This is a genomic window from Acidovorax sp. Leaf160 (genome assembly GCF_001424265.1).
GTDB lineage: Bacteria > Pseudomonadota > Gammaproteobacteria > Burkholderiales > Burkholderiaceae_C > Paracidovorax.
Genome location: NZ_LMOV01000025.1, coordinates 169,659 through 225,214 on the forward strand (window position 1 = coordinate 169,659; position 55,556 = coordinate 225,214).

Annotated in this window: 56 protein-coding genes and 1 tRNA gene (2 of these 57 cut by a window edge); 12 read left to right on the plus strand and 45 right to left on the minus strand. The window is 68.0% G+C overall.

What is annotated here, in order from left to right; genetic code table 11:
• Positions 1-192: the 3' portion of a DNA gyrase inhibitor YacG gene (locus ASF94_RS16005; RefSeq protein WP_056668577.1), read on the plus strand. It extends 54 nt beyond the left edge of the window; 192 of the gene's 246 nt are visible here — the last part of the coding sequence; its start codon lies off the left edge, out of view; it ends in the stop codon at positions 190-192.
• Between the two features lie 52 nt (positions 193-244).
• Here the strand turns inward: ASF94_RS16005 and ASF94_RS16010 are convergent, their stop codons facing one another.
• From ASF94_RS16010 to ASF94_RS16030, 5 genes are all read right to left on the minus strand, one after another.
• On the minus strand, positions 245-742 hold the full coding sequence (locus ASF94_RS16010; protein ID WP_082493343.1) for an NUDIX domain-containing protein: 498 nt from the start codon (positions 740-742) through the stop codon (positions 245-247).
• Positions 735-1,613, minus strand: a complete 879-nt coding sequence (locus ASF94_RS16015; protein WP_056668580.1) for an ATP-binding protein — start codon at positions 1,611-1,613, stop codon at positions 735-737. Before ASF94_RS16015 ends, ASF94_RS16010 begins: the two co-directional genes overlap by 8 nt.
• Before the next feature lie 49 nt (positions 1,614-1,662).
• The gene (gene argJ, locus ASF94_RS16020) at positions 1,663-2,892 is read right to left on the minus strand and encodes a bifunctional glutamate N-acetyltransferase/amino-acid acetyltransferase ArgJ (RefSeq protein WP_056668583.1); all 1,230 of its coding nucleotides are present in this window, start codon (positions 2,890-2,892) and stop codon (positions 1,663-1,665) included.
• 161 nt (positions 2,893-3,053) lie between these two features.
• Complete coding sequence (secA, locus tag ASF94_RS16025; RefSeq protein WP_056668585.1) at positions 3,054-5,816, minus strand: preprotein translocase subunit SecA; 2,763 nt, start codon at positions 5,814-5,816, stop codon at positions 3,054-3,056.
• Between the two features lie 135 nt (positions 5,817-5,951).
• Positions 5,952-6,917 carry a M23 family metallopeptidase gene (locus tag ASF94_RS16030; protein WP_235505402.1) on the minus strand — a complete coding sequence of 322 codons (966 nt, stop codon included), beginning with the start codon at positions 6,915-6,917 and terminating at the stop codon, positions 5,952-5,954.
• 36 nt (positions 6,918-6,953) lie between these two features.
• Here ASF94_RS16030 and ASF94_RS16035 point away from each other — a divergent pair, with 36 nt between their 5' ends.
• Positions 6,954-7,253: a hypothetical protein gene (locus ASF94_RS16035; protein ID WP_056668848.1), complete on the plus strand. Its 300-nt coding sequence runs from the start codon at positions 6,954-6,956 to the stop codon at positions 7,251-7,253.
• A 50-nt stretch (positions 7,254-7,303) separates the two neighbouring features.
• Here ASF94_RS16035 and ASF94_RS16040 read toward each other — a convergent pair.
• The 6 genes from ASF94_RS16040 to petA form a co-directional block, all read right to left on the minus strand.
• Positions 7,304-7,379: transfer RNA gene (locus ASF94_RS16040), tRNA-Thr, on the minus strand.
• A 93-nt stretch (positions 7,380-7,472) separates the two neighbouring features.
• Positions 7,473-8,018, minus strand: coding sequence for a ClpXP protease specificity-enhancing factor (locus ASF94_RS16045; protein ID WP_200933102.1), 546 nt, complete (start codon positions 8,016-8,018; stop codon positions 7,473-7,475).
• A gap of 40 nt (positions 8,019-8,058) precedes the next feature.
• Positions 8,059-8,670 carry a glutathione S-transferase N-terminal domain-containing protein gene (locus ASF94_RS16050; RefSeq protein WP_056668591.1) on the minus strand — a complete coding sequence of 204 codons (612 nt, stop codon included), beginning with the start codon at positions 8,668-8,670 and terminating at the stop codon, positions 8,059-8,061.
• Between the two features lie 96 nt (positions 8,671-8,766).
• Complete coding sequence (locus tag ASF94_RS16055; RefSeq protein ID WP_056668594.1) at positions 8,767-9,522, minus strand: cytochrome c1; 756 nt, start codon at positions 9,520-9,522, stop codon at positions 8,767-8,769.
• Positions 9,523-9,559: 37 nt separating this feature from the next.
• A complete protein-coding gene (locus ASF94_RS16060) occupies positions 9,560-10,978 on the minus strand; it encodes a cytochrome bc complex cytochrome b subunit (RefSeq protein ID WP_056668597.1) in 1,419 nt (472 codons plus the stop codon).
• 10 nt (positions 10,979-10,988) lie between these two features.
• Positions 10,989-11,588 (minus strand): ubiquinol-cytochrome c reductase iron-sulfur subunit, encoded by a 600-nt coding sequence (gene petA / locus ASF94_RS16065; protein WP_056668600.1) that lies wholly within the window; start codon positions 11,586-11,588, stop codon positions 10,989-10,991.
• A gap of 135 nt (positions 11,589-11,723) precedes the next feature.
• Here petA and mscL point away from each other — a divergent pair, with 135 nt between their 5' ends.
• Positions 11,724-12,161, plus strand: coding sequence for a large conductance mechanosensitive channel protein MscL (gene mscL, locus ASF94_RS16070; protein ID WP_056668603.1), 438 nt, complete (start codon positions 11,724-11,726; stop codon positions 12,159-12,161).
• Positions 12,162-12,229: 68 nt separating this feature from the next.
• On the opposite strand, the gene pdxA is transcribed toward mscL, so the two are convergent.
• From pdxA to ASF94_RS16085, 3 genes are all read right to left on the minus strand, one after another.
• A complete protein-coding gene (gene pdxA / locus ASF94_RS16075) occupies positions 12,230-13,279 on the minus strand; it encodes a 4-hydroxythreonine-4-phosphate dehydrogenase PdxA (RefSeq protein WP_056668606.1) in 1,050 nt (349 codons plus the stop codon).
• Positions 13,280-13,373: 94 nt separating this feature from the next.
• Positions 13,374-14,141, minus strand: a complete 768-nt coding sequence (locus ASF94_RS16080) for a Nif3-like dinuclear metal center hexameric protein (RefSeq protein ID WP_056668608.1) — start codon at positions 14,139-14,141, stop codon at positions 13,374-13,376.
• A 53-nt stretch (positions 14,142-14,194) separates the two neighbouring features.
• Positions 14,195-15,526 carry an MFS transporter gene (locus ASF94_RS16085; protein ID WP_082493345.1) on the minus strand — a complete coding sequence of 444 codons (1,332 nt, stop codon included), beginning with the start codon at positions 15,524-15,526 and terminating at the stop codon, positions 14,195-14,197.
• A 430-nt stretch (positions 15,527-15,956) separates the two neighbouring features.
• Here ASF94_RS16085 and ASF94_RS16090 point away from each other — a divergent pair, with 430 nt between their 5' ends.
• A complete protein-coding gene (locus ASF94_RS16090; RefSeq protein ID WP_056668610.1) occupies positions 15,957-17,099 on the plus strand; it encodes a trypsin-like peptidase domain-containing protein in 1,143 nt (380 codons plus the stop codon).
• 227 nt (positions 17,100-17,326) lie between these two features.
• Here the strand turns inward: ASF94_RS16090 and tatC are convergent, their stop codons facing one another.
• The 11 genes from tatC to galE all read right to left on the minus strand — a co-directional run bounded on the left by tatC (position 17,327) and on the right by galE (position 24,673).
• Positions 17,327-18,115: a twin-arginine translocase subunit TatC gene (gene tatC, locus ASF94_RS16095; RefSeq protein ID WP_056668613.1), complete on the minus strand. Its 789-nt coding sequence runs from the start codon at positions 18,113-18,115 to the stop codon at positions 17,327-17,329.
• 75 nt (positions 18,116-18,190) lie between these two features.
• Entirely contained in the window at positions 18,191-18,685 is a 495-nt protein-coding gene (gene tatB, locus ASF94_RS16100; protein WP_056668616.1) for a Sec-independent protein translocase protein TatB, read from the minus strand.
• A 73-nt stretch (positions 18,686-18,758) separates the two neighbouring features.
• Positions 18,759-19,019, minus strand: a complete 261-nt coding sequence (tatA, locus tag ASF94_RS16105; protein WP_056668619.1) for a Sec-independent protein translocase subunit TatA — start codon at positions 19,017-19,019, stop codon at positions 18,759-18,761.
• Between the two features lie 96 nt (positions 19,020-19,115).
• Positions 19,116-19,472: a histidine triad nucleotide-binding protein gene (locus ASF94_RS16110; protein ID WP_056668854.1), complete on the minus strand. Its 357-nt coding sequence runs from the start codon at positions 19,470-19,472 to the stop codon at positions 19,116-19,118.
• Positions 19,473-19,500: 28 nt separating this feature from the next.
• On the minus strand, positions 19,501-20,541 hold the full coding sequence (locus tag ASF94_RS16115; protein ID WP_056668622.1) for a patatin-like phospholipase family protein: 1,041 nt from the start codon (positions 20,539-20,541) through the stop codon (positions 19,501-19,503).
• Positions 20,534-20,917 (minus strand): hypothetical protein, encoded by a 384-nt coding sequence (locus ASF94_RS16120; RefSeq protein WP_056668626.1) that lies wholly within the window; start codon positions 20,915-20,917, stop codon positions 20,534-20,536. The genes ASF94_RS16115 and ASF94_RS16120 overlap by 8 nt, the downstream gene beginning before the upstream one ends.
• The gene (locus tag ASF94_RS16125) at positions 20,914-21,324 is read right to left on the minus strand and encodes a phosphoribosyl-ATP diphosphatase (RefSeq protein WP_056668857.1); all 411 of its coding nucleotides are present in this window, start codon (positions 21,322-21,324) and stop codon (positions 20,914-20,916) included. The genes ASF94_RS16120 and ASF94_RS16125 overlap by 4 nt, the downstream gene beginning before the upstream one ends.
• A gap of 5 nt (positions 21,325-21,329) precedes the next feature.
• On the minus strand, positions 21,330-21,719 hold the full coding sequence (gene hisI, locus ASF94_RS16130) for a phosphoribosyl-AMP cyclohydrolase (protein ID WP_056668860.1): 390 nt from the start codon (positions 21,717-21,719) through the stop codon (positions 21,330-21,332).
• Positions 21,720-21,844: 125 nt separating this feature from the next.
• Positions 21,845-22,624, minus strand: a complete 780-nt coding sequence (hisF, locus tag ASF94_RS16135) for an imidazole glycerol phosphate synthase subunit HisF (protein WP_056668629.1) — start codon at positions 22,622-22,624, stop codon at positions 21,845-21,847.
• Between the two features lie 45 nt (positions 22,625-22,669).
• Complete coding sequence (locus tag ASF94_RS16140) at positions 22,670-23,575, minus strand: D-hexose-6-phosphate mutarotase (protein ID WP_056668632.1); 906 nt, start codon at positions 23,573-23,575, stop codon at positions 22,670-22,672.
• A gap of 69 nt (positions 23,576-23,644) precedes the next feature.
• A complete protein-coding gene (gene galE / locus ASF94_RS16145; RefSeq protein ID WP_056668635.1) occupies positions 23,645-24,673 on the minus strand; it encodes a UDP-glucose 4-epimerase GalE in 1,029 nt (342 codons plus the stop codon).
• A gap of 311 nt (positions 24,674-24,984) precedes the next feature.
• Between galE and ASF94_RS16150 the strand changes: the two genes are divergently transcribed.
• Genes ASF94_RS16150 through ASF94_RS16185 form a run of 8 tightly spaced genes read left to right on the plus strand, consistent with a single transcriptional unit; the run spans position 24,985 to position 38,918 of the window.
• On the plus strand, positions 24,985-27,807 hold the full coding sequence (locus ASF94_RS16150; RefSeq protein WP_369818679.1) for a bifunctional glycoside hydrolase 114/ polysaccharide deacetylase family protein: 2,823 nt from the start codon (positions 24,985-24,987) through the stop codon (positions 27,805-27,807).
• Entirely contained in the window at positions 27,767-31,753 is a 3,987-nt protein-coding gene (locus tag ASF94_RS16155; RefSeq protein WP_082493346.1) for a tetratricopeptide repeat protein, read from the plus strand. Before ASF94_RS16150 ends, ASF94_RS16155 begins: the two co-directional genes overlap by 41 nt.
• 21 nt (positions 31,754-31,774) lie before the next feature.
• Positions 31,775-32,326 (plus strand): penicillin-binding protein activator LpoB, encoded by a 552-nt coding sequence (locus ASF94_RS16160; protein WP_056668640.1) that lies wholly within the window; start codon positions 31,775-31,777, stop codon positions 32,324-32,326.
• 13 nt (positions 32,327-32,339) lie between these two features.
• Positions 32,340-33,746, plus strand: coding sequence for a PelD GGDEF domain-containing protein (locus ASF94_RS16165; protein WP_056668643.1), 1,407 nt, complete (start codon positions 32,340-32,342; stop codon positions 33,744-33,746).
• Entirely contained in the window at positions 33,739-34,767 is a 1,029-nt protein-coding gene (locus tag ASF94_RS16170) for a hypothetical protein (protein ID WP_056668646.1), read from the plus strand. The genes ASF94_RS16165 and ASF94_RS16170 overlap by 8 nt, the downstream gene beginning before the upstream one ends.
• The gene (pelF, locus tag ASF94_RS16175; protein ID WP_056668649.1) at positions 34,764-36,293 is read left to right on the plus strand and encodes a GT4 family glycosyltransferase PelF; all 1,530 of its coding nucleotides are present in this window, start codon (positions 34,764-34,766) and stop codon (positions 36,291-36,293) included. Before ASF94_RS16170 ends, pelF begins: the two co-directional genes overlap by 4 nt.
• Positions 36,293-37,666: an exopolysaccharide Pel transporter PelG gene (gene pelG, locus ASF94_RS16180; RefSeq protein WP_056668652.1), complete on the plus strand. Its 1,374-nt coding sequence runs from the start codon at positions 36,293-36,295 to the stop codon at positions 37,664-37,666. Before pelF ends, pelG begins: the two co-directional genes overlap by 1 nt.
• A 52-nt stretch (positions 37,667-37,718) precedes the next feature.
• On the plus strand, positions 37,719-38,918 hold the full coding sequence (locus ASF94_RS16185; protein ID WP_056668655.1) for a spherulation-specific family 4 protein: 1,200 nt from the start codon (positions 37,719-37,721) through the stop codon (positions 38,916-38,918).
• 164 nt (positions 38,919-39,082) lie between these two features.
• Here ASF94_RS16185 and hisA read toward each other — a convergent pair whose 3' ends face one another.
• The 20 genes from hisA to ASF94_RS16285 all read right to left on the minus strand — a co-directional run.
• A complete protein-coding gene (hisA, locus tag ASF94_RS16190; RefSeq protein WP_056668659.1) occupies positions 39,083-39,823 on the minus strand; it encodes a 1-(5-phosphoribosyl)-5-[(5-phosphoribosylamino)methylideneamino]imidazole-4-carboxamide isomerase in 741 nt (246 codons plus the stop codon).
• A 69-nt stretch (positions 39,824-39,892) separates the two neighbouring features.
• A complete protein-coding gene (gene hisH, locus ASF94_RS16195; protein WP_056668662.1) occupies positions 39,893-40,567 on the minus strand; it encodes an imidazole glycerol phosphate synthase subunit HisH in 675 nt (224 codons plus the stop codon).
• 51 nt (positions 40,568-40,618) lie between these two features.
• Positions 40,619-41,269: an imidazoleglycerol-phosphate dehydratase HisB gene (gene hisB / locus ASF94_RS16200; protein WP_056668664.1), complete on the minus strand. Its 651-nt coding sequence runs from the start codon at positions 41,267-41,269 to the stop codon at positions 40,619-40,621.
• Entirely contained in the window at positions 41,266-42,402 is a 1,137-nt protein-coding gene (hisC, locus tag ASF94_RS16205; protein ID WP_056668666.1) for a histidinol-phosphate transaminase, read from the minus strand. Before hisC ends, hisB begins: the two co-directional genes overlap by 4 nt.
• Positions 42,399-43,769, minus strand: coding sequence for a histidinol dehydrogenase (hisD, locus tag ASF94_RS16210; protein ID WP_056668668.1), 1,371 nt, complete (start codon positions 43,767-43,769; stop codon positions 42,399-42,401). The genes hisC and hisD overlap by 4 nt, the downstream gene beginning before the upstream one ends.
• 2 nt (positions 43,770-43,771) lie before the next feature.
• Complete coding sequence (locus ASF94_RS16215) at positions 43,772-44,791, minus strand: YhcG family protein (RefSeq protein ID WP_200933093.1); 1,020 nt, start codon at positions 44,789-44,791, stop codon at positions 43,772-43,774.
• Between the two features lie 19 nt (positions 44,792-44,810).
• Entirely contained in the window at positions 44,811-45,458 is a 648-nt protein-coding gene (gene hisG, locus ASF94_RS16220; protein WP_369818678.1) for an ATP phosphoribosyltransferase, read from the minus strand.
• Positions 45,459-45,552: 94 nt separating this feature from the next.
• Positions 45,553-46,857 carry a UDP-N-acetylglucosamine 1-carboxyvinyltransferase gene (gene murA / locus ASF94_RS16225; protein WP_056668674.1) on the minus strand — a complete coding sequence of 435 codons (1,305 nt, stop codon included), beginning with the start codon at positions 46,855-46,857 and terminating at the stop codon, positions 45,553-45,555.
• Between the two features lie 96 nt (positions 46,858-46,953).
• On the minus strand, positions 46,954-47,202 hold the full coding sequence (locus ASF94_RS16230; protein ID WP_056668676.1) for a BolA family protein: 249 nt from the start codon (positions 47,200-47,202) through the stop codon (positions 46,954-46,956).
• Positions 47,203-47,209: 7 nt separating this feature from the next.
• A complete protein-coding gene (locus ASF94_RS16235; RefSeq protein WP_056668677.1) occupies positions 47,210-47,965 on the minus strand; it encodes an ABC transporter permease in 756 nt (251 codons plus the stop codon).
• Positions 47,962-48,912 (minus strand): ABC transporter ATP-binding protein, encoded by a 951-nt coding sequence (locus ASF94_RS16240; protein WP_056668680.1) that lies wholly within the window; start codon positions 48,910-48,912, stop codon positions 47,962-47,964. The genes ASF94_RS16235 and ASF94_RS16240 overlap by 4 nt, the downstream gene beginning before the upstream one ends.
• Positions 48,913-49,031: 119 nt before the next feature.
• Positions 49,032-49,301, minus strand: a complete 270-nt coding sequence (locus tag ASF94_RS16245) for a lipid asymmetry maintenance protein MlaB (RefSeq protein ID WP_056668683.1) — start codon at positions 49,299-49,301, stop codon at positions 49,032-49,034.
• A 20-nt stretch (positions 49,302-49,321) separates the two neighbouring features.
• On the minus strand, positions 49,322-49,966 hold the full coding sequence (locus ASF94_RS16250; protein ID WP_056668866.1) for a phospholipid-binding protein MlaC: 645 nt from the start codon (positions 49,964-49,966) through the stop codon (positions 49,322-49,324).
• 231 nt (positions 49,967-50,197) lie between these two features.
• Positions 50,198-51,016 (minus strand): VacJ family lipoprotein, encoded by an 819-nt coding sequence (locus ASF94_RS16255; protein ID WP_056668686.1) that lies wholly within the window; start codon positions 51,014-51,016, stop codon positions 50,198-50,200.
• Entirely contained in the window at positions 51,013-51,495 is a 483-nt protein-coding gene (gene mlaD, locus ASF94_RS16260; RefSeq protein ID WP_056668689.1) for an outer membrane lipid asymmetry maintenance protein MlaD, read from the minus strand. The genes ASF94_RS16255 and mlaD overlap by 4 nt, the downstream gene beginning before the upstream one ends.
• Before the next feature lie 53 nt (positions 51,496-51,548).
• Positions 51,549-52,331, minus strand: coding sequence for a lipid asymmetry maintenance ABC transporter permease subunit MlaE (gene mlaE / locus ASF94_RS16265; protein ID WP_056668692.1), 783 nt, complete (start codon positions 52,329-52,331; stop codon positions 51,549-51,551).
• Positions 52,328-53,158: an ABC transporter ATP-binding protein gene (locus tag ASF94_RS16270; protein ID WP_082493348.1), complete on the minus strand. Its 831-nt coding sequence runs from the start codon at positions 53,156-53,158 to the stop codon at positions 52,328-52,330. The genes mlaE and ASF94_RS16270 overlap by 4 nt, the downstream gene beginning before the upstream one ends.
• Positions 53,159-53,379: 221 nt before the next feature.
• Entirely contained in the window at positions 53,380-54,183 is an 804-nt protein-coding gene (locus tag ASF94_RS16275) for an amino acid ABC transporter ATP-binding protein (RefSeq protein ID WP_056668695.1), read from the minus strand.
• On the minus strand, positions 54,164-54,817 hold the full coding sequence (locus tag ASF94_RS16280) for an amino acid ABC transporter permease (protein ID WP_056668698.1): 654 nt from the start codon (positions 54,815-54,817) through the stop codon (positions 54,164-54,166). Before ASF94_RS16280 ends, ASF94_RS16275 begins: the two co-directional genes overlap by 20 nt.
• Positions 54,818-55,008: 191 nt before the next feature.
• A protein-coding gene (locus ASF94_RS16285; RefSeq protein WP_056668701.1) for an amino acid ABC transporter substrate-binding protein crosses the window boundary here: on the minus strand, positions 55,009-55,556 show its 3' portion. It continues 250 nt past the right edge of the window; 548 of the gene's 798 nt are visible here — the last part of the coding sequence; its start codon lies off the right edge, out of view; its stop codon occupies positions 55,009-55,011.

Here is a 55,556-nt window from a genome sequence, read left to right on the forward strand (position 1 = left end):
GCCGAGCGCTGGGTGAAATGCCCGCAATGTGGCGGCCCCAGCCTCTACAGCCCCGCCAACCGGTTTCGCCCTTTCTGCGGCGAGCGCTGCAAACAGATCGACCTGGGTGCCTGGGCCAGCGAGGAGTTCCGCATGCCGACCGAGGCGCCGCCCGAGGACGCGGAGTTCGGCGACCCTCGGTTGCTGCCCTGATTCTCAAAGCAGAATCGGGCACCAGCGCTGATGTATCAAGCGCCGGCTGCTATCATTTTTGATGATCCATGGACGCAGGGTCGAATGTCTCGCCCCGCTCCTGTGCCAGCCACTCCAGCACCGGATAGGCGCCCGGCAACACGGGCCTGACCGTGAGCGGCCAGCCCTGCCAGGCCATCGTCTGGCCCTCGCGCATCTCGAATTCGCCCGTCCACTCGTGCACCTTGCACCAGTGCAGGCGCACCAGCGCATGCGGGTAGTCATGCTCGGTGACCTTCCAGACCGCCGCCGGGCCGATGGTGACACCTAGCTCCTCGATCAGCTCCCGCCGCAGCGCCTGCTCGACGGATTCTCCCGCCTCGATCTTGCCGCCCGGAAACTCCCAGTAGCCTTCGTACGGCTTGCCGGGCGGGCGGGTGGACAGCAGCAGCGCCCCGTCGCCGCGCACCAGAATGCCGACGGCGACCTCAGTGTGGCTGCGTGCCTGCTGGGCAGGCGCAGCGGGCGGGACCTGCGCAGACAGCGCTTGCTGCGTCGTCGAATCAGACATCGGCACGCCGTCCTGCGAAATCCTTGGCGAACTGGTAGGCCACCCGGCCGCTGCGAGAGCCGCGCTCCAGCGCCCAGACCAGCGCCTCGGGCCGCGCCCGCTCTATGTCAGTGGGGCTCACGCCCAGCGAGCCCAGCCATTGCGCGACGATGGCCAGATACTCCTGCTGGCTGAAGGGGTAGAAGCTCACCCAGAGGCCGAAACGTTCGGAGAGCGAGATCTTTTCCTCGACCGCCTCGCCCGGATGCACCTCGCCATCGGCCGTGTGGGTGTAGCTCAGGTTGTCCTTCATGTACTCCGGCAGCAGGTGCCGGCGGTTGCTGGTGGCATACACCAGCACGTTGGGCGTGGATGCCGCGATCGACCCGTCGAGAATCGACTTGAGCGCCTTGTAGCCGGCCTCGCCTTCGTCAAAGCTCAGGTCGTCGCAGTAGACGATGAACTTCTCAGGCCGGCCGGAGACGACTTCCACGATGTCGGGCAGGTCGGTCAGGTCGGCCTTGTCCACCTCGATCAGCCTGAGCCCCTGGGGCGCATAGGTGCTGAGGCAGGCCTTGATGAGCGACGACTTGCCCGTGCCGCGCGCGCCGGTCAGCAGCACGTTGTTGGCGGGCTTGCCCCCGACGAATTGCTGGGTGTTGCGCTGGATCTTGTCCTTCTGGGCGTCGATCTCCTTGAGATCGGCGAGGGCCATGCCAGCCACGTGCTGGACGGGCTCCAGCACGCCGTGGCCGCTGCTGCGCTTGCGATAGCGCCAGGCCACGGAGCCGGCGGACCAGTCTGGAGCAGACAGCGGTTGCGGCAGCACCGCTTCGATGCGGGTGATGAGCTGCTCGGCGCGGAGCAGCAGATGGGCGAAGGCGTCGTTCATGAGGGCAGGCAGGTTCGAACCCGGGGCCGGGAACGCCCGGCCGCAGGGCTCAGGAGCGGTAGTCGGCGTTGATGGTCACGTAGTCGTGGCTCAGGTCGCAGGTCCAGACGGTATCGGCCGCATCGCCACGGCCCAGCACCACGCGCACCGTGATCTCGCTTTGCTTCATGACGCGCTGGCCGTCCTCCTCGCGGTATGCCGGGTTGCGGCCTCCCTTGACGGCGACATGCACGTCGTCGAGAAACAGGTCTATCTGCGTCTGGTCCAGGTCGTCGATACCCGCATACCCCACTGCGGCCAGGATGCGGCCCAGGTTTGGGTCGCTGGCGAAGAACGCGGTCTTGACCAGCGGCGAATGCGCAATGGCGTACGCCACCTGGCGGCACTCCTCACCCGTGCGGCCCCCCTCGACGCGCACCGTGATGAACTTGGTCGCGCCCTCGCCGTCGCGCACGATGGCCTGGGCCAGTTGCTGGGCAACGGCCAGCAGGCCGTCGCGCAGGGCCTGGCCGTCGGCGCCGTCCAGCGAAGTGACAGGCGCGTTGCCGGCCTGGTGCGTGGCGATGAGCACGAAGGAATCATTGGTCGAGGTGTCGCCATCGATCGTCACCCGGTTGAACGACCGATCAGCCAGCTCACGCACCAGGGGCTGCAGCAGCTCGGGGGCCAAGGCTGCATCGGTGGCCAGGAAGCCCAGCATGGTCGCCATGTTCGGGCGGATCATGCCCGCGCCCTTGGAGATGCCGGTGATGGTCACGGTCTTGCCGCCGACCTGCACCTGCCGGCTGAACGCCTTGGGCAGCGTGTCGGTGGTCATGATGCCTTCGGCGGCGCGCGCCCAGTGGTCCGGCTGCGCATCTGCCAGCGCGGCCGGCAGGCCGGCCGCGATGCGGTCGGCGGGCAGCGGCTCCATGATCACGCCCGTGGAAAACGGCAGCACCTGCTCGGGTGCCACAGCCAGGTGCTCGGCCAGGGCCGCGCAGGTCGCGCGGGCGCGCAGCAAGCCATCGGCGCCGGTGCCGGCATTGGCGTTGCCGGTGTTGATGACCATCGCGCGAATGGCCTGGCTGCCCTGCAGATGCTCACGGCAGACCTGCACCGGAGCGGCGCAGAACCGGTTCTTGGTGAACACGCCTGCGACCGAGGCGCCTTCGTCCAGCAGGAAGACGGTCAGGTCCTTGCGGTGGGCTTTGCGCACGCCCGCTTCGGCGACGCCGATGCGAACGCCCGCCACGGGGTGCAGGTCGGAGGCCACGGGGGCAGAGAGATTCACGGGCATGGGTGCCTTTCCTTGCGAACGAGCAGGTGATTATCGGAAGAATCGATGACCGCAAAAGACAACACGGGCCGCGGCCCGTGTGTTGCTTTGCAGCGGATGGATGGCGGCAGGTGCTGTGGCAACGTGTTCACGTCCTCACAGCTGACCACCGCCCCCGTGCCTCAGGCCAGCTTGCCGTGGCACTGCTTGTACTTCTTGCCACTGCCGCAGGGACAGGGGTCGTTGCGGCCCACGCGCAGTCCACCGGCTTGGGCGTCGTCGTCCGCGCGCACGGTCTGGCCGTCCACCCGGGTTTCGACTTCGCCCGTCTCCGTCGGAGCGGTGTAGGTGACGTTGGCGATGTTCTCGCCGCGGCTCTCCAGCGCCTCTGCGGCTTCATCGAGCTGGGCGCTCGATTGCACCTGCACGGTCATGAGGACCTTCGAGACCTCGTTCTTGACCTGGTCGATGAGCTGACGGAACAGCTCGAACGCCTCACGCTTGTATTCCTGCTTGGGTTGCTTCTGGGCGTAGCCGCGCAGGTGGATGCCCTGGCGCAGGTAGTCCAGCGCGCTCAGGTGGTCCCGCCAGTTGGTGTCGAAGCTCTGCAGCAGCACCATGCGCTCGAACTGCGTGAAGTTGGCCTCGCCGATCATCGCCAGCTTGGCGTTGAAGACTTCGCGCGCGGCGGTCAGCACTTTCTCCAGCACTTCTTCGTCGGTGATCGCCTCGGCGCCTTCCACTTCCTTCTGCAGCGACAGCTGGATCTGCCATTCGTCGTTCAGCACGCGCTCCAGGCCGGGCAGATCCCACTGCTCTTCCACCGACTCGGCGGGCACGTACTGGCGCACCAGATCGGTCAGGCAGTCGTCGCGCATCACCGCCACCAGCTCCGACAGGTCGGCCGCGTCGAGGATCTCGTTGCGCTGCTGGTAGATGACCTTGCGCTGGTCGTTGGAGACGTCGTCGTATTCCAGCAGCTGCTTGCGCACGTCGAAATTGCGCGCCTCCACCTTGCGCTGGGCCGACTCGATGCTGCGCGTGACGATGCCGGCCTCGATGGCCTCGCCGTCGGGCATCTTCAGACGGTCCATGATGGACTTGACGCGGTCGCCGGCGAAGATGCGCATCAGCGAATCGTCGAGGCTCAGGTAGAAGCGGGAAGAGCCGGGGTCGCCCTGGCGGCCCGAGCGGCCGCGCAGCTGGTTGTCGATGCGGCGCGATTCGTGGCGCTCGGTGGCGATGATGCGCAGGCCGCCCAGTTCACGGATTTGTTCGTGGTCGCGAGCCCAGCGGGCGCGCAGTTCGGTCAGGCGTGCTTCCTTCGTGGCGGCGTCCAGCGTCTCGTCGTTCTCGATGGCCGCCACGTCCTTCTCGATGTTGCCGCCCAGCACGATGTCGGTACCCCGACCGGCCATGTTGGTGGCGATGGTGATCATGCCGGCACGGCCGGCCTGGGCCACGATGTCGGCCTCGCGCGCATGCTGCTTGGCATTCAGCACCTGGTGCGGAAGCCCTTCCTTCTGCAGCAGCTGGTCGATGATTTCGGAGTTCTCGATCGAGGTGGTGCCCACCAGCACCGGCTGGCCGCGCTCGTGGCACTCGCGGATGTCCTTGATCGCCGCTTCGTATTTCTCGCGCGTGGTCTTGTAGACCCGGTCGAGCTGGTCGTCGCGCTTGCTGGGGCGGTTGGGGGGAATGACCACGGTCTCCAGACCGTAGATTTCCTGGAACTCGTACGCCTCGGTGTCGGCCGTGCCGGTCATGCCGGCCAGCTTGGTGTAGAGACGGAAGTAGTTCTGGAACGTGATCGAGGCGAGGGTCTGGTTCTCGGCCTGGATGTTCACGCCTTCCTTGGCTTCCACGGCCTGGTGCAGGCCCTCGCTCCAGCGGCGGCCGGACATCAGGCGACCGGTGAATTCATCGACGATGACGATTTCGCCGTTCTGCACGACGTAGTGCTGGTCGCGATGGTAGAGGTGGTTGGCCCGCAGCGCCGCGTAGAGGTGGTGCATCAGCGAGATGTTGGCCGGGTCGTAGAGCGACGCGCCCTCGGCGATCAGCCCGCGGCTGGCCAGCACGCGTTCGGCGGTTTCGTGGCCCTGCTCGGTCAGGAAGACCTGATGGGTTTTCTCGTCGAGCGTGAAATCGCCAGGCTTGGTCACGCCCTCGCCCGTGCGGGGGTCGGCTTCGCCCTCCTGGCGCACCAGCAGCGGCACCACTTCGTTCATCGCCAGATACATCTGGGTGTGATCTTCCGCCTGGCCACTGATGATGAGCGGCGTGCGCGCCTCGTCGATCAGGATGGAGTCCACCTCATCGACGATGGCGAAGTTCAGCACCTTCTGCACGCGGTCCTGCGCCTCGTACACCATGTTGTCGCGCAGGTAGTCGAAGCCGTATTCGTTGTTCGTGCCGTAGGTGATGTCGGCAGCGTAGGCCAGCTGCTTTTCCTCGCGCGGCATGTTGGGCAGGTTGATGCCCACCGTCAGGCCGAGGAAGTTGTAGAGCCTTCCCATCCACTGCGCATCGCGGTTGGCGAGGTAGTCGTTCACCGTCACCACGTGGACACCCTTGCCCGACAGGGCGTTCAGGTAGACCGGCAGCGTGGCGGTCAGCGTCTTGCCTTCGCCGGTGCGCATTTCGGAGATCTTGCCGAAGTGCAAGGCCATGCCGCCCAGCATCTGCACGTCGAAGTGGCGCATTTTCATGATGCGCTTGGAGCCCTCGCGCACCACGGCAAAGGCCTCGGGCAGCAGGTCGTCCAGCGACTCGCCGCGGGCGACGCGGTCCTTGAATTCCTGCGTCTTGGCGCGCAGGGCATCGTCACTCAGCTTCTCGTACTCCGGCTCCATCGCATTGATGCGAACAACCGTCTTGCGGTATTGCTTGAGCAGTCGATCATTGCGGCTGCCGAATAATTTGGTGAGGAAGTTGGTGGCCATGCGAACAGACCGCACCGCGAGCCGCTGGGGCTGCAGGGCGACCAGAATCCCTAAGAAGAAGTAGGTTCAGATGGGGTCTTCGACCCCTTTTGCAAGTGATTGCAAATCAGGCGACAGACGTCCGGACCGGCGATTTTACCTGCCCCCGGATACGGCGCCGGCCGCGGCCACGCGTGCCGCCGCATCGCCCGGTCCGCCTGCGCCGGCCAGCAGGAATTTCTGCGGATCCTGCGGCACGCCCTGCACCAGCACTTCGAAGTGCAGATGAGGCCCGGTGGACCGGCCAGTGGAGCCCACCGCCGCGATCTTCTGGCCGCGCCGCACCAGATCACCCCGCTTGACCCAGGTTTTCGAGGCGTGCGCATACCGGGTCACCAGCTGGTTGCCGTGGTCCACTTCGATCATGTTGCCGTAGGCAGGGTGATATTCCTGGGTCACGACCACGCCGCCTGCGGCCGCCAGGATCGGCGTGCCGGGCTCGGCAGGAAAGTCCAGGCCGGTGTGCAGGGCCGACTGGCCGGTCATCGGATCGATGCGCCAGCCGAAGGACGAGCCGGCCAGGCGGTCCAGCACCGGCTGCTGCGTCGGCACCATGTGCTTGCGGATGCGCTGCTCGAAGAGCCGCGACTCCACCACGGTCATCAGGTCCACCCGTTGGTCGGTGAGGCGGGCCAGGTCGTCCAGCGTGGCCTGGAGATCGGCGAAGTCGAGCGGGCGACCCGCCACCAGCGCGCCGCCCTGCCCCGGCGGCTTGGCCGCGCTGACGGGCGGCATTCCGGCCAGCCCCATGACCCGGTCGCCCAGCGATTCGAGCTGCATCACCCGCGCCTGCATCTCGCCCACCTTGCGGGCCATGGCGTCGAGGTTGGCGCGCATGAGGCGGTTCTGCTCTTCGGCGTCGCCCTGCCCCGGGCCGGTATTCGCGAACATGCCAGCGGGCCAGGCCGCTCGCCCGCCCTGCATGAACAGCCAGTGGTACGCCGCTGCGGTGCAAGCCATCAGGACCAGCGACATCAGCAGCGCGAGCAACAGCAGCCGCATCCCCGACAGATGAATTGCCCGGCTGCGCGCCAGACGGGCGTCCGTAATAATCACATGCACTATGAATCTCCGCGCCAGCTGGCGCCATGCCAGTCCATGCCCCGTCGCCACCACGCCGTCACGCTGCAACAAGCCACTCAGGAATCGCCCACGCTGTCGATGCTGACGGCGCTGACACGGGATTCCAGCGAACGGCTGCGGGCGATTGAAAAACTCATACCGCCCACGTTGCGCCCCACGCTCCAGGCCGGCCCCATCGATGGAACCTCATGGTGCCTGCTGGTGCGCAGCAATGCGGCGGCCGCCAAGATCAGGCAATTGCTGCCTGCCTTCGAAGCGCATCTGCGCAGCCGGGGGTGGGAGGTTAACTCCATCCGCCTGAAAATCCAAACCTGAACCCCGGCAGGGGCGTTGGGACGGTAGATGGAAAAAAATGCGAAGAGAACTGGTGCCGATTGTCGGAATCGAACTGACGACCTACCGCTTACAAGGCGGGTGCTCTACCAACTGAGCTAAATCGGCGAAGGCTGCATTCTAGCCGGCGCGCGGCACGGCAAAAAAAGAAACACCGGCAGGCCTTTCGGCATGCCGGTGCTGCAGGGAAGCCTCGTTGCGCTACTTCACGCGCTTGAGCGCGGGACGTCCGCCGCCGCCAGCGGGCGGCTGGGGGCGCGGGGTCTCCTGGTCATCGGTGGCGGGCGTTCCTGCCGACTCGGGCTGAACCAGCTGCACCACGCGGTCGCCCGCCGTACCCTCTGCCGAAGCAGGCGCCTCGGCATCGGGCCCCGGGGTGGGCAGCGAAGCCATCACCGAGCCGGCGCCGCCTTCGGCCAACGCATCCACCGGCGGCGGAAACGCCATGCCCTGGCCGTTCTCGCGCGCATAGATCGCGATCACGCGCCCCACCGGCACCATGATGTCGCGGGGCTTGCCGCCGAAACGGGCCTTGAACTCGATGAAGTCGTTGCCCAGCTGCAAAGCACTGGTGGCGTCGTAGCTGATGTTGAGGACGATCTCGCCGTCCTTCACATACTCGCGCGGCACCTGGACGGATTCATCCACGCGCACCGCCACGTAGGGCGTCAGGCCGTTGTCGGTGCACCACTCGTAGAGCGCCCGGATCAGATAGGGACGCGTGGAAGTGGAGTCCTGGGCGTTCATCATGGCAAAGTAGAAAGGGGAGATGACAGCGGAGTCTGGATTACTTGCGCATGACCTTTTCCGAAGGCGTCAGCGCTTCGATGTAGGCGGGGCGCGAGAAGATACGCTCTGCGTACTTCAGCAGCGGCGCTGCGTTCTTGCTGAGGTCGATGCCGTAGTAGTCCAGGCGCCACAGCAGCGGAGCGATGGCCACGTCCAGCATGGAGAAGTTCTCGCCCAGCATGTATTTGTTCTTCAGGAACACGGGGGCCAGCTGGGTCAGGCGGTCGCGGATGTGGGCACGGGCCTTCTCCAGCGCCTTCTCGTTGCCCTTGGTGGCACGCGATTCCAGGATGTTCACGTGGACGAACAGTTCCTTCTCGAAGTTGAGCAGGAAGAGGCGAACGCGGGCACGGTCCACCGGGTCGCCGGGCATCAGCTGCGGATGCGGGAAGCGCTCGTCGATGTACTCGTTGATGATGTTCGACTCATACAGGATCAGATCGCGCTCGACCAGGATGGGCACCTGGCCGTAGGGGTTCATCACGTTGATGTCTTCGGGCTTGTTGTACAGGTCCACATCGCGGATCTCGAAGTCCATTCCCTTCTCGAACAGAACGAAACGGCAGCGATGGGAGAAGGGGCAGGTCGTACCCGAATAAAGCACCATCATGGTGGGAAGCTCCTAAAAATCAAAAGAGTGGGCGCGACTGCGCCCACTCTGTAAAAGCCCGTACCGCGCCCGGGGGCGCGGCAAAGAGTCTAGCGGTTACTTGACGTCTTTCCAGAAGGCTGCGTTGAGCCTCCAGGCAATGACCGTGAAGACGCCCAGGAAGATCAGCACCCAGACGCCCACGCGGACCCGCGTATTTTGCGCCGGCTCGCCCATCCACTGCAGGTAGTTGACGAGATCACCCACCGCCTGGTCGTACTGCAGGGGCGACATCGTACCAGCCGTGACCTGCTGCCATCCCTTGAAGACCTGGATGGCATGGCCATGGCTCTGCTGTTCCTCGAACACCGGGCGGCGGTCGCCCTGCATTTGCCACAGCACGTGGGGCATGCCGACGCTCGGGAACGCGAGGTTGTTCCAGCCGGTGGCCTTGGTGTCGTCGCGGTAGAAAGTGCGCAGGAAGGTGTAGAGGTAATCGGCGCCCGTGCCGCCATGGCCGGCCCGCGAACGGGCGATGACGGTGAGGTCCGGTGGATTGCCGCCGAACCATTCCTTAGCCTGGCGCGGATCGATCGACGCCTTCATGGTCTCGCCCACCCGGTCGGTGGTGAAGAGCAGGTTGTCCTTGATCTGCTGCTCGGTGAGGCCGATGTCCTGCAGGCGGTTGTAGCGCATGAAGGCTGCGGAGTGGCAGCTGAGGCAGTAGTTGACGAAGAGCTTCGCGCCGTTCTGCAGCGATGCGGTGTCGTTGGTGCGGTTGGGCGCCTTGTCCCAGGCGATGCCGCCTTCGGCGGCGTGGGCGCCGGTCGCAATGCCGAGCGCGGCGATCAGCGTGAGGAAGATTTTTTTCATGGCAGTGCTTGGCTTTCTTGCGGCTCGGTGCACGCGCTCAATGCGGCGTGAAGGTCACGCGGTCGGGCACGGGCTTCGGGGTGCCCAGGCGGCTCCACCAGGGCATGAGCAAAAAGAAACCGAAGTAGAACAGGGTGCCGACCTGCGAGACACGCTCGCCGATGACCGACGGGGGCTGTACGCCCAGATAGGCCAGCACGACGAAATTGATCACGAAGATACCGTAGAGGTACTTGTGCCAGTCGGGACGGTAGCGGATCGACTTGACCGGGCTCATGTCCAGCCAGGGCAGGAAGAACAGGATGATGACGGCGCCGCCCATCACCACCACGCCCCAGAACTTGGCGTCGATGGACAGCATCAGCGCGATGGCCACGGCCGCCAGCACCGCCAGGGCCGCCTTCACGAACACGGGCAGGCGCCCCTTCACCACCGCCAGCCCCACCGCCAGCACCACGCAGGCGATGAGGGCGTACATCATCTCGCTGGTGATGGCGCGCAGCATGGAATAGAACGGCGTGAAGTACCAGACCGGCGCGATGTGCGCGGGGGTCTTCAGCGGGTCGGCGGGGATGAAGTTGTTGTATTCGAGGAAGTAGCCACCGAACTCCGGCGCGAAGAAGATCACGGCGGAGAAGATGAACAGGAACACGCACACGCCGAAGATGTCGTGCACCGTGTAGTAGGGGTGGAACGGGATGCCGTCCAGCGGATGGCCATGCTCGTCCTTCGGGGCGTTCGGCCCCTTGATCTCGATGCCGTCCGGGTTGTTGGAGCCCACATCGTGCAGCGCCAGCAAATGCGCCACCACCAGGCCCAGCAGCACCAGCGGCACGGCGATGACGTGGAAGCTGAAGAAGCGGTTCAGCGTGGCGTCGCCCACCACGTAGTCGCCACGGATCAGCAGCGCGAGGTCGGGACCGACGAAAGGGATGGCCGCGAACAGGTTCACGATGACCTGGGCGCCCCAGTACGACATCTGGCCCCAGGGCAGCAGGTAGCCCATGAAGGCCTCGGCCATCAGCGCGAGGAAGATCGCGCAGCCGAAGATCCAGACCAGCTCGCGCGGCTTGCGGTAGGAGCCGTAGAGCAGGCCGCGGAACATGTGCAGGTAGACCACCACGAAGAACGCCGAGGCGCCGGTGGAGTGCATGTAGCGAATCAGCCAGCCCCAGGGCACGTCGCGCATGATGTATTCCACCGACTCGAACGCCTTGGCGGCGTCGGGCTTGTAGTGCATCACGAGGAAGATGCCGGTGACGATCTGGATCACCAGCACCAGCAGGGCCAGCGAGCCGAAGATGTACCAGAAGTTGAAGTTCTTCGGAGCGTAGTACTCCGACATGTGCACCCGGTAGGCGTCGAACGCCGTGGGGAAGCGGTTTTCCAGCCAGTTGGCGGCCTTGGCGCCGGTCGACGCGTTGGGCGAGATGTCCTTGAATTCGCGGTACGCCATGGGTCGTTCCTCAGGCCTTCTTGTCTTCACCGATCAGGAGCTTGGTCTCCGACAGGTACATGTGGGGGGGCACTTCAAGGTTGTCGGGCGCGGGCTTGTTCTTGAAGACGCGGCCGGCCATGTCGAACGTGGAGCCGTGGCAGGGGCAGAGGAAGCCGCCCTTCCAGTCGTCGGGCAGCGAGGGCTGGGCGCCAGGCGCGAACTTATCGGAAGGCGAGCAGCCCAGGTGCGAGCAGATGCCCACCGCCACCAGCACTTCGGGCTTGATGGAGCGCGCCTCGTTGCGGGCGTATTCGGGAGTGAGTTCGCTGGGCTTGCGCTCGGACTTCGGGTCCGCCAGCTGCGCATCGAGGCCCGGCAGCGCCGCCAGCTGCTCGGGCGTGCGCTTGACGATCCAGACCGGCTTGCCGCGCCATTCGACGGTGAGCTTCTCGCCCGGCTTGAGCGCCGAGATATCGACCTCGACCGCAGCCCCTGCGGCCTTGGCGCGCTCGGAGGGCTGGAAGGTGCTGACGAAAGGCACGGCAGTCGCCACACCGCCCACCGCGCCAGCGCATCCGGACGCGATCAGCCATGTCCGTTTGCTGGAGTCGATTGGAGTTTCACTCATGGGGTCCTCGATCTACTTCGCTTGTGGGATCAACTCGAAAATTGTAGCGGAGGCAATATGGTTATTCCATTGGGGGACACCCGTCTATGGCAGCTGATACTTCAGTGTTTTCATCTATATCAAAGGAGTGGAGAAATGGGCATCGCACAGGAATTCCGTGAGTTCGCCATCAAGGGCAATGTGATAGATCTGGCCGTTGGCGTGATCATCGGCGGCGCCTTCGGCAAGATCGTCGATTCGGTGGTCAGCGATCTGATCATGCCGGTCGTCGGGCTGGTTTTCGGCCGGCTCGATTTCTCCAATCTCTATCTGGTGCTGGGCAGCATTCCGCCCGGCACCGCCCATACGCTGGACGCGCTGAAAAAAGCCGGCGTGCCGGTGCTGGCCTATGGCCACTTCATTACCGTGGCGGTGAATTTCCTGATTCTGGCTTTCATCATTTTCATGATGGTCAAGCAGATCAATCGGCTCAAGCGCCAGGCCCCGGCGCCCGCGCCCGCTGCGCCGGCGGCACCTCCGGAAGACATCGTGCTGCTGCGCGAGATCCGCGACAGCCTGAACCGCCCGCGCTGAACACCGCGCGCTGCGAAAAAGCACAACGGCCCGCTCTGCACGGGCCGTTTTTGCGTGGGCTTGCTCCTTCAGGCCGGCAGCGCCGACAGTTGCCGCGCCATGCGCACCGCCTCGATCAGGCTGGACGCGTCGGCCACGCCCTGCCCTGCGATGTCGAAGGCCGTGCCGTGGTCCGGGCTGGTGCGCACCAGCGGCAGGCCCAGCGTCACGTTCACGCCCTTGTCCACGCCCAGGTACTTCACCGGGATCAGGCCCTGGTCGTGGTACATCGCCAGCACCACATCGAATTCGCCGGCCCGCTGCAGCGTATTGCGCGCCCGCATGAAGACGGTGTCCGGCGCGAAGGGGCCTTGCGCGTCGATGCCTTCGGCGCGCGCCGCCTGCAGAGCCGGCACGATGACGTCGATCTCCTCGCGCCCGAACAGCCCGCCCTCGCCCGCGTGCGGGTTGACCCCCGCGACGCCGATGCGCGGCGGCCGGCCCAGGCTGCGGGTCAGCGCGGCATGGGTGATGCGCAGCGCACCCAGCACGTTGGCCTGCGTCACCGCGTCCAGCGCGTCGCGCAGCGACACATGGATGCTGACCAGCACGGTGCGCAGCTCGTCGCTCGCGAGCATCATGCGCACGGGCATGTCGGCCAGCGCCACGCCGGCATGGCGCGCGGCCTCGGCCTGCAGCAGTTCGGTGTGGCCGGGATAGGCGATGCCGCCCGCAGCCAGCGCCTCCTTGTGCAGGGGCGCGGTGACGAGCGCCGCCACTTCGCCGCGCAGCGCGGCTTGCGCAGCCCAGACCACGCAGTCGGCGGCCGCGCGCCCGGCGGCGGCGTCGATGCGCCCCCAGGCGGGCGGCTCTGCCGGCAGGCCGGGCAGCGGCAGCACCGGCACGCAGCGCGGCGGCACGGCAGCCGCTTGCCGTGCCGAGTCAATGCACGCCACCGGCAAGCTCGTGTCGCCGGGCCGGGCGATGCAGGCTGCGGCGCGCCGCAGCGCGGCCACGCTGCCCACCACGAAGCAGCCGCGCAGCAGCTGGGGCGCATCGCGGAATGCCTTGGCGATGATCTCGGGGCCGATGCCGGCCGCGTCGCCCTGGGTGATGGCGATGGGAAGAGAAGACGTCATGCAGCTCCCGCGGGTTCGTTATTCATGCCATATCGGGCTTCAGCGCCCGTCAATCAATCGCCTATTGCTATGATTTTTATAGCAAAAGGATTGCTCAGGCCGGGTTGTCGATGTCGATGAAGACGTGCTCCAGCGACAGTTGCGCGGCCACGTGCGCCGCGACGGCCGGTGCACCGTAGCGCTCGGTGGCATGGTGGCCGGCGGCAAGGAACGCCACCCCGCTCTCGCGCGCCAGGTGCGCCTGCGGCTCGGAGATCTCGCCCGTGACGAAGGCATCGGCGCCGGCCGCCATGGCCGCCTCGAAGTAGCCCTGGGCACCGCCAGTGCACCAGGCGACGCGGCGGATGGGCCGGGCCTCGGCCGGCGCGGGCGCCACCAGCGTGACGCTGCGTCCCAGCACCGTTTCCACATGGCGCGCCAGCGCCTCGGCGTCGCCATAGGTGGCGCCGGCGACGCTGCCCAGGCTCTGCTCCCCGAAGTGGCGGTCGGCCTGCCAGCCCAGGCGCTGGCCCAGCTGGGCGTTGTTGCCCAGCTCCGCGTGCGCGTCCAGCGGCAGGTGATAGGCGAAGAGGTTGATGTCGTGGGCCAGCAGGCGCTGCAGGCGCTGCTTCATCCATCCGGTCACGCGCCCGTCCTGGCCGCGCCAGAAAAGGCCGTGGTGCACGAAGATCGCATCGGCCCGCTGCGCGATGGCCGCGTCGATCAGCGCCCGGCTGGCGGTCACGCCGCTCACGATGCGGCGCACCTCGGGTCGCCCCTCGACCTGCAGGCCGTTGGGGCCGTAGTCCTTGAAGCGTTCGGGCTGCAGCAGGGCGTCGAAGGCGCCCAGCAATTGGTCTCGCGAGGTGGGGGTCGTCGTCATCCGCCGATTGTCTCAGCCCCGCGAGCCCGCTGCGGCCGCCGCAGCCAGCGCGTTCAGCCGCGCTGGGCCGCCGGCTGCCAGCCGCGCGATGCGAGCGGCACGAAGCCGAGCGCGAAGCCCAGCACGCCCATGGCCGCCACATAGTGGGCGTTGGCCAGCACATCGTGTTGCTGCCACAGCGTGATCAGGATGGGCGTGATGCCGCCGAACACGGCATAGGCCATGTTGTAGGAGAACGAGAGCCCGGTGAAGCGCACTTCCGGCGGGAAGGCACGCACGCCCACGATGGGCAGCAGCGAGATGGAGCCGACGAAGAAGCCGATCAGCCCGTAGTTGAACACCAGCGAGGCGGGCGTGCCCGGCAGCTGGGTGTAGAACCAGTAGCTCGACAGCGTGAGGCCACCCCAGCCGACCAGCATGACGGGGCGCGTGCCGAAGCGGTCCGTGGCCCAGCCGACGACGATGCAGCCGATGGTCAGCGTGAGCGTGGCGACGGCGTTGGCCTCCAGCGCCAGCGTGGCGGGAATCTGGAACACCTTCTGCAGGTAGTTGGGGGTGATCAGCACCACCACGACCACGGCGGTGGACAGCACCCAGGTCATGAGCGCCACCAGCACCATCGCACCCTTGTGGTCGCGCAGCACGGTCTTCACCGGCAGCTCGCGCGCCACGGCACGGCGGGTGGCCAGCTCCTGGAACACCGGCGTTTCATGCAGGAAGCGGCGCAGATACACCGACACCAGACCGAACACGCCGCCCAGGATGAACGGGATGCGCCAGGCGAAGTCGCGCACTTCGGCGGGTGCATAGCTGCGGTTGATGGCGATCGCCACCAGCGAACCCAGCAAGATGCCGCCCGTGATGCCGGCCGTCAGGGTGCCCACGCCCAGGCCGTAGCGGTTCTTCGGCACGTGCTCGGCCACGAACACCCAGGCGCCCGGCATTTCACCGCCGATGGCCGCGCCCTGCAGCACGCGCATGGCCAGCAGCAGCAGCGGCGCCGCCACGCCGATGCTGGCGTAGGTGGGCAAGAGGCCGATGACCAGCGTGGGCACGGCCATCAGGAAGATCGACAGCGTGAACATGCGCTTGCGGCCCAGCTTGTCGCCGAAGTGGGCGATGACGATCCCGCCCACGGGGCGCGCCAGGTAGCCCGCGGCGAAGATGCCGAAGGTCTGCAGCTGGCGCAGCCAGTCGGGCATGTCGGCGGGGAAGAACAGCCCGCTCAGCACCGCGGCGAAGAACACGTAGATGACGAAGTCGTAGAACTCCAGCGTGCCGCCCAGGGCGGACAGCCCCAGGGTCTTGTAGTCGCTGCGCGTCAGAGGGCGATGGGAGTCGGTTGCGGCATCGGCGGAGGCCGGCGCGGAAGGGGTCAGGGTCATGGGAAAACGGTCCGGAAAGGTTCGCGGCGCCTGCGGGGCGCTGCGGTCGACGCAGCACCCGCAAGGAGCGAGGCGAACAGCAAAATACCAAGGCACAAAGCAACGGCCTGGCCGCAGCCCTGCGCGGGGATAGCGCAGGGTGCAGCCACGTTCGGGCAGACGATCCGGGTGGGGGGACGAGAGCGCGGCGGCCCGGGCGGGTAGCCGGGGCGCGGGGAACGATGGAACCGTGACAGACCGCCACAGTTTAAGGGTTTCCCCAAGGGCGCCGCGCCAACCGCCCTGCACGCCCCTCTGCCATCGATGGTCGGTGCCGAGGCCCGCGCCACCGCCCAAGCGGCGACAATGGCGGGCGGCGTGCCCGGTCGGGCCCCGGCAGGCCGCCCCGGCCTTTTCCTTTTCTGACTCCCTTTTTGCTCCCTGCTCCACCATGAAGCGCATCTGGCTGCTGTTTGCCCAGGCCGTGACGGTTTTCGTCGCCGCCTATTTCGTCGTCGCCACCCTGCAACCCAGCTGGATCCGGGGGGGCGCCACGCGCAGCAGCGCGGGCATCTCGCTGATCGAGGCGCCTGCCACCCCCGATGCGCCGGCAGCTCCCGGCAGCTTCAGCGGCGCGGCGCGCAAGGCCGCCCCGGCGGTGGTCAGCATCAACACCAGCAAGGCCGTGCGCAACCCGCGCAGCAACGACCCCTGGTTCCAGTTCTTCTTCGGTGACCAGGCCGCCCAGCAGGCCCAGACGGGCCTGGGCAGCGGCGTCATCATCAGCACCGACGGCTACATCCTGACCAACAACCATGTGGTGGAAGGCGCCGACGAGATCGAAGTCACGCTGACCGACAACCGCCGGGCCCGCGCCCGCGTGATCGGCACCGACCCCGATACCGACCTGGCCGTGCTGAAGATCGACCTGGACAAGCTGCCCGTCATCGTCCTGGGCCAGTCCGACCAGCTGGCCGTGGGCGATCAGGTGCTGGCCATCGGCAACCCCTTCGGCGTGGGCCAGACGGTGACCAGCGGGATCATCTCCGCACTGGGCCGCAGCCAGCTGGGCATCAACATCTTCGAGAACTTCATCCAGACCGACGCGGCCATCAACCCGGGCAACTCGGGCGGCGCGCTGGTGGACGTCCACGGCAACCTGATGGGCATCAACACCGCGATCTACTCGCGCTCGGGCGGCAGCATGGGCATCGGCTTCGCGATTCCCGTGTCCACCGCCAAGCTGGTGCTGGACGGCATCGTGCGGGACGGCCAGGTCACGCGCGGCTGGATCGGCGTCGAGCCCAACGAGTTGTCGCCCGAGTTGGCGGCCACCTTCGGCGTGAAGGCCACCGAGGGCGTGATCATCACCGGCGTGCTGCAGGCCGGCCCCGCGGCACAGGCCGGCGTGCGGCCGGGCGACGTGATCGTCGAGGTGGACGGCAAGCCCACGCACAACGTCTCGGCGCTGCTGACGGCCGTGGCGGCGCTGCGTCCCGGCAGCTCGGCGCCCTTCACCCTGCAGCGCGGCGATTCGCGCATCGAAGTGCAGGTGGTGCCCGGGACCCGGCCCCGTCCGCAGCAACGGCGCTGAGCGGACGTCGCCCCGCGGCGCGGCGCCGGATGGCCTAGCGCCGCATGAACCAGCGCCGCAGGGGCCAGCGCCGCAGGGGCCAGCGCCGCAGGGGCCAGCGCCGCAGGCACACCCATCCGACGCTATCAAAAAAATAGCTGCCAGTGCTTATGCATCAAGCGCTGGCAGCTATTTTTTATGGGGAATGTGTGCTCATCCCCCTGCGGCGTAGGCCGCTCGGGTTCCGATCAGGCGCTGGGCTCCTGCGCGTCTTCCGGGGCCGCCGTGTGGCGGATGAAGATCTGCGCGGCCCAGATGCCGAGCTCGTACAAAAGGCACATCGGGATCGCCAGGGCCAGTTGCGACACCACGTCGGGCGGCGTGACCACCGCAGCAATGATGAAGGCCAGCACGATGAAGTAGCCGCGGAAACCCTTGAGCTTCTCCACCGTCACGATACCCATGCGCGCGAGCACGATCACGACGATCGGCACCTCGAAGGCCAGCCCGAAGGCCAGGAACATGGTGATCACGAAGCTGAGATAGGCCTCGATGTCAGGCGCGGCGGTGATGCTCTTGGGCGCGAAGCTCTGGATGAAGGCGAACACCTGGCCGAACACGAAGAAGTAGCAGAAGGCCACGCCGATGAAAAAGAGCAGCGTGCTGGAGACCACGAGCGGCAGCACCAGCTTTTTTTCGTGCGAATAAAGGCCCGGCGCCACGAAGGCCCAGGCCTGCCACAGCACCACCGGCAGCGCCAGCAGAAAGGCCGACATCAGCAAGATCTTGAGCGGCACCATGAAGGGCGAGATCACCGAGGTGGCGATCAGCGTGGCGCCGGCCGGCAGGTGCGCCACCAGCGGGGCGGCCAGCAGGTCGTAGAGCGGGCCGGGGCCGGGGTAGAAGAACAGCACGGCTGCGGCGATGCCGACGGCGATCAGCGCCTTGACCAGCCGGTCGCGCAGCTCCATCAGGTGCTGCACGAACGGCTGCTCGGTGCCCGCGAGCTCGTCTTCTTTATGGGGGATATCGGACATGGTGGGAAAAGCAGTGTGCGGGCGGTTGCCGGCGCGCGGCACTGGGCGCGCGCGGCGGCGGGGCAGCAGGGGTCGTCAGTGGAATTTCTGCGGCCGGAAGCGGGCGACACGCGCGGCGCCGGACTGGGCCTTGGTGCGCACGCCAGCACGGGCCTTGTACCACTGGGGCGTGGCACCGCGCTTGAGGCGCCAGTTCTTGCCGGGGTTCTTGTACGCCGGCACGACCGTGCTGGCGTAGTCGAACGAAGCGCCCGAAGACACGCCCGGCGAGGACGCATCGTCGATGCTGCCGCCGATGGAGGTGTCCCAGTCTTTCTGGAAATCGGTGGCGCTGGTCTGCACGGACTGGTGCACGTCGCGCGCGGCGCTTTCCACCGTGTCCTTCATCTTGCGCAGTTCGTCCAGCTCCATCGACCGGTTGACTTCGGACTTGACGTCGGCGACGTAGCGCTGCGCCTTGCCCAGCAGCGTGCCGACGGTGCGCGCCACGCGGGGCAGCTTCTCGGGGCCGATGACAATCAGCGCCACGGCGCCGATCAGCGCCATCTTGGACAGGCCAATATCAATCATGGGACGAACGGGTCAGCTGCGCGAAGAACGAAAACACCGCCGGAGCGCATCGCGGCGGCAGGACCGGATGCCATCAGCCCTTGTGCTTGGCTTCCACGTCGATCGTGGTCTTGTCGGCGGGCGTGGCGGCGTGCGTGGTGGTGCCCACCTGGCCGGGAGGCGGCACGGCGCCGGGCGGCGTGGCGGGGTCGGCCGAGCCGTCCTTCATGCCGTCCTTGAAACCCTTGACGGCACCGCCGAGGTCAGAGCCCATGTTCTTGAGCTTTTTGGTGCCGAACACCATGACCACGATCAGCAGAACGATCAGCCAGTGCCAGATGGAAAACGAACCCATGGAAATCTCCTAACGAATTGCAAAACATTCTAGACGGGGGACCTGACCGCAGTGTGATACCCCTGCTGCCATCGGCGTTCCCCGGACGGGCGGCTTTCAGCCCTTGAGCCAGGGGCGCGGCCCGCCCATGACGTGCACGTGCAGGTGGTGGATCTCCTGGCCGCCTTCGTCGCCCGTGTTGACCACGATGCGGTAGCCGCCGGCCGGGTACGGGTTGCAGCCCTGCTCCAGCGCCAGCCGGGGCGCCAGCGCCATCATGCGGCCCAGCACGCCGGCATGGGCATCGGTCACGCCGGCCATGGAGTGGATGTGTTCCTTGGGCACCATGAGAAAGTGCACCGGCGCCCAGGGATGGATGTCGTGGAAGGCGAAGATCTCGTCGTCTTCGTACACCTTGCGGGAGGGAATCTGGCCGGCAATGATCTTGCAGAAGAGGCAGTTCGGATCGTGCATGGGAAGCGGTTGCGCAGTGAGGCTGTATTCACGCATTGTCAGCGATGTTGATGGTGGGCCGCAGGCCGACATCGTCGCCGTGCGCTGCCAGCCAGCGCTGGCCTTCGGCGCGGCCGATGGCGAACAGCTCGCGCACGAACGGCAGATCGGCCCGGGTCTTGCTGGACGCGCCGTAGCCGGCCAGCAGCGAACCGCCGTCGATGCGGTGCATGCGCACGCTGCGGTAGCGGCGCTCGTCGAGCTTGCCCTCGGCCAGCAACCGGCGCACGAATTCGATGGCGCGCATCTCCGCCAGCAGGCTCGCGTTGAAGGTCACTTCGTTCATCCGCTCCATGATCTCGCCGGCGTTGTCGGGCACCGTCGGGTGTTCGATGGGGTTGATCTGCACCAGCAGCAGGTCGGCGCATTCGGTCTTGTAGATGAGCGGGTGCAGCGCCGGGTTGCCCGAAAAGCCGCCGTCCCAATAGTGCTCGCCGTCGATCTCCACGGCCTTGAACAGCAGCGGCAGGCAGGCCGACGCCATGACGGCATCGGCGCTCAGCCGCCTGCCGGAGAAGATCTCCCCGCGCCCGGTGCGCACGTTGGTCGCGCAGACGAACACCTTGGGTGCGCCCGGCGCGCTCAGCAGATCGAAGTCCACCTCGCGCTCGAGCAGCCGGCGCAGCGGATTGATGCCGAGCGGGTTGGTCTGGTAGGGCGACAGCCACTGCGTGACCATGCCCATCAGCGGGTTGGCGCCCGACAGCGGCGTACCCCACATCAGGCTGCCCAGCATGCCGACGCCTTCCCACAGCCGGCCGAGCGTGGCGCGCGCCAACTCGCAACCGGCCCGGTGGGCGGCGTGGGCGTCCGGACGGCCCGCGTGGTCTCGCGCCGCAAGGGCGAAGCCGTGCGCCATGGCCACGGCGTTCATCGCGCCGGCGCTGGTGCCGCTCACCCCCTCGATCCGGAAGCGTCCGTCCTCCAGCAAGGCATCGAGCACGCCCCAGGTGAGCGCGCCGTGCGATCCGCCCCCCTGCAGCGCCAGATTCAGCCGGCGTGGCGGGGTGGGCGCTGCGGTGTCAGCCACCGACCGCCCTGTTCTGGCTCATGGCGACCATGCCGCGCAGGATGCGGTAGAGGAACCAGAGGGAAATGATGATCCACGCGATCCAGCCGGGGATGATGAGGATCCACAGCGGAGCCGTCACGATGTACAGCACGCCGGCCCAGAGCACGCTGCGGATGCGCCAGGAGAAATGGCTGGCCTGCCAGGTGCCCCGGGCATCGTCGCGCTTGACGAAATCGATCACCAGCGCGATCAGCAGCAGCACGATGCTGGGCTGGGCGCTGGGCAGCACCGCCGCCACGGCCACGATCAGGTGCAGCACGTAGCTGACCCAGCCAATGGTCTTCAGCGATTCAACGCGGCGGTTCGGCTCCACGTCGATGATGTCGTCGTTCATGTCGCTCCTTGGTCGTCGGTTGCACGTTGTTCGGCGCGGCGCAGGGCTTTCTCCTCGATGCCGCTGGTACCTTCGCGGCGTTCCAGCTCGGCCACCACGTCGGCCGGGGTGAAGCCGTAGTGGGCCAGCGCCACCATGGAATGGAACCAGAGGTCGGCCACCTCGTAGACGATCTTGCTCGCGTCGCCGCCGTGGTCGGCGTCCTTGGCGGCCATCACCACTTCGGTGGCTTCCTCGCCGATCTTCTTGAGGAAGGCGTCCGGCCCCTTGTGCAGCAGGCGCGCGACGTAGCTCTTGTCGGGCTCGCCGCCGTGCACGGGCTTGCGGCTTTCGATCACTGCGGCCAGGCGGGCCAGCGCGTCGTGCGAAGCCACGTCGGACGCGGCCTGAGAGGGTGTGGAAGGCATGGTGCTCACTTGTAGATGGACTCGGGATCTTTCAAGACCGGATCGACCGGCGTCCAGACGCCGTCCTGGAGCACGCTGAAGAAACAGCTGTGGCGGCCGGTGTGACAGGCAATGCCGGGTTCGTGACCCAGCTGCGTGACCTTGAGCAGCACCACGTCGTTGTCGCAGTCGAGGCGGATCTCGTGCACGGTCTGCACGTGGCCCGATTCCTCGCCCTTGTGCCAGAGCCGGCCCCGCGAGCGGCTGAAATACACGGCCCGGCCCAGCTCGGCCGTGCGCGCCAGGGCCTCGCGGTTCATCCAGGCGAACATCAGCACATCGCCGCTGGCGGCCTCCTGCGCGATCACGGGCACCAGGCCCTGCGCGTCCCATTTCACTTCGTCGAGCCAGTTCATGGTGCCATTGTCCACACATTTGCTGCAGTGCAGCATGGTTTGTCGATTTGCTATTATTTAAATAGCATAAAACGCTTGATGGACAAGCGCTAGAGGCTGTTTTCACACCAAAAAGAGGGGAACCCTCACAACCGCACCGGCACGCCGCGCTCGGCCATGCGGGCCTTGGCCTCGCCCACCGTGTATTCGCCGTAGTGGAAGATGCTGGCGGCCAGCACCGCGTCCGCCCCGCCCTGCTGCACGCCGTCGGCCAGGTGGTCCAGGTTGCCGACGCCCCCCGACGCGATCACCGGCACGCTGACGGCGTCGCTCACGGCGCGGGTCAGCTGCAGATCGAACCCCGACTTGGTGCCGTCGCGGTCCATGCTGGTCAGCAGGATCTCGCCGGCGCCGCGGCGCGCCATCTCGGTGGCCCACTGCACGGCATCCAGCCCTGTGTTCTTGCGGCCGCCGTGGCTGTAGACGTCCCAGCCCTCGCCGCGCGCGGCCAGGTCGTCGCCCTGGCGGCGCTTGGCGTCGATGGCCACCACGATGCACTGCGCGCCGTACTTGTCCGATGCGGCATTGATCACATCGGGGTTGGAGAGCGCGGCCGAGTTGAAGCTGGTCTTGTCGGCCCCGGCGTTGAGCAGGCGCCGCACGTCTTCCACCGTGCGCACGCCGCCGCCGACCGTGAGTGGAATGAACACCTGGCTGGCAACGGCTTCGATGATCGGCAGGATCAGGTCACGCGCGTCGCTGGTGGCGGTGATGTCGAGGAAGGTGAGCTCGTCGGCGCCCTGCGCGTTGTAGCGGGCGGCGATCTCCACCGGGTCGCCGGCATCGCGCAGCTCCAGGAAGTTGACGCCCTTGACCACGCGGCCTCCGGTCACGTCGAGGCAGGGAATGATGCGTTTGGCAAGCATGGTGAATTCTGGAGTGTCGGGAAAGGAAAGGTGGGGCGGCCGCGGTCAGGCCAGGCGCAGCTGCTGCCAGCCCGCCCACTGCGCGCCGGGCGCCAGCGTCACCGGCTGGTCGATGGCCGCCGCCTCCACGCACAGCATGTGCCGGAAGCCGTCTTCGGGCATGTCGGCCAGCCGGGCGCAGAGTACGGCGCCCGGGTTCCACACCACGGTGTTGCCGCAGGTGGCGGATTGCTCGATGCGCAACGGACGGGCGCCGCCGCTGTGCAGCTGCAGTGCAGGGCCTGGGGCGGTGAACACGCTGTCGTACTCGCCATCGAACGTGACCGCGCCGTGCTGGGTGTCGCGCACGTCGGCCACGGCGTCCCAGCGGGCGCAACCGTCCAGTCCATCGAGCCGGGTCTGGGCGATGTCGGGAATGGCCAGGTAGGAATGCAGCGCCATGGTGAAGTCCCAGGCCGAATCCCCGGTGTTCCGTGCGCCGAGCCCGATACGCAGCCCGCCTTCGGTCAGCGTGACGGTGAGGCGGGCCGCGAAACCGTGCGGCCACCAGGCCCGGGTCTGGGCGGAGTCGCGCAGCACCAGGCTGGCCGACACGCCGGATTCCGCGCGCTCCTCCGGGGTCGCGGCCGCATCCCACTGCCACGGCAGGTTGCGCACGAAGCCATGCTTGGCCAAGGGCCCGCGCTGGTTGAACTGGGGAAAGCACACGGGTGTGCCGCCGCGGATGGCGGAATGGCCGTCGAAGACCGCGCGAGGGCTGAGATAAAGCCGTTCCTGGCCACCCGCCGGCACCCACGACAGCACCTGCGCGCCCTGGAGCGCCACCACGGCGAGATCGCCTGAAGGCAGGCCGAGCTGCAGGGCCGGCAGGCCGTGGAAGGTGATTTCGCGTAGGGCGGGCGCAGGAGATTGCGGGGTGGTGGGCGGGGCGGTGGGCAGGGCGGCGGACATGGCACCGATTGTAGAAGCCGGGTCACCGCGCCCGCCGCAGGCAGAGCTCGCCGCGGCCCCGGCGCGCGGTCAGGCGACGGGCGACGGGCCGGCCAGCGTCCGGGCGGTGCCGTTCTGCCAGCGCCACGCGTCCTCGCACATGCGATCGAGCCCGAGGTGGGCGCGCCAGCCGAGCAACTGCTCGGCAAGCGCCGGGTCGGCCCAGCACTGCGCCACGTCGCCGGGCCGGCGCGCCACCACCTGATAGGGCACGGGCCGGCCGCTCGCGCGCTCGAATCCGCGCACCATCTCCAGCACCGACACCGGCCGCCCGGTGCCCAGGTTCACCGTCAGCAGCCCGGGGTGGCTCTGCAGGTACCGCAGCGCGGCGACATGGCCTTGCGCCAGATCGGTCACGTGGATGTAGTCGCGCACCCCGGTGCCGTCCGGCGTGGGGTAGTCGTCGCCGTACACGCTGAGCGTGGGCCGCAGACCGGCGGCCACCTGCGCCACGTAGGGCAGCAGGTTGTTGGGCACGTCGCGCGGGTCTTCGCCGATCAGCCCGCTTTCATGGGCGCCCACCGGGTTGAAGTAGCGCAGACGCGCGATGCGCCACTGGCCCGGCTCGGCGCGGTCCACATCGGCCAGCACCTGCTCCATCATCAACTTGGTGGATCCATACGGATTGGTGGCCGAGAGGGGAAAGTCCTCGCGGATGGGCAGCGAGGCCGGCTCCCCATACACCGTGGCCGACGAGGAGAACACCAGCGTGCGCACGTCAGCCGCCTTCATCGCCTGCAGCAGCGTGACGGTGCCGGCCACGTTGTTGTCGTAGTAGCGCAGCGGCTCGCGCACCGACTCCCCCACCGCCTTGAGCGCGGCGAAGTGGACCACGGCGTCGATGCGCTGCTCCCGCAACACCTGCGCCACAGCATTGCCGTCGCGGATGTCGGCATCGATGCAGAGCGGACGCCATCCGATGATCTGTTCCAGCCGATCGAGCACGGACGGACGGCTGTTGGAGAAGTTGTCAAGTACCGCGAAGGGCAGCTGCGCTGCCGCAAGGGCGATGCAAGTGTGCGAGCCGATGAAGCCCGCCCCGCCTGTAACAAGAATCAAGGTGCTGTTCCTACAAATTGTTAATTGAATATCGGATAGAAACGCAGGCAAGAAAAGCCCTATCAGAGGACACCCGCTGCGCTACGACGCTTCGCGCGGTGCGGAATTTCACAAAATAGTTAACCGCTGTGCATGGACCCACGGCAAATTTCTGCGATGTCCCGTTCAACTTTGTTAACAATTGCATCGTACCCAGCTACAGGTTCGGTGACTTTCCGCCGCCTCTGATGACCGTGCTTATGCCGCTTGTCACCCGTTCGCGCCCGTGCATTGTGCGCGGCGCGGCACCGGCCTGCGCCTCGCTGCACTGCGTGCAGCGGTGGCTCCGGATGCTGCTGCTGATCGCGCTGCTGGTTCCGCTGGCTGGCCAGGCGGCTCCCGCGTCTCCCGCCGTGGCGGTGCACTACGGCAGCAAGGCCCCGCTTTCCGACCTCAAGGTGTTCGACATCACCGTGGTGGAACCCGACCACGGCCAAGACCCGGTGAAGTTCAAGCAAACGACCGGCAGCGAGCTGTTCGCCTACGTGTCCGTGGCGGAGGTGCAGGCCAGCCGCCCGTACTACGCGCGGATTCCTGCGGGCTGGAAGCTGGCCCGCAACGGTGCCTGGAACTCCGAAGTCATCGACCAGACCGCCGCCGACTGGCCCGCCTTCTTCGCCGACCAGGTCGTCGCGCCGCTCTGGGCCCGCGGGTACCGGGGCTTCTTCCTCGACACCCTCGACTCGTACCGGCTGGCTGCGCGCTTCGACGAGGCTGCGCAGCAGCAGGGCCTGGTGCGCGTGATCGAGACGCTGCACAGCCGCTTTCCCGGAATCCGGCTGATCCAGAACCGGGGCTTCGACATCGTGCCCCGGGTGAAGGACAAGCTCTTCATGGTGGCGGCCGAATCGCTGTTCAAGGGCTGGAACGCCACCGACAAGCGCTATGAAGACGTCAAGCCTGCCGACCGTGACTGGCTGCTGGGGCAGCTTCGCACCGTGCGCGACACCTACGGCCTGCCGGTGCTGGCGATCGATTACGTGGCCCCCCAGGACCGCGCCACCAGCCGCGAGACGGCCGAAAAGATCAAGGCGCTCGGCTTCATTCCGTGGGTGTCGGACGGCGACCTGCAGACCGTGGGCATCGGCGCGGTCGAACTGATGCCCCGCCGCGTGCTGATCGTCTACTACGGTGCCGAATCCCCGTCCATCAACTACTCGATCGCGCACCGTTTCCTGCAGATGCCGCTCAACCACATGGGTTACGTGGTGGACTATGCCGACATCGGCGAGGCGCTGCCGCAGGGCGTGCTGCGCGACCGGTATGCCGGCATCGTCGTTTCCTTCGGTGGCTTCATTCCCGACGGCTCGGCCCCTGCGGTCAGCCGCTGGCTGCAGGCGCGCATGGACGAAGGCATGCCGGTGGCCGTCATGGGCAGCCTCGGCATGGTGCCGGACGAAGCGCTGGCGGGCCGGCTGGGCATCGAGTCGTCGCCCGAGGCCGCGCGGGGCACGCTGCGCATCACCCGCCAGCACCCGATGATGGGCTACGAGACGGCCCCGGCTCCCCCGGTGGCGCCCTTCGCGCCTGTCTATCTGACGCCTGCCGCAGCCGCCCAGGCGCAACCCCTGATCGAAGTGACCGACCAGCGGGGCAAGCCGGGCGTGGCGGGTGCGCTCATGCCGTGGGGCGGCTTCATCCTCGACCCCTACGCGCTGGTGGACGTGCCGGGCACCGAGTACTTCCGCTGGGTGATCGACCCGTTCGCTTTCCTGACCCGGGCGCTGTCGCTGCCGGCCCTGCCCGTGCCGGACGTTACCACCGAGAACGGCCGCCGGCTGTTCTTCTCGCATGTCGATGGCGACGGGTTTCCCTCCCGCGCCGAGCTGCCCGGCAGCCCGTTCGCCGCCAGCGTGCTGCTGGCGGAGATCTTCCAGAAGTACCGCGTGCCGCAGACCATGTCGGTCATCGAGGCCGAGATCTCGCCGAATGGCTTGCACCCCGACCTGAGCCCCGCGCTGGAAGACATCGCGCGCCGCATGTTCCGGCTGCCGCATGTCGAAGTGGCCAGCCACACCTATTCGCACCCCTTCCTGTGGGACCGCAACGTCAAGCACGGCGTGTTCGACGACAAGGGCGAGGCGGCCATCAACCTGAGCCTGCCGGGCTACAGCATGGACCTGCGGCGCGAGATCGTCGGCTCGACCGAGTACATCAACCGCCGGCTCGCCCCTGCGGGCAAGCCCGTGAAGATCCTGCTCTGGTCGGGCGACACGGCCCCCAGCGCCGAGGCCCTGGCCATCACCGAAGACGCCGGCTTGCTGAACCTCAATGGCGGCGACACCTCCATCACCCGCGCCAATCCGTCGATCACCGCGATCGGCGCGCACGGCATCCAGAAGCAGGGCCGGCTGCAGGTGTATGCGCCCATCACCAACGAGAACATCTACACCAACCTGTGGCGCGGGCCCTACTACGGCTACGAGCGGGTGATCGAGAGCTTCGAGATGACCGACAAGCCACGCCGCATCAAGCCCGTGGACATCTACTACCACGTCTATTCCACCAGCAAGCGCGCGGGCCTCAACGCGCTGCACAAGGTGTACCGCTGGGCGCAGGCACAGCCGCTGCACCCGGTGTTCGCTTCCGAATTCATCCGCAAGGTGCGGGACTTCCACACCTATGCCGTCGCGCGCGACGGCGAAGGCTGGCGCGTGCGCGGCGATGGCGAACTGCGCACGCTGCGCCTGCCGCCGGCCCTGGGCGTCCCGGCCATGGGCGCCAGCCAGGGCGTGGCGGGCTACGCGCCCGGCGTGGAAGGGCCCTATGTGCACCTGGCCAGCGGCCGGGCCTGGCTCAAGACCGCTGCCGCTGCCGCCAGCCCGGGCAGCGCTGAAACGTCGCGCTCGCCCTATCTGCGCGACGCCAACGCCCGCATCAATGGCTGGACGCCGCAGAACGCCAGCGGCCAGACCGCCTTCGACCTGAAGGGCTTCGGCCCGCTGGAATTCGCGCTCGCGGGCGCCAGTGGCTGCCAGGTACAGGCCAATGGCCGCGCGCTGGCGCCGGCCAGCGCTTCCGTTTCCTCTTCCACTTCGAACTACCGCCTGCCCGATGCTGCTGCGCACATCCAGATCCTCTGCCCGGTCCGCTGAGCGCCCCATCCTCGCGCCGGCCTGGCTGATCGCGCTGCTCGCCCTGCTGGTGGGCGGCGCCCTGGTGCTGCTCTACCCGCGCCAGGATCTCGAACGCCGCCTGTCCGACACCACGGACACGGCGCTGTCGGTGAGCTACCTGAACAACCTGCTGCGCAGCGATCCCGAGAACCCCCGCCTGCGGCTGCTGCTGGCGCAACGCCAGATCGCCCAGGGCGACGCGCTCGATGCCCGCGCCACGCTGCAGCCCGCGCTGGAGTCCAGCAACGAAGAGCTGCGGCGCGAGGCGCTCTGGGTGCTCTGGGAGCTGTCGTATGCCGAGTGGGTGCGCAGCCCCGAAGACGACCCCGTGCGCCGCGAGGCGATGCGTGGCCAGCTGCGGGCGCAGCTGGAGTCGCTCGCCCGGCAGCAGTGGTCCACCGACCGGCAGATCCAGTTGGTGCGCCTGGCCGCGCAGTTCAACGAACCCGCGGTGGGGATCGAGCTGAACCGCCGGCTGGCCGAGGCCGAGCCCGATCCGCGCAAGGCCGCCCTGCTGTATGAGCGCGCGGCCAAGGAGGCGCTGGCCCAGTCCGACTACGTGGGCTGCGCCGAGCTGTACATGCTGGCGCGCCGCGTCACGCCGGACCCGCAGCAGGCCAAGGCGTACTTCCTGACCGGCGTTCGCGCGCTGCAGTCGGGCAACCAGCCCCTGGCCGCGCTGCAGCTGGCCGAGCGCGAACTGGGCAATCTGGCGGATGACCGCGAGACGCTCTTCATGCTGACCAACCTGGCGCGTGCCGCGGGCCGGCCCGACGTGGCCGATCGCTTCGTGCGCAAGCTGCTGCGGCTGGCGCTGCTGCCGCAGCAGTGGCCCGAACAGGCGCTGGCTGCGCTGGCCGCCATGGCCCAGCCCGAGACCGCCCTGGCCCGGCTGCGCCCGGTGGCCTACCGTGCGGTCGCGCCAGCACCGGCGCCCGAATCCCGATACGACGACGGCGCCCACCTGCTGCGTCCGCCGGTGATCGGGTTCGGCGCCGCCAATCAGGGCGGCAGCGGCTGGGCGCTGCGCCCGGTGGCCGGCCCTGCGGCTGCGGACTCGGCGAAAGGCAGCGCTCGCCCCGACCTGCTGCCCTTCGACGAGAAGATCTACACGCTGGGCTACGAGGTCTTCCTGGAGAACCGCAAGCAGGAAGACGCCTGGCTGCTCGCCCGCGCCGCCGTGCAGCAGCGCCCGGACGATCTGGTCTGGCGCGAGCGGCTCGCGCGCGTGTCGGACTGGACGCAGCGCCCCGCCGTCGCACTGGAGAACTGGCTCTACCTGGCCCGCAAGACGCAGCGCGACGATGCCTGGCAGTCGGTGCTGCGGCTGGCACCCGGTCAGTTCGACGACGGCGCGCTGGTGCAGGCGCTGCGCTACGAGCTGCAGCGCAAGCCGGGTGACGAGCGCCTGGTGCGCGAACTGGTCGCCGCCTACGAGCGCCTCGGCGAGCCGCAGCCGGCCATCGACTACCTCCAGCAGCACGCCCGCACGCCCCGCCTGCAGGAGCTGCTGGCGCAGCTTGCGGACCGCGCGGGCCAGCCGGAGGTGGCCTTGGCGGCCTGGCGCCAGCTGCTGTCGACCCCGGCCGAGGTGACGCCCGCCCGGGCCATGCAGGCCGCCATCCTGGCGCTGACGCACGGCCGTGGCGACGAAGGCCTGCAGTGGCTGGAGGCCGCCCGCCGGCAGTCGCCCCGGCCCGAGGAAGCTACCGACTACTGGCGCCTGACCGGCCAGCTGGCGGAAGCGCGCCAGCGGCAGTCGCTGGCGATCGATGCCTACCGCACGCTCGCGGCCAGCGAAGATGCCGCCGTCTCCGACTACGACGCGCTGATCCGCCTGCTGCAGACCGACCAGCCGCTGGAAGCCGCACGGGTATCGACCCAGGCATGGCAGCGCTTCGACGAGCCGCGGCATTTCATCAACGCGCTGACGCTCTACGTCAACGGCAACCGCTGGGACACCGTCCGGTCGCTGCTGGCGCAGGCCGATGCCCGGCCCGACGCCCGCAAGCGATCGCTGGCGCGGCTGTCGGAATCGCCCGAATTCCTGCGGCTGGTGGGCGTGTACCACCAGCACGAGGGCCGGCCCGACCAGGCACGCCGCTACTTCGAGGCCGGCCTGCGCCTCAGCCCCGACTCGGACGCGATGCGCCAGGCGCTGCTGTGGCTGTTCATCGACGGCAACGATCCGGTGGCACTGCGCGAGCTGCTCGCCCGGCAGGAACGCTCCTGGGCGCGCGACGAGGAAATGCACGACGCGCTGGCGTCCGCCTACCAGGCGCTGTCGCTGCCGCAGACGGCGCTCGACCGGTACCTCACTCCGCGGCTGAAGCAGCACGAACGCAACTTCCTCTGGCTCATGAACTATGCGGACGCGCTGGACCAGAACCAGCAGACCGACCGGTCGTGGCGGCTGCGGCGCCATCTGCTGTCGCAGGAATGGCAGGCCGCCCGCACGCCTGGAGCGCCCGGCACGCCGCCGCTGACGGCGGACCAGACGCGCCGCCGCTGGCTGACCGAGGAAGGGCTCGACACCACGCGGCGGGTCGCCCGCACCCGCCTGGTGATCACGCAGCGCCCGGGCGATGCCTCGGTGGACGTGCTGCGCGAACTCCTGCGGCTCGACCGGGACGCCGCCGGCAACCTGTCGAACGCGGCGGCGGAGACCGCCATCGGCTGGCTGCAGGATGCCGCCGAATACGGGGCCGAGCGCGGCTTCCTCTGGCAGCAGTACGCCCGCGCACAGGGAACGCGGGCCAACCGCCCGCTGTGGGCCGAGGTCACGCTGGCCCTGGCCGAGAACGACAAGACGGCGTCGGGCCAGTTGCTGCAAGAGTTTGGTGAACGCCTGCCCCGCTACGACCGGGTGAACGCCGCCCGCGCGGTGAACGACCTGCGCGAAGCGCAGACCGCCGCCTTCGAGACCCAGAACGACCAGCACGACGACCAGCCGCTGCACCTGCAGCTGACCGAGAGCCTGCTGGCCTTCAGCGATCACGCAGGCGCCAGGGTGACCTACCAGGACCTGGCAGGCATGCGGGAGACCCAGACCGAGGCGGTGCTGCACCTGGCGCTGAGCCCGCGCCTGTCGCTGGACCTCAACCTGGTGCAGACCAGCCGCTGGGCATCGCGCGACAACGCGGTCTTCCAGCCGCCGCAGGAACGCGGCATCGACGCGGAACTGCGCTGGCGCCACCGCGATGGTGAGACCCTGTTCCGCGCGGGCCGCCGGGAGAGCGACCGCGCCTACACGCCGCTGGCCATCGAGCACGAGCAGCGAATCGACAACCGGCTGTCGTGGCGCTTCGACGTTGGCAGCGACCTGCCCAGCCAGGACAGCCTGGCGCTGCGCATCGCCGGCATGAAGGACCGGGTGGGCCTGAGCCTGCGCTACCAGCCCACGCGCCAGGACGAGTTCGTCGCCGCGCAATGGGCCGAGCGCTATCAGCTGCAGTCCGGCGGCAACCTGGGCAGCGGCCGCCACACCTCGCTCAACTACACCCACACCTACCGGCAGGAAGCGCCGGTGCTGCAGTTCGGCGCGTTCTGGTCCACCCACGACTACCGCCGCCGCGACCTCGACTCGCTGTCGGCATCGGACCAGGGCTTCCGCCGCTACCTGCCGCCGTCGATCACCGACGTCGGGCCCGACTACTTCCTGCCCGACAACTTCCAGTTCTACGGCGTGCAGCTGTCCACCAACATGCGCTACGAGCAGGAATACACGCGCGCCATCCGGCCTTACGCCAGTGTCAGCCGCACCTGGCACAGCCAGCTCGGCCCAGGCTACGGCCTGCGGGCAGGCTTCGCCGGCTCGCTGCTGGGCGCCGACCACATCCGGCTCAGCTGGGGCCTGGCCAAGTCCGGCGTGCAAAACCAGGGCCTGACGCGCGACCTGCAATTCAGCTACCGACTTCATTTCTAACGCGACCACGAGAGGACCACCATGCTTCCACACCGCACCCTGCTGCAGCGCCTGCAGACCATCGCCGCGGGCAGCACGCTCTTGCTGCTGGCGGCCTGTTCCACCATCGACCGGGGCCAGCCGCCCGTGCTGCAGCCCAACGCCACCTGGGTGGTGCTGCCCTTTGCCAACCACACGGAAACGCCGCTGGCCGGCAACCGCGCCGAAGCCATCGCCGAGGCATTGCTCCACGCGCGCGGCGTCGGCCGCGTGCAGCGCTACCCCGCCAGCACGCAGCAGGAAGCGCTGTTCGACTCCGGCGACGCCAAGCGCCAGGAGGATGTGCTGGCCTGGGCCCGCAGCCAGCAGGCCCAGTACGCACTGACCGGCGCCGTGGACGAGTGGCGCTACAAGGTCGGCGTGGACGGCGAGCCGGCCGCGGGCGTCACCCTGCGCATCGTCGACGTCGCCACCGGCAACACGCTCTGGAGCGGCGCGGGCGGCAAGAGCGGCTGGAGCCGCGAGGCGCTCTCGGCTGTCGCGCAGAAGCTGATCCGCCAGCTGCTCGACTCCGGCCTCGCCGGCGCCCGCTGAACGCCCGTCCGCCATGGCCCCCGAGACGATGACCCCTGACGCCCGCCGCCGCTCCGTCGGCAGCACGGCCATGCCCGAGCTGAAGAACAAGTCCGCGGCCAGGAGCCACCTGCCCGCCAATCTGCTGGGCAAGCTGGCCGTGACCGATGCCCGCCCCTGGGTCACGCTGCTGGAGATGGCCTTGCTGCCGCTCATCGCGGTGGGGCTGGGGCTGCTCTGGAAGCCCGAAGACCCGCTCTGGATCGACAGCGGCTTTCCCTGGGCGTGGCTCGCGGTCGTCATCGTCGCGTTGCGCTACGGCCCGCTGGCGGGCCTGGGCAGCGCCTGCATCCTGCTGGTGGTCTGGCTGGGGATCCATGTCGGCCACTACGACGCGTTTCCGCAGGCCTACTTTCTGGGCGGCCTGATCCTGGTGCTGCTGGTGGGCGAGTTCTCCAGCCTGTGGCAGGCCCGCACCCGGCGCGCGGAGAACGTGCAGCTCTACCTCGACCAGCGGCTCGAGCACCTGGTGCGCCAGTACTACCTGCTGCGCCTGTCGCACGACCGGCTGGAGCAAGAGCTGATCGGCCGGCCCATGTCGATGCGCGATGCGCTCGCCGCGCTGCAGAGCATCGGCTCGCCCGACCGTACGCCCGAGGACGGCGCCCAGGTGCTGCTGCGGCTGCTGGCCCAGTACTGCCAGATCGAATCGGCCGTGCTCTACCCCGTGCGCGGCGACGACGTGGATGCCGACGCCGTGGCCCGCATCGGCGCGCCGACCCCGCTCGAACCCACCGATCCGCTGATCCGCCAGGCGCTGGAGACGCGGCGCCTCTGCCATGTCAGCCAGGCCGTGGCGCACGGCCAGCACAGCCGCTATCTGGCGGCCGCGCCGCTGCTCGATCTGGGGGGTGAGCTGTACGGGCTGCTCGTGATCGACGACATGCCGTTCTTCTCGCTGCAGGACGAGAACCTGCAGACCATCAACCTGCTGCTGGGCTATTACACCGACGGGCTGGCGACGCAGACGCTGTCGCGCCCCATCGTCGAGGCGCTGCCCGACTGCCCGCCCGAGTTCGCCTTCGAGGCGCAGCGCCTGGCGCATATCCACGAGACCACCCAGGTGCCCAGCGTGATCGTGGCCCTGGAATGCCTGCCGCGCGCGGTGGAGCGGGGCGTGCCGGCCCAGATCGAGCGCCTCAAGCGCGAGCTGGACGAGAGCTGGCTGATCCGCGGGCCCGAGCGCCAGGTGCTGGCCATGCTGATGCCGCTGGGCGACGCCGCCACGGCCGAGGGCTACATCACCCGGCTGGAAGCCTGGTCGAAGCAAAAGAGCGGCCAGCCGCTGGAGGCCGCCGGGGTGTTCCCCCACATCGTGCCGCTGGCGAGCGGCGCTCCCCTGGACGTGCTGCAGCGGCTGCACGCGCTGGCCCATGCTTAACCTGAAGTTCGCGCTCTCGGCCCTGGCGCTGGAGCTGGGCGCCTGGACGGGCCCGCTGCTGATGCACGGCCGCTCCGACGTGGCGCTGGCGAGCTACCTGCTGATGCACGCGCTTGCCTGCCTGATGCTGTCGCTCTGCCTGCTGCCGTTCCTGTCGGGCGAACAGGCCCGCCCGCGCCTGCCGGTGCTGGCGCTGCTGGCGGTCTTCAGCTACGGGGTGCCGGTGGCGGGTTTCCTGGGCGCCGTGCTGGCGGTGGTGATGCTGCGCATCTACCGCACGCCGGTCGCGCAGGGCGAATTCGAATCGCTGCAGCTGCCCGAATTCGACCTGCACCAGCGCATGCAGGGCAGTTTCCGGCAAGCCGGCATGCGCTCGTTCCTGGGCAACAGCAACGCACCGATGCAGACCCGGCTGCGGGCCATGGTGGCGCTGCAATACGTTTCGGGCCGGGTGGCATCGCCGCTGCTGCGCTCGGTGCTCAGCGATCCCAGCGAGGATTTGCGCCTGCTGGCCTACGGCATGCTCGACACGCTGGAAAAGCGCATCAACCGCACCATCGACGTGGAACTGGACGCGCTGCGCCAGGCACAGGCGGAAGAAGGCCAGGGACCGGACGGCCGTTCCGGTGGGCCACGCACCAGCGAGTCGGCGCACCGCCTCTCCGACCTGTATTGGGAGCTGGTGTATCAGGAACTCGTGCAGGGCGACCTGCGCGCGCACGCGATCCACGAGTCGCTGCGCTTTTGCGACATGGTGCTGATGAGCGAGCCCGACCATCCGCAGCTGAATCTGCGCCGCGGCCGCCTGCTGCACGAGACAGGGCAACTGGAGGCGGCCGGTGCCGCCTACCTGCGCGCGCGCGAACTGGGGCTGCCGGCCACCCGCGTGCTGCCCTACCAGGCCGAACTGTGCTTTGAACGGCGCGACTTCCAGGGCACGCGCGCCCTGCTGGACGAACTCAGCCAATGGACGGCATTGCCGCGCCTGAAGCCGGTCGTCGATTACTGGAACACGCCATGACCCACCCGCGCGCCGCGGACGCCGACATCGCGCTGCTGCTGGAAGGCACCTTCCCCTACATCAGCGGCGGTGTCTCCAGCTGGATCCACCAGATCATCCGGGCCTACCCGGAATACCGCTTCGCCATCGTGTTCCTCGGCAGCCGCCGCCAGGACTACACGAAGTTCAAGTACGAACTGCCGCCCAACGTGGTGCACTACGAAGAGCATTTTCTCTACGACCACCTGAGCAGCGAAACCCAGCCCCTGGCGCGCCGTGGCGACGAGGCCGCCTTCGCCATGGTCAAGTCGCTGCTGGGCGCCATGGAGAGCGGAGACCGCGCCGCCGGCATGGAGGCGTTTCGCGCCATGGTCCGCGAGATGCAGCCGGGCGGGCGCTTCCAGCTCGAAGACTTCCTCTACGGCGAGCGTGCCTGGGACCTGATCTGCGAGGGCTACCGCACCCACTGCACCGACCCTTCCTTCGTGGACTATTTCTGGACCGTGCGCATCATGTACCAGCCGCTCTGGACGCTGGCGCGGGTCGCGCAGCAGCTGATTCCGGTGCGCATCGTGCACTGCGCCTCCACCGGCTACGCAGGCTGCCTCGGGGCGATGGTGGAACAGTTCCGTGGCACGCCGCTGGTGCTGTCCGAGCACGGCATCTACACCAAGGAACGCAAGATCGATCTCTTCAAGAGCGACTGGATCCGCGACAACCGCAACCTGTTCCAGCGCGACCCGACCGAGCTGTCGTATTTCCGGCAGATGTGGATCCACTTCTTCGAGTGGCTGGGCCGGTTCTGCTACGCATCGGCCGACCCGATCATCGCCCTCTACGAAGCCAACCGGCAGCGCCAGATCGCCGACGGCGCGCCGCAGGAGCGCACCTTCAACATCCCGAACGGCATCCAGCTGTCGCGCTTCGCGGCGCTGCGCGCCGAGCGCCCGGCCAACGTGCCGCACGTGCTCTGCCTGATCGGCCGGGTGGTGCCGATCAAGGACATCAAGACCTTCATCCGCGCCATGCGGCGGGTGGTGAACCAGCTGCCCTCCGCCCAGGGCTGGATTGCCGGCCCCGCCGAGGAAGACCCGGCCTATGCGCTGGAATGCGAGAACCTGGTGCGCAGCCTGGGCCTGGAGCAGCATGTGCGCTTCCTCGGCTTTCAACGGGTCGAAGACCTGATGCCGCGCATCGGCCTGGTCGTGCTGTCGTCCATCAGCGAGGCCCTGCCCCTGGTGGTGCTGGAGGGCTATGCCGCGGGCGTGCCCACGGTGTCCACCGACGTGGGATCGTGCCGGCAGCTGGTGGAAGGCCTGGACGAGGACGACCGCGCGCTGGGTGCCTCGGGCCAGGTGGTGCCGATCGCCGACCCGCAGCGCCTGGCCGACGCGGCGCTGTCGCTGCTGCGCGACGAAGACGCCTGGCATGCCGCCAGCCGCGCCGCCATCGCCCGCGTGGAGCGGTACTACACCGACACGCTGATGTTCCAGCGCTACCGCGCCGTGTATGAAGAAGCGTTCGCCAGAACGCAGGGAGCACGCTGATGGCCGGCATCGGATTCGAGCTGCGGCGCATGCTGCGCAAGGACACGCTGGTCAGCCTGGTGCAGGCATACGCCTATGCGGGCGTGATCGGCTCCGGACCCTGGGTGTTCTCCATCGTCGGCATTCTGCTGATCGGTATCTTCAGCGCCAGCGTGGTGGTGCCGGCGTTCTTGGTCACCCAGTTCCAGACATCGGTCACCTACCTGGTGGCGGGCAGTCTCATCCTGACCGGGCTGGTGCAGCTGGCGTTCACGCGGTTCGTGTCCGACCGGCTGTTCGAGAAGCGCCGCGACCTGATCCTGCCCAACCTGCACGGACTGATGCTGGTGGTGACGGCCGCTGCCGGTGTGCTGGGCACGCTCGCCCTCTTCCTGCTGCTGCCCAACCTGGGCCTGCTCTACCGCATGCTGATGCTGGCCGGCTTCACGCTGATGTGCGATGTCTGGGTGCTGACCATCCTGCTCTCGGGCATGAAGCGCTACAAGGCGATCGTCGGCCTGTTCGCGCTGGCCTACGTGCTGATCGTGGTCAGCGCGCTGCTCATGCGCCCCTGGGGGCTGGAAGGCCTGCTGGGGGGTTTCGTGCTCGGCAACTACGTGCTGCTGGCGGGCATGTGGATTCTGGTGGTGCGCGAATTCAACCCCAAGGGCCGGCTGATCGCCTTCGACTTCGCCGAGCGCAAGCTGCTCTACCCCTCGCTCATGGCCATCGGCCTGCTCTACAACTTCGGGGTGTGGGCCGACAAGTTCATGTTCTGGTACTTCCAGCCCACCTCGCAGCCCATCGTGGGCGCGCTGCGGGCCTCGCTGATCTACGACCTGCCCGTGTTCCTCGCCTACCTGTCGATCATCCCGGGCATGGCGGTGTTCCTGGTGCGCATCGAGACCGACTTCGTCGAGTACTACGACAAGTTCTACGACGCGGTGCGCAGCGGCGGCTCGCTCGAATACATCGAGACCATGCGCGACGAGATGGTGTATTCCATCAAGCAGGGGCTTGCGGAGATCGGCAAGATCCAGGCGCTGGCCGTGCTGATCACCTTCGTGGCAGGCCCGGCGCTGCTGGCCTGGCTGGGCATCTCGCGCCTCTATCTGCCGCTGCTGCACGTGCAGGTGGTGGGCGCCGGCCTGCAGGTGGGCCTGATGGCCATCCTCAACGTGTTCTTCTATCTGGACCAGCGCCGCATCGTGCTGTTCCTGTGCCTGCAGTTCGTGCTGCTCAACATGCTGCTGACGGCGTTCACGCTGTATGCCGGCGCTGCGCTCTACGGCTACGGGTTCACGCTCGCGACGCTGGCGACGCTGTGCACCGGGCTGGTGCTGCTGTCGCGCCAGCTGAGCCGGCTGGAGTACGAGACCTTCATGCTGCAGTGACCGTGGGCGGGTGCCTCCCGCCTTTTCTTCCACCCCACCGCCGCCGCCTGCCATGCCCCTGCCACGCTTTCGCCTTCCCGTCCGCCTCGGCGGCCTGTCACTGGGTGCGCTGCTCGCCGCCTGCGGTGGAAGCGGCGGCGGCAGCAGCACGCCCGAAGCGCCCCCGGCACCGGCGCCCAGCACGGTGGCCGTGACCCTCACCGCGCCCGCAGCGCAGGAGGTGTTCGAGGTCGATGCCCCGCTAAGCATCCGCGCGCAGGTCACCATCAACGGGGCGCCCGCGAGCGACGGCACGCCGGTCCGGTTCGCCGCCACGTCCGGCACGCTGGCTGCCGCGGCCACCACCGCCCAGGGCGGCGTCGCCACCGCCACGCTGACCCAGGCCACGCCGGGCCGCCAGCAGCTCACCGTGTCGGCCACGGCGGCGGACGGGCAGTCGGCCACCACCACGCGCACGGTCTATCTGCGGCCCGCGCCGCGGCCGCTGGAGGTGCTGGTTCCGGCGTACTTCTATCCCACCCCGTCGGGCTCGCCCTGGGACCAGCTCGCCGCCGGTGTGCAGGCGGTACCCGGCGTGTCCGTCACGGCCATCCTCAATCCGTCCAACGGTGTGTTCACCGCCCCCGAGGCCCAGTACACGCGCGCGGCCAGCCAGTTCGTGGCGGCCGGCGGCAAGGTGATCGGCTACGTGCACAGCAACTACGGCACGCGCGCGCTCGCGGCCGTGCAGGCCGACGTGGACAACTACCTGCGCTTCTACGGCCGGAGCATCGTGACCGGCATCTTCGTGGACGAGATGTCCTCGGACACGCGCCAGCTGGAGTACTACCAGTCCCTCTACCGCTACATCAAGGCGCAGGGCAGCGCGCTGCGCGTGGTGGGCAACCCGGGTGCCGTGCCGGACGCCGCCTATGCCGCCGTGGCCGATGTGCTGGTGACCTACGAAGGGCAGCGCGCCGGGCTGCTGGCCTACGACCCACGGACCAGCACGGCGGCTTCCTGGCTCTACGCCCGCCCGAACACTTCGGTCGCCCTGCTGGGCCACAACATCCCCACCTGCGCCGCCATGCAGGAGGCCCTGGCGGCGGCGGCCACCGCGCGCTACAACGCCGGGCCGGTGTTCTTCACCGACGGCGAATACGATCCGGTCCTGCGCACGGGCAACCCCTGGGCGGGGCTGCCCCACTACTGGACGGCGCTGCTGCAAAGCGTGGATGCGCTGAACCGGGGGCGCCCGCTGCCCACCTGCTGATTGACCGGCACCCGGCATCCACCATCTCCCAGCACCCGCCATCCCCAGCCGGCAACACGGCGGCCCGCACGACAGTCCGGGCGACAACCCTTGTCCATGGAAAAACGCCCGCGACTGCGGGCGTTTCGTTTCGCGAGGCAGCCGGGGCCGGCGCCCTGCCGGGGTCAGCCGGCCAGCTCGTCCGCCCGGGCCTGCGCCGCGGCGAAGTCCAGGTCGCCCGAGTAGATGGCGCGGCCGCAGATCACGCCTTCCACGCCTTCGCTCTCCACCGCGCACAACTGGTCGATATCGGCCATGCTGCCGAGGCCGCCCGACGCGATGACGGGGATGGTCAGCGACTGCGCCAGCTTGACGGTGGCGTCGATGTTGATGCCCGACAGCATGCCGTCGCGGCCGATGTCGGTGTAGATGATGGACTCGACGCCCCAGTCCTCGAACTTCTTGGCCAGGTCCACCACTTCATGGCCGGTGAGCTTGCTCCAGCCGTCGGTGGCGACCTTGCCGTCCTTGGCGTCCAGGCCCACGATGATGTGGCCGCCGAAGGCGCTGCAGGCGTCCTTCAGGAAGCCAGGGTTCTTGACCGCAGCGGTGCCGATGATGACGTAGCGCAGGCCGCCGTCGATGTATTTCTCGATGGTGTCCATGTCTCGGATGCCGCCGCCCAGCTGCACGGGAATGTCGTCGCCCACCTCCTTGAGGATGGACTTGATGGCCGCGTAGTTCTTGGGCGTACCGGCGAAGGCGCCGTTCAGGTCGACCAGGTGCAGGCGGCGCGCGCCGGCATCCACCCAGCGCCGCGCCATGGCGGCCGGGTCTTCGCCGAAGGTGGTGGATTGGTCCATGTCACCTTGCTTGAGGCGCACGCAGTGACCGTCCTTGAGGTCGATGGCGGGGATGAGCAGCATGATCGAAGGGGAGCGCGATGGGAGCGCGAAGGGCTGGAGCGGCCAGGGGGCCGGGTTGATGAAGGGAACTCAGGGATTCCAGTGCAGGAAGTTGCGGTAGAGCGCCAGGCCCTGCTCCGCGCTCTTTTCCGGGTGGAACTGCGTGGCAAAAATATTATCGCGTGCGATGGCCGCCGCGAACCAGCCACCGTAATCGGTTTCGCCTGCCGAGTGTGAGGCCTCGCGCGGCACGGCGTGGAAACTGTGCACGAAGTAGAACCAGCTCTCGTCCGGGATCTCGCCCCAGACCGGGTGGGCCTGGCCCGACGGCCCCACGGGCGTCTTGCGCACCCGGTTCCAACCCATCTGCGGCACCTTGTAGCGACTGCCGTCGCCTTGCGTGCGCCCGGCCAGATCGAATCGCACGACCTGGCCTGGAATCAGGCCGAGCCCGGGCGTGTCGCCCTCGGCGCTGTGGTCCAGCAGCATCTGCATGCCCACGCAGACGCCGAAGAGCGGCTTGTTCGCGGCAGCTTCCAGCACGCTGTCCTGCAGGCCGGACTCGCGCAGCTCGCGCATGCAGTCGGGCATGGCGCCCTGCCCTGGCAGCACCACGCGCTGGGCGGCCCGCACTTCGTCGGGCCGCGCCGTGACGACGACCGTCCAGCCGGTGCCGGCGGCGGCGGCCTGCACGGCCTGCGACACGGACCGCAGATTGCCCATGCCGTAGTCCACGACGGCCACGGTCTTTGCTTCACTATTCATAGCAGGGTGCGCAGGAGGGACAAGCGCCAGAGGCCGATTGAGCCCTAAAAATTACAGGGAACCCTTGGTCGAGGGAATGACACCGGCCGAACGCGGATCGCGCTCCAGCGCGAAGCGCAGCGCGCGCGCGAAGGCCTTGAAGATGGTTTCGCACTGGTGATGGGCATTGAAGCCCTTGAGGTTGTCGATGTGCAGGGTGACGCCCGCATGGTTCACGAAGCCCTGGAAGAACTCGTACACCAGCTGCGTGTCGAGCTGGCCGATGCTGCCCGCCGTGAACTTCACGTCCATGTGCAGCCCGGGGCGGCCCGAGAAATCGACCACCACGCGCGACAGGGCTTCATCGAGCGGCACGTAGGCATGGCCGTAGCGGCGGATGCCCTTCTTGTCGCCGACGGCCCGCGCGAACGCCTGGCCGATGGTGATGCCCACGTCTTCCACCGTGTGGTGGCCGTCGATGTGCAGGTCGCCTTCGCAGTCCACCTGCAGGTCGATCAGCCCGTGGCGGGCGATCTGGTCGAGCATGTGGTCGAAGAAGCCGATGCCCGACGAGAGGCGCGCTGCACCGCTGCCGTCGAGGTTGATGCGCACGCTGATGCGCGTCTCGGCGGTGGTGCGGGTCACTTCGGCGATGCGGTCGGCCGAAGCGTCGCCGGTGGAGGACGGCGAGGACGACGTGGGGATGAGTGCGGAGGAAGTCATAGGGAAGCCTGGAGCGCGGCCAGCATCTGGGCGTTGTCGGTGGCGCTGCCGACCGTCAGGCGCAGGCATTGGGCCAGCAAGGGGTGCATTGTAGAAACGTTCTTGATGAGGACCTTGCGCGCCTTCATGCCCTCGAACACCCGGGCCGCATCGGCCACGCGCACCAGCACCATGTTGGCTTCGCTGTCCCACACCCGTTCGATGCCGGGCATCGCGCGCAGGTCGGCCAGCAACCGGGTGCGGGCGGCGCGCAATTCTTCCGCCTGGGCGGCGAACACCTCGGCATGCTCCAGCGCGAAGAGCGCGGCTTCGCAGTTGAGCACGCTCACGTTGTAGGGCGGGCGCACCTTGTCGATCTCGTTCACCAGCGCCGCAGGCCCGATGAGGTAGCCCAGGCGCACGCCGGCCAGGCCGAACTTGCTGAGCGTGCGCATCAGCAGCACGTGGGCATTGCGTTCGGGCTCGGCGCGCATGCGCGTGATCCAGCTGCGGCTGGCGAACGGCTGGTAGGCCTCGTCCATCACCACGATGCCGCCCTGCCCGCCCACGGCGTCCACGATGCGCTGCACCACGGCTTCGTCCCACAGCGTGGCGGTCGGGTTGTTGGGATAGGCGATGTACGTGATGGCGGGCCGGTGCTCGGCGATGGCGGCGAGCATGGCCGTTTCATCCAGCTCGAAGTCGGGCGTGAGCGGCACGCCGACGAAATCCAGCCCCTGCAACTGCGCGCTCATCGGGTACATCACGAAGCCGGGCATGGGTGCCAGCAGCCTGGCGCGCGCGCCTTCGTGCGGCTGCGCGCAAGCCAGTGCCAGCAGGGTGATGAGTTCGTCGGAGCCGTTGCCCAGCAGCACGGCGCTGCCTTCGGGCGCGCCGGCATAGTCGGCCAGCGCGGCCTTCAGGTCGTTCTGGCGGGCGCCGGGGTAGCGGTTCAGCGCCAGGGCGCCCAGCCGCTGGCCGAGGGCGGCCTGCAGGTCGGCCGGCAAGGAGAACGGGTTCTCCATGGCGTCCATCTTCAGGGCGCCGGTGGAGGGCTGCACGGCGTAGGCGTGCATGGCGCGCACATCGGGGCGGATGCGGTCCAGCGCCCGCTGGACACTGGCGGTGGAAAGCGGCTTGGCGGTCGTGCTCATGCGGCATCCTTTGCGCCGGCGGAACCCGGCATGGCCCGCGCCGGCGGCACCGGCTGCAGGCGCAACTCGGCCGCGCGGGCGTGGGCCTGCAGGCCTTCGCCGTAGGCCAGTTCGGCGGCGATGGCACCCAGCGTCTGCGCGCCCTGTTCGCTCACCTCGATCAGGCTGCTGCGCTTCTGGAAGTCGTACACGCCGAGCGGCGACGAGAACCGCGCGGTGCCGCTGGTCGGCAGCACGTGGTTGGGGCCGGCGCAGTAGTCGCCCAGGCTTTCGCTGGTGTAGGCCCCCAGGAAGATGGCGCCGGCATGGCGCAGCAGCGGCTCCCAGCGGTGCGCGTCGCGGCTGGAGACTTCCAGATGTTCGGGGGCGATGCGGTTGCTGATGGCGCAGGCCTCTTCCATGTCCTTCGTCAGGATCAGCGCGCCGCGCCCGGTGAGGCTCTTGGCGATGATCTCGGCGCGCGGCATCTCGGGCAGCAGCCGGTCGATGGCGGCCTGCACCGCGTCGATGTAGGCGGCGTCGGGGCACAGCAGGATGGATTGCGCCAGTTCGTCGTGTTCGGCCTGGCTGAAGAGATCCATGGCCACCCAGTCGGGCGGTGTGGTGCCGTCGGCCAGCACCAGGATTTCGCTCGGGCCCGCGATCATGTCGATGCCGACGGTGCCGAACACGCGCTTCTTGGCGCTGGCCACGTAGGCATTGCCCGGGCCGGTGATCTTGTCCACCTTGGGCACGGTGGCCGTGCCGTAGGCCAGTGCGGCGACGGCCTGCGCGCCGCCGATGGTGAAGGCGCGGGTGACGCCGGCCACATAGGCAGCGGCCAGCACCAGCGGGTTCTTGGCGCCCTGCGGCGTGGGCACCACCATGATGATCTCGCCCACGCCCGCCACGTGCGCCGGGATGGCGTTCATCAGCACGCTGGACGGATAGGCCGCCTTGCCGCCAGGCACGTAGATGCCCACCCGGTCGAGCGGCGTGACCTTCTGGCCCAGCAGCGTGCCGTCTTCGTCGCGGTAGCTCCAGCTCTCGCCACTGGCCCGCTTCTGCGCCTCGTGGTAGCGGCGCACCCGCGCTGCGGCAGCTTGCAGGGCATCGCGCTGCACGGCGGCCAGCGCGTCGAAAGCGGCTTTCAGCTCGGCCTGGGTCAGCTCCAGCGCAGACATGCTCTGCGCCTGCAGGCCGTCGAATCGATGGGTGTACTCCAGCACGGCCGCATCGCCGCGCTGCTGCACGTCGGCCAGGATGTCGGCCACGCGCTGTTCGATGGCGGCGTCGGTGTCGGCAGACCAGTGCAGGCGCTGCTGGAATTTCTGCTCAAAATCGGTATCAGCGGTGGACATGAATGCGGGTTTAGCTATCAATTTCATAGTCATTCACTCGAATCCGCGGCGGCGTCGGACTGCGTGTTCTGCAGATAGAACTCGTGCAGCTTCGCACGCAGCAGCGCCTTGTCGGGCAATTGTGTCTGGTACTCCGCGATCAGCGAGGGCGAGGTGCTGCGGCTCAAGGCGTATTCGACCACCTCGTCGTCCTTGCTGGCACACAGCAGCACGCCGATGGCAGGACGCTCATGGGGTTTCTTGACGTCGCGGTCCAGCGCTTCGAGGTAGAAGTTGAGCTTGCCCAGATATTCCGGCTCGAACCGGCCCACCTTCAGTTCGATGGCCACCAGGCTGTTGAGGCCGCGATGAAAGAACAGCAGGTCGAGCGCGAAGTCCCGTCCGCCGACCTGCAAGGGGTATTCGCTGCCGACGAAGCAGAAATCCCGGCCCAGCTCGATCAGGAAGTCCTTGAGCCTGGCGAGCAGGCTTTGGTGAAGGTCGGCTTCGGCATGGCTGGCTGGCAGCCCGAGGAATTCGACGACGTAGCTGTCTTTGAAGATGCTGGCGACGTCCGGGTGGGTTTGCATCGCCAGGGGCGAGGCTTTCAGCGGATGCAGCACCGTTCGCTCGAAAAGGGCGGCCTTGAACTGACGCTCCAGTTCCCTCTTGCTCCACCTCTCACGAGCCGTCAACCGAACGTAGAACTCACGCTCTTCAGGACGCTTGCCCTGGCTGAGGATGATCAGGTGATGAGTCCACGGAATTTGTCTCACCAGTGGTGCGACTAATTCGTTGCCTGCGTAGGCTTCGTACAGCTGCCGCATCCGGAACAGGTTGGCCCGGGTGAACCCGCGCAGCCCCGGCTGCGTGCGGGCCAGGTATCGGGCGAGTTCGTCCACCACGCCATCGCCCCACTCGGCCGCAGCGATCCTGCGGCTGATGCTCTCGCCGATCTGCCAGTACAAGTCGACCAGCAAGGTGTTGACCGCCTGCACGGCCTGCTGCCGGGATGCAGCGACCAGGCGGGCGATGTCGGCGAAATCGGCGGTTTGCGGAGCGTTGGTCACGACGTGGCCCGGCCTGTCTTCACTCGGGCGCGATGGCCCCGGCGAACGCATCGATGATGCGGCGCAGCGGTGCCTGCTTGAGCTTGAGCGCGGCCTGGTTCACCACCAGGTGCGAGCTGATGTCCATGATGCGCTCCACTTCGACCAGGTGATTGGCCTTGAGCGTGTTGCCGGTGGAAACCAGATCGACGATGGCGTCGGCAAGGCCCGTGAGCGGAGCCAGCTCCATGCTGCCGTAGAGCTTGATCATGTCCACGTGCACGCCCTTCGCGGCGAAGAAGTCGCGCGCGATGGAGGTGTACTTGGTGGCGACCTTCAGGCGGGAGCCCTGCTTGACGGCGCGCGCGTAGTCGAAGTCGCTCCGCACGGCCACGCTGACACGGCAGCGCGCGATGCGCAGGTCCAGCGGCTGGAAAAGGCCCTGGCCGCCGTGTTCGATCAGCGTGTCCTTGCCGGTCACGCCCAGGTCGGCGCCGCCGTATTGCACGTAGGTCGGCACGTCGGAGGCACGCACCAGCACCACGCGCACGTGCGGCTGGTTGGTCGGCAGGATCAGCTTGCGCGATTTTTCCGGATCCTCCAGCACCTCGATGCCGGCGGCGGCCAGCAGCGGCAGGGTTTCTTCGAAGATGCGGCCCTTGGAGAGGGCTAGGGTAAGGGTGTTCATAGGCTGTGTCATTGCTTGAGCGCCGCCGGGCCGCCCCAAGGCGCGAAGGCCCCCTCGGGGGGCAGCGAACCATGCGCAGCAGGGAGCGTGGGGGTCATATTCTTTCGATATCGGCGCCCAGGCCGCGCAGCTTGGCTTCCATGCAGTCGTAGCCGCGGTCCAGGTGGTAGATGCGGTCCACCACGGTTTCGCCGTCGGCCACCAGGCCGGCGATGACCAGGCTGGCCGAGGCCCGCAGGTCGGTCGCCCTCACCGTCGCGCCCGACAGGCGGGCCGCGCCTTCGACGACCGCCACCTTGCCGTCGGTGCGGATGTGCGCGCCCAGGCGCAGCAGTTCGTCCACATGCATGAAGCGGTTCTCGAAGATGGTTTCGGTGACCGTGGCCGTGCCCTGGGCCACCACGTTCAGCGCCATGAACTGCGCCTGCATGTCGGTCGGAAAGCCCGGGTATTCGGTGGTGCGGAAGCCCTGGGCCTTCAGGCCGGCGCCGCCGCCGCTGCGCACGCGGATGCCGCCCTCCTCGGCCTGCACCTGCACGCCGGCCTCGCGCAGCTTGTCGATCACGGCGTCCAGGTGGTCGGCGCGGCCGTGGCGCAGCAGCGCATCGCCGCCCGTGGCGGCCACGGCGCAGAGAAAGGTGCCGGCTTCGATGCGGTCAGCCACCACGCGGTGGGTGCAGCCGTGCAGGCGCTCCACGCCCTGGATGCGGATGCGGCTGGTGCCGTGGCCCTCGATCTGCGCGCCCATGGCGATCAGCATCTCGGCCAGGTCGGTGATCTCCGGTTCCTGCGCGGCGTTTTCCAGCACCGTGTCGCCTTCGGCGAGCGTGGCGGCCATGAGCAGGTTCTCGGTGCCGGTCACCGTGACCATGTCGGTGGTGATGTGCGCGCCTTTCAGCCGCGTGCGGCCGGCAGCCAGCTTGGCGATCATGTAGCCGTGCTCGACCAGGATCTCGGCGCCCATGGCCGTCAGGCCCTTGATGTGCTGGTCGACCGGACGCGAGCCGATGGCGCAGCCGCCGGGCAGCGACACCGTCGCCTCGCCGAAGCGCGCCAGCAGCGGGCCCAGCGCCAGCACCGAGGCGCGCATGGTCTTGACCAGCTCGTACGGGGCTTCGGGCGTGTTCAGGCCGCTGGCATCGATGTGGACGTCGGTGGAAACGCCGTTCTCCACCCGGTCTTCGCAGTCGGCCACGGCGGGCCGGTCGACGGCCACGCCCATGTTGCGGATCAGCGTGAGCATGGTGGCCACGTCCTGCAGGCGGGGCACGTTCAGCAGCGTGACCGGCTCGGCCGTCAGCAATGCCGCGCAGAGTTCGGGCAGCGCCGCGTTCTTGGCGCCGGAGATGAGCACTTCGCCGTGCAGCGGCCGGCCGCCGCGAATCAGGAGTTTGTCCATGGCGTTTCGCCCGATGTTCTTGAAGTCAAAAGCAGCTCAAGCGCCCTATCCACGGGCACTTCCAGCTATTATTTTTATAGCAATCGCAATGGCAGATCAGGGGTTCGCGGGCTGCGCCGCCCACTCGGCGGGCGTGAAGGTCTTCATCGACAGGGCGTGCACCTCGTCGGTGTGCATCTTGGTGCCCAGGGTGGCGTAGACGCGCTGGTGGCGCTGGATGGCGCGCTTGCCCTCGAACTCGGACGACACGATGGTGGCGTACCAGTGGCGGCCGTCGCCTTCGAGCGTGATGTGCTCGCACGCGAGGCCGGAGGCGATGAGGTGCTTGAGGTCGTCTGCGGTCATGGGGTTTTCAGTTTCTGATCTTGTAGCCGGTGCGCAGCAGGTGCACGGCCAGCGCGCTCACCGCCAGCCAGGCGGAGCCGACGATGGCAAGGCTGAGCCACGGCGAGGTGTCGCTCTGCCCGAAGAAGCCGTAGCGGAAGCCGTCGATCATGTAGAAGAACGGGTTCAGGTGGCTCACGGTCTGCCAGAAAGGCGGCAGCGACTGGATGGAATAGAACACGCCCGAGAGGAAGGTCATGGGCACGATGACGAAGTTCTGGAAGGCCGCCATCTGGTCGAATTTGTCGGCCCAGAGTCCGGCGATCAGGCCCAGCGTGGCCAGCAGCGCGGCACCCAGCAGCGCGAACACCAGAATCCAGAGCGGCGCCGCGAACTCGGGCCGGGCAAAAGCCAGCGTGACCACGAACACCCCCAGCCCCACGGCCAGCCCGCGCACGATGGACGAGCCCACATAGGCCACGAACCAGCCCCAGTGCGACAGCGGCGTCAGCAGCACGAAGACGAGGCTGCCCATGATCTTGCTCTGCACCAGGCTGGACGAGCTGTTGGCGAAGGCGTTCTGCAGAATGCTCATCATCACCAGGCCCGGCACCAGGAAGGCGGTGTAGCCGATGCGGTCGTAGACCTTCACATGGTCTTCCAGCACGTGGCCGAAGATCAGCAGGTACAGCACGGCGGTAAGCACCGGCGCGGCGACGGTCTGGAAGCTCACCTTCCAGAACCGCAGGATTTCCTTGTAGAACAGCGTCTGCCAGCCGGTCATAGCGCCACCTCGCCCAGGGGAATGTTGGACGCCGAGGTGCCTGACATCACCTGCAGGAACACGTCTTCCAGGTCGGGCCGGCGAATTTCCAGATCGTGCACGTCCACGCCGGCCACGCGCAGGGCGGCCAGGTGGCTCTCGATCTCCGCCGCGTCCTGCGCCGGCAGCTGCACGATGCGGCCGGTGACCCGCGCCAGCACCGCCAGCGCCGGGGGCAGCGCCACATCGGTCTTGAACTGCAGGACGCTGCCCGAGGCGGCCTGCAGCAGCTCGGACGTGGTCGCCAGCGCCACCACCTGCCCGCCGCTGGCGCCGCGCTTGAGCATGGCGATGCGGTTGCACAGGGCCTCGGCCTCTTCCAGGTAGTGGGTGGTGAGCAGCACGGTGTGGCCTTGCTTGTTCAGGCGCGCGACGAACTGCCAGAGCGTCTGGCGCAGCTCCACATCGACCCCGGCCGTGGGCTCGTCCAGCACGATGATGGGCGGCTTGTGCACCAGCGCCTGCGCCACCAGCACGCGGCGCTTCATCCCGCCCGAGAGCTGCCGCATGTTGGCGGTGGCCTTGTCGGCCAGGCCAAGGTTTTCCAGCAGCTCGTCGATCCAGGCGTCGTTGTCCTTCACGCCGAAATAGCCGGACTGGATGCGCAGCGCCTCGCGCACGTTGAAGAAGGGGTCGAACACCAGTTCCTGCGGCACCACGCCCAGCTTGCGGCGGGCCGCCGCATAGTCGGCCTGCACGTCGCTGCCCTGCACCAGCACGCGGCCACCGGTGGCGCGGGCCAGCCCCGCGAGGATGCTGATGAGCGTGGTCTTGCCGGCGCCGTTCGGCCCCAGCAGGCCGAAGAATTCGCCCTCTTCGATGTCGAGGCTGACCCCGTCGAGCGCCTGGAACGGCCCCTTGGCCGTATGGAAGGTCTTGGAGACGGATTGGAAGGAGACGGCGGGCATAGGCATGGGAGCCCGCGATTTTACGGCCTCACGGTACAAGGGATGGGCGCCGGGGCGATCGGTGCAGGGCCGTCCCGCAGCGCGGCAGCCTGCCAGCGTCCGGCCCTGCGCGTGCCCGGTCAGGCGGCGGGAAGGAGTTCGTCCACGCCGTAGAGGCCGGCCAGGGTGGCCAGGGCCGGCGGCAGCGACTTGACCGCGAAGGTCTTGCCCTCGGACAGCGCATTGCGGCGGCATTCCAGCAGCACCGCCAGCGCGGACGAATCGAAGGTGGTGAGCGCGGTGGCATCCACCACCAGTGCGGGGTCGCGGTAGGCCTTCAGGCCCTCCAGCAGCATGCGCAGGCTGGCCGTGGCCTGCGCATGGGTCAGTTCGGGCGGGAGCACGAGCATGCGGGGAGCCTCGGCACCAATCAGCTGGACTTGCCGGCGTTGGTCTTGTTGCGGGCGGCCAGCGACTCGATCAGGCCGTCGATGCCCTTGGCATTGATCTCCTGCGCGAACTGGCTGCGGTAGGTATCGACCAGCCACACGCCCATCACGTTGAGGTTGTAGACCTTCCAGCCCGCGCCCTCGCCCGGCGTCTTCTCCAGGCGGTAGTCCAGCTGCACCGGCTCGCCACGGCCCTTGATCTCGGTGCGCACCAGCACGTCCTTGTCTTCCGGCGACATGCGCAGCGGCTTGACGGTGATCGTCTGGTCGCTGACCTGGTTCAGCGCGCCCGAATAGGTGCGGATGAGCAGCGTCTTGAATTCATCCTGCAGGCGCGCCTGCTGCTGCGGCGTGGCCTGGCGCCAGGCCGGGCCGGCCGCGGCGGCCGTCATGCGGCGGAAGTTCACGTGCGGCAGGATGGTCTGGTCGACCAGCGCCACGACGCGGTTGATGTCACCCCGTTGCAGCGACTTGTCGGAGCGCACCTTCTCGAGCACGTCGGACGAAAGCCGGCGCACCAGTTCGTCGGGCGCCTCATCGGCGGCCCAGGCCGCCATGGGGCCGGCCAGCGTGGTGGCGGCAGCCAGTGCCAGGGCCCAGCGGCCCAGATCGCGTCGGAAAATCATCATCTTCGTCATTCCTTTCGTCTGGCGGGCACCGCCTGGTGCGCACGCCATGGGTTCAAGCGGCATTGTGGAATTTCAGCCCGCGCGCAATGCGTCGGACGAGTACCCGGTTGCAAGTCGATGCAACCGCCGCGTTGCCGGCAGGCGGGGCGCCTCGGGCGATCGCGGATGCGGCCCGTGCAAGAGGCGCGAGCGACCGGCCGGTGGCACCGCCCGGGGGCGGGAGGGCTGTCAGTTCGGCTCCGGCGGCAGCATGCCGGCATCCGGATCGTAGTCGTCGTCGCTGCCGCTCCTTCCGCCGCCATTGCTGCCTGCACTGCCGCCGTTCGAGCCAAACGGCTCGACGTCCTGGCCACGCACGCGCAGGTAGACATCGCGGGTGAAGCTGTAGCGGTCGAGCGCAGCGGTTTCCAGCACATTGCCGGCCGACAGCAGGTTGGCGCGCGTGTCGACCAGGCGCAGTGCGTAGAGCTGGTTGCGCGCCGAGACCGGATCGACCACCTGCAGAACGTTGCCGCGCGCATCGACCGGCAGTGCCACGGTGTCGCGCACCGTGGAGGGGCCGAGCAGCGGCAGCACCAGGTACGGACCGGTCGGCACGCCGTAGCTGCCCAGCGTCAGGCCGAAGTCGGTGCGGCGGCGCGGAATGCCCATTTCCGAGGCGATGTCCAGCACGCCGCCCAGGCCGAACACGGTGTTGACGTTGAAGCGCACGAGGCTGTCCATGGCCTCGCTGCCCTTCAATTGCAGCACGTTGTTCACGAACGACCAGACGTCGTTCAGGTTCGAGAAGAAGTTGCTCACGCCCGTGCGCACGGGCGACGGAACGGTGTCGCGGTAGGCCGTGGCGACCGGCTTGAAGACGGCTCGGTCGACCTGGTCGTTGAAGCGCGTCATCGTCCGGTTGTAGGGCTCGAGCGGGTCGCGCGGATTGGCGTCGGGGCCGGTGGCGCAGCCGGCGAGCATCAGCGCGCCGATGGCCAGCGAGGCCGCGCCTGCGCTGCGCCGGGCGGCGGCCGGCAGGTAGGGGGTGTTGTTCGTCATTGTCATTTCTTGCTTCCCGCGCTCGAGGCGCCCTCTTCAGCCTTGCCGTACAGGAACTGTCCGATCAGGTTCTCCAGCACGATCGCCGATTGCGTGGCCGTCACCACGTCACCTGCAGCCAGGTTCTTTTCGTCGGCACCGGCTTCCACGCCGATGTATTGGTCTCCCAGCAAGCCGCTGGTGAGGATCTTGAACGAGCTGTCCTTGGGGAAGGCATAGCGCTTGTCCAGGTCCAGCGTCACATTGGCGCGGAAGGTCTTGTCGTCGAAGGTGATGGACTGCACCCGGCCGACCACGACACCGGCACTGCGCACCGCGGCCTGGGGCTTCAGCCCGCCGATGTTGTCGAACTTGGCGACGATGGGGTAGCCGGTGTGGAAATTCAGGCTCAGCAGGTTGGCCGACTGCAAGGCCAGGAACACCAGCGCGGCGCCGCCCAGCAGGACGAACAGGCCCACCCAGAGATCGTTCTTGGAATGCTGCATGTGAATTTTTCCTTGTGTGTCTGATGAGTCGGTGCGCTGTGTGCCGGCGCCGCTCACATGGTGAACATCAATGCGGTGAGGATGAAGTCCAGCCCCAGCACCGCGAGCGAGGCCACCACCACCGTGCGGGTGGTGGCACGCGACACGCCCTCGGGCGTGGGCTTGGCGACATAGCCCTGGAATACGGCGATGAAGGTGACGGCTAGGCCGAACACCAGGCTCTTGATGACCCCGTTGCCCACATCCTTGAACACGTCCACGCCGCTTTGCATCTGGCCCCAGAAGGCACCGGTGTCGACGCCGATCATCAGGACGCCCACGATCCAGCCGCCGATGACCCCGACCGCGCTGAACACCGCCGCCAGCAGCGGCATGGCGATGACGCCGCCCCAGAACCGGGGCGCGAGGATGCGGCGCACCGGATCGACCGCCATCATCTCCATGGCCGACAGCTGCTCGCCGGCGCGCATCAGGCCGATCTCGGCCGTGAGCGAGGTGCCCGCCCGGCCGGCGAACAGCAGCGCGGTGACCACCGGCCCGAGCTCACGCACCAGGCTCAGCGTGACGACCAGCCCCAGCGCGTTGGCCGAGCCGTAACGCTGCAGCACGTTGTGGCCCTGCAGCGCCAGCACGAAGCCGACGAACAGGCCCGACATGGCGATGATCGAGAGCGAATAGTTGCCGAGGAAATGGATCTGGTCGCGCAGCAGCGCCGGGCGCCGCAGCGTCGAGCCGATCAGCGCGACGAGGCGCACGAAGAGGCGCGCCGCCAAGCCCAGGTCGGCCAGCTTGCTGCGCACGGCGAAACCGACATCGGAAGGACGCCACCAGCTCATCGCGCACCTCCGGCCGGCACACCGCCCACGGGGCCGAAGTCGTCGGCCAGGGTCGGGCCGGGGTAGTGGAAAGGCACCGGCCCGGTGGGCAGCGCGTTGACGAACTGGCGCACCAGCGGGTCGGTGCTGGCACGCACCTCGTCGGGGCTTCCCTGCGCGGCCACGGTACCGGGGCCCAGCACGATGACGTGGTCGGCGACGCGGAAGGTTTCCTCCACGTCGTGCGAGACCACCAGGGTGGTGAGGCCCATCGCGTCGTTCAGCTGGCGGATCAGCTGCGCGGCGATCCCGAGAGAGATGGGGTCGAGCCCGGCGAAGGGCTCGTCGTACATGATGAGCTGCGGGTCCAGCGCGATGGCCCGCGCCAGCGCCACGCGACGGGCCATTCCGCCGGAGATCTGGCTGGGCATGAGGTCGCGCGCGCCCCGCAGCCCCACGGCGTGCAGCTTCATCAGCACGATGTCGCGGATCAGCTCTTCCGGCAGGTCGGTGTGCTCACGCAGCGGAAAGGCTACGTTCTCGAACACGCTCATGTCGGTGAACAGCGCGCCGAACTGGAACAGCATGCCCATGCGGCGGCGGGCGGCGTAGAGCGTGTCCGCGTCCATGCGGCCGACGTCCTGCCCGTCCACCAGCACCTCGCCCTGCTGAGCCTTCTGCTGGCCGCCGATCAGGCGCAGCACCGTCGTCTTGCCGCCGCCCGAAGCGCCCATCAGCGCGGTGACCTTGCCGCGCGGCACGGCCAGCGACACGTCGCGCAGGATCACGCGGTCTCCATACGAGAACGTGACGTTGCGCAGTTCGACCAGGGCGGTGGGTGATGGCATGCGATGGGAAATTCGGCAGGAAAGGAGCGGGCCGCGCGGATTGTCTCCGCAGGGAGGGGAACGCGGTGTGGGACGATGGTACCTCAAACATACATGCATGCATGTTTGCAGATTTCACCGATTGGAATCGCTACTGTTTCTATAGCTAACGGCGCTGTTTCTACAACGTTCTCAGACCTTTTTCATCTTGGAGTTGCCGCCCACCTTGTTGCAGTCGCACATCACAGCATGCTGCGCAGGAAACCCTGCGTCCGGGCATGCTGGGGCTGGGCGAACATCGCCGCCGCGGGGCCCGACTCGAGGATGCGGCCCTGGTCCATGAAGACGGCCGTGTGCGCCACTTCGCGGGCGAAACCCATCTCGTGCGTCACCACCAGCATGGTCATGTGCTCCTGCGCCAGAGCGCGCATGGTGCGCAGCACCTCGCCGGTCAGTTCGGGGTCGAGCGCCGAGGTGGGCTCGTCGAACAGCATGATCTCCGGCTCCATGGCCAGCGCCCGGGCGATGGCCACGCGCTGCTTCTGCCCGCCGGACAGCCGCGCCGGGTAGTTGTTGCGCTTGTCCGCCAGGCCGACCTTGGCCAGCAGCGCCTCGGCCCGGGCGATGGCCGCGTCGCGCGGCAGGCCCTGCACCACCATGGGCGCCTCGATCACGTTCTGCAGCACGGTCAGGTGCGGAAACAGGTTGAAGTGCTGGAACACCATGCCGGTCTTGCGGCAGATGCGGCGCAGCTCGGCCTCGGGCGCATAGCTGCAGCGGCCGTCGGCCCCGGTCGTGGTCAGCACCTCGCCGCCGATCGCGACGTGGCCCCGGTCGATGGTCTCCAGCCGGTTCAGGCAGCGCAGGAAGGTGCTCTTGCCCGAGCCCGAAGGGCCGATCACGGCCACCACCTCGCCCCGGCGCAGCTGCAGCGATACGCCCTGCAGCACCTGGGTGTGGCCGAAGGCCTTGTGGATGTCCCGCGCGTCGATCATCGGCTCGGCGCTGCCGGGGGACGTCGGCCCATCAGTCATCGTGCTTGGCATAGCGCCGCTCCAGCCGCTGGAAGCCCCAGGTCAGCACCAGGGTCATGAGAAGGTAGAAGGCCGCCGCCACGATGAACGGCGTGGTCGTGAAGTCGCGCTGCACGAAGCCGCGCGCGGCGCGCAGCAGGTCGTTCAGGGCCAGCACGTAGATCAGCGAGGTGTCCTTGACCAGCGTGATAGTCTCGTTGCTCATGGGCGGCAGCACGCGGCGCACCATCTGCGGCAGCACGATGCGGCGCATGGTCTGGCCGTAGGTCATGCCCAGCACGCGGGCGGCCTCGTACTGCCCCCGGTCCACCGACTGGATGCCGGCGCGGAAGATTTCGGCGAAATAGGCCGCGTAGTTGAGCGCGAACGCCACCACCGCCGCCGGAAAGTCAGGCAGCCGAACACCGATGACCGGCACGAAGGGCAGCGCGAAGTAGATGAACAGCATCTGCAGCATGAGCGGCGTGCCGCGCATGAGCCAGATGTAGCCATTGACCACGCCCGACAGCAGCCGCCAGCGCGAGGTGCGCGCGAGCGCCAGCAGCAGCCCCAGCGGCACCGCCAGCGCGAGCGTGATGACAAAGAGCTTCAGGGTGACGCTGGCACCCTGCGCCAACGGCCCCAGAAGGGAAAGAACGTAATCCATCTATCTGCTACGGAATCTGTTGTCTGCAGTGCTGCGACAGGCAGGGCCCAAGGCCAACGCACTGGCGCGGCCGAAGGCCAGTGGCAGCCGCGCAAGGGCCGCCCCGCCGCGCCGGCTGCGTCCCCCATCCCGCATCGCGCAGCGAGGCGAGAGAAGGGGGAAGGCGCGCAGCGCCTCAGGGGGTTGCTCCCTTATTTGACGATGTTCTTGCCGAACCACTGCTCGGCGATCTTGGCGGCAGCGCCGTCCTTCTTCATCTCGCCGAGGGCCGTATCCAGGCGGCCTTGCAGGGCAGTGTCGTCCTTGCGCACGCCCACGCCGTATTCCTCGGTGCCGAAGTTGTCTTCCAGCACGGCGTAGTCCTGCGGCTTCTTGGCCACGTAGTAGCGGCCCACCACCTCATCGACCACCACGGCATCCAGCCGGCCGGTGGAAAGATCCATCAGCGCGGTCACGTTGTCGCCGAAAGTCTTGAACTCCTTGAACGACTTGAACACGGCGTCGTCCTTCTTGACCGCATCGACGGCGCTGGACCCATCCTGCGCGCCGACGGTCTTGCCGGCCAGGTCGGCACGGGTCTTGATGGCCGACGACGCTGGCACCACGATGATCTGGTGGTTCTCCATGTAGGGCGCGGTGAAGCCAATGTTCTGCTTGCGCTCTTCGGTGATCGTCAGGCCGTTCCACAGCGCATCGACGCGCTTGCCGGACAGCTCAGCCTCCTTGGCGCTCCAGTCGA

Coding starts and splice junctions, on each gene's coding strand:
- ASF94_RS16155 (WP_082493346.1), top strand. CDS start 27,767: ATGCTGCTGCGCACATCCAGATCCTCTGCCCGGTCCGCTGAGCGCCCC.
- secA (WP_056668585.1), bottom strand. CDS start 5,816: ATGGCCACCAACTTCCTCACCAAATTATTCGGCAGCCGCAATGATCGA.
- pdxA (WP_056668606.1), bottom strand. CDS start 13,279: ATGACGTCTTCTCTTCCCATCGCCATCACCCAGGGCGACGCGGCCGGC.
- ASF94_RS16085 (WP_082493345.1), bottom strand. CDS start 15,526: ATGACCCTGACCCCTTCCGCGCCGGCCTCCGCCGATGCCGCAACCGAC.
- hisC (WP_056668666.1), bottom strand. CDS start 42,402: ATGAGCACGACCGCCAAGCCGCTTTCCACCGCCAGTGTCCAGCGGGCG.
- ASF94_RS16080 (WP_056668608.1), bottom strand. CDS start 14,141: ATGACGACGACCCCCACCTCGCGAGACCAATTGCTGGGCGCCTTCGAC.
- hisB (WP_056668664.1), bottom strand. CDS start 41,269: ATGACTTCCTCCGCACTCATCCCCACGTCGTCCTCGCCGTCCTCCACC.
- ASF94_RS16235 (WP_056668677.1), bottom strand. CDS start 47,965: ATGACCGGCTGGCAGACGCTGTTCTACAAGGAAATCCTGCGGTTCTGG.
- tatC (WP_056668613.1), bottom strand. CDS start 18,115: ATGTCCGATATCCCCCATAAAGAAGACGAGCTCGCGGGCACCGAGCAG.
- ASF94_RS16090 (WP_056668610.1), top strand. CDS start 15,957: ATGAAGCGCATCTGGCTGCTGTTTGCCCAGGCCGTGACGGTTTTCGTC.
- tatB (WP_056668616.1), bottom strand. CDS start 18,685: ATGATTGATATTGGCCTGTCCAAGATGGCGCTGATCGGCGCCGTGGCG.
- ASF94_RS16110 (WP_056668854.1), bottom strand. CDS start 19,472: ATGCACGATCCGAACTGCCTCTTCTGCAAGATCATTGCCGGCCAGATT.
- ASF94_RS16275 (WP_056668695.1), bottom strand. CDS start 54,183: ATGCCAAGCACGATGACTGATGGGCCGACGTCCCCCGGCAGCGCCGAG.
- tatA (WP_056668619.1), bottom strand. CDS start 19,019: ATGGGTTCGTTTTCCATCTGGCACTGGCTGATCGTTCTGCTGATCGTG.
- pelG (WP_056668652.1), top strand. CDS start 36,293: ATGGCCGGCATCGGATTCGAGCTGCGGCGCATGCTGCGCAAGGACACG.
- argJ (WP_056668583.1), bottom strand. CDS start 2,892: ATGCCCGTGAATCTCTCTGCCCCCGTGGCCTCCGACCTGCACCCCGTG.
- pelF (WP_056668649.1), top strand. CDS start 34,764: ATGACCCACCCGCGCGCCGCGGACGCCGACATCGCGCTGCTGCTGGAA.
- ASF94_RS16035 (WP_056668848.1), top strand. CDS start 6,954: ATGCCCCGTCGCCACCACGCCGTCACGCTGCAACAAGCCACTCAGGAA.
- ASF94_RS16120 (WP_056668626.1), bottom strand. CDS start 20,917: ATGAACGACGACATCATCGACGTGGAGCCGAACCGCCGCGTTGAATCG.
- ASF94_RS16170 (WP_056668646.1), top strand. CDS start 33,739: ATGCTTAACCTGAAGTTCGCGCTCTCGGCCCTGGCGCTGGAGCTGGGC.
- mlaE (WP_056668692.1), bottom strand. CDS start 52,331: ATGAGCTGGTGGCGTCCTTCCGATGTCGGTTTCGCCGTGCGCAGCAAG.
- ASF94_RS16055 (WP_056668594.1), bottom strand. CDS start 9,522: ATGAAAAAAATCTTCCTCACGCTGATCGCCGCGCTCGGCATTGCGACC.
- hisF (WP_056668629.1), bottom strand. CDS start 22,624: ATGCTTGCCAAACGCATCATTCCCTGCCTCGACGTGACCGGAGGCCGC.
- ASF94_RS16250 (WP_056668866.1), bottom strand. CDS start 49,966: ATGATTTTCCGACGCGATCTGGGCCGCTGGGCCCTGGCACTGGCTGCC.
- ASF94_RS16010 (WP_082493343.1), bottom strand. CDS start 742: ATGTCTGATTCGACGACGCAGCAAGCGCTGTCTGCGCAGGTCCCGCCC.
- petA (WP_056668600.1), bottom strand. CDS start 11,588: ATGAGTGAAACTCCAATCGACTCCAGCAAACGGACATGGCTGATCGCG.
- ASF94_RS16125 (WP_056668857.1), bottom strand. CDS start 21,324: ATGCCTTCCACACCCTCTCAGGCCGCGTCCGACGTGGCTTCGCACGAC.
- ASF94_RS16160 (WP_056668640.1), top strand. CDS start 31,775: ATGCTTCCACACCGCACCCTGCTGCAGCGCCTGCAGACCATCGCCGCG.
- ASF94_RS16240 (WP_056668680.1), bottom strand. CDS start 48,912: ATGCCCGCCGTCTCCTTCCAATCCGTCTCCAAGACCTTCCATACGGCC.
- mlaD (WP_056668689.1), bottom strand. CDS start 51,495: ATGCAGCATTCCAAGAACGATCTCTGGGTGGGCCTGTTCGTCCTGCTG.
- hisG (WP_369818678.1), bottom strand. CDS start 45,458: ATGAACACCCTTACCCTAGCCCTCTCCAAGGGCCGCATCTTCGAAGAA.
- murA (WP_056668674.1), bottom strand. CDS start 46,857: ATGGACAAACTCCTGATTCGCGGCGGCCGGCCGCTGCACGGCGAAGTG.
- hisD (WP_056668668.1), bottom strand. CDS start 43,769: ATGAAATTGATAGCTAAACCCGCATTCATGTCCACCGCTGATACCGAT.
- ASF94_RS16270 (WP_082493348.1), bottom strand. CDS start 53,158: ATGCCATCACCCACCGCCCTGGTCGAACTGCGCAACGTCACGTTCTCG.
- ASF94_RS16140 (WP_056668632.1), bottom strand. CDS start 23,575: ATGTCCGCCGCCCTGCCCACCGCCCCGCCCACCACCCCGCAATCTCCT.
- ASF94_RS16165 (WP_056668643.1), top strand. CDS start 32,340: ATGGCCCCCGAGACGATGACCCCTGACGCCCGCCGCCGCTCCGTCGGC.
- mscL (WP_056668603.1), top strand. CDS start 11,724: ATGGGCATCGCACAGGAATTCCGTGAGTTCGCCATCAAGGGCAATGTG.
- ASF94_RS16045 (WP_200933102.1), bottom strand. CDS start 8,018: ATGAACGCCCAGGACTCCACTTCCACGCGTCCCTATCTGATCCGGGCG.
- ASF94_RS16185 (WP_056668655.1), top strand. CDS start 37,719: ATGCCCCTGCCACGCTTTCGCCTTCCCGTCCGCCTCGGCGGCCTGTCA.
- hisA (WP_056668659.1), bottom strand. CDS start 39,823: ATGCTGCTCATCCCCGCCATCGACCTCAAGGACGGTCACTGCGTGCGC.
- ASF94_RS16060 (WP_056668597.1), bottom strand. CDS start 10,978: ATGGCGTACCGCGAATTCAAGGACATCTCGCCCAACGCGTCGACCGGC.
- ASF94_RS16280 (WP_056668698.1), bottom strand. CDS start 54,817: ATGGATTACGTTCTTTCCCTTCTGGGGCCGTTGGCGCAGGGTGCCAGC.
- ASF94_RS16015 (WP_056668580.1), bottom strand. CDS start 1,613: ATGAACGACGCCTTCGCCCATCTGCTGCTCCGCGCCGAGCAGCTCATC.
- ASF94_RS16255 (WP_056668686.1), bottom strand. CDS start 51,016: ATGACAATGACGAACAACACCCCCTACCTGCCGGCCGCCGCCCGGCGC.
- ASF94_RS16050 (WP_056668591.1), bottom strand. CDS start 8,670: ATGATGGTGCTTTATTCGGGTACGACCTGCCCCTTCTCCCATCGCTGC.
- ASF94_RS16230 (WP_056668676.1), bottom strand. CDS start 47,202: ATGACCGCAGACGACCTCAAGCACCTCATCGCCTCCGGCCTCGCGTGC.
- hisI (WP_056668860.1), bottom strand. CDS start 21,719: ATGAACTGGCTCGACGAAGTGAAATGGGACGCGCAGGGCCTGGTGCCC.
- hisH (WP_056668662.1), bottom strand. CDS start 40,567: ATGAATAGTGAAGCAAAGACCGTGGCCGTCGTGGACTACGGCATGGGC.
- ASF94_RS16245 (WP_056668683.1), bottom strand. CDS start 49,301: ATGCTCGTGCTCCCGCCCGAACTGACCCATGCGCAGGCCACGGCCAGC.